General features: G+C 71.9%; 45 protein-coding genes, 1 tRNA gene and 1 pseudogene (1 of these 47 running past the window's edge). 24 read left to right on the top strand and 23 right to left on the bottom strand.

The window, feature by feature from the left end:
- The 3 genes from ACZ7LY_RS25990 to ACZ7LY_RS25980 all read right to left on the bottom strand — a co-directional run.
- Window positions 1-9 carry the beginning of an aldo/keto reductase gene (locus tag ACZ7LY_RS25990; RefSeq protein WP_471627120.1) on the bottom strand. Its footprint begins 999 nt before the window's first position, so 9 of the gene's 1008 nt are visible here — the first part of the coding sequence; its start codon is at window positions 7-9; its stop codon lies beyond the left edge, outside the window.
- A gap of 148 nt (window positions 10-157) precedes the next feature.
- On the bottom strand, window positions 158-1555 hold the full coding sequence (locus ACZ7LY_RS25985) for a GntT/GntP/DsdX family permease (protein WP_471627119.1): 1398 nt from the start codon (window positions 1553-1555) through the stop codon (window positions 158-160).
- A 61-nt stretch (window positions 1556-1616) separates the two neighbouring features.
- Entirely contained in the window at window positions 1617-2141 is a 525-nt protein-coding gene (locus tag ACZ7LY_RS25980; RefSeq protein ID WP_471627118.1) for a gluconokinase, read from the bottom strand.
- Window positions 2142-2390: 249 nt separating this feature from the next.
- Between ACZ7LY_RS25980 and ACZ7LY_RS25975 the strand changes: the two genes are divergently transcribed.
- Complete coding sequence (locus ACZ7LY_RS25975) at window positions 2391-3092, top strand: FadR/GntR family transcriptional regulator (protein WP_471627117.1); 702 nt, start codon at window positions 2391-2393, stop codon at window positions 3090-3092.
- 49 nt (window positions 3093-3141) lie between these two features.
- On the opposite strand, the gene ACZ7LY_RS25970 is transcribed toward ACZ7LY_RS25975, so the two are convergent.
- From ACZ7LY_RS25970 to ACZ7LY_RS25950, 5 genes are all read right to left on the bottom strand, one after another.
- Complete coding sequence (locus ACZ7LY_RS25970) at window positions 3142-4914, bottom strand: glycoside hydrolase family 3 protein (protein WP_471627116.1); 1773 nt, start codon at window positions 4912-4914, stop codon at window positions 3142-3144.
- 32 nt (window positions 4915-4946) lie between these two features.
- Window positions 4947-6224, bottom strand: a complete 1278-nt coding sequence (locus tag ACZ7LY_RS25965; RefSeq protein ID WP_471627115.1) for an MFS transporter — start codon at window positions 6222-6224, stop codon at window positions 4947-4949.
- Between the two features lie 29 nt (window positions 6225-6253).
- Window positions 6254-7258: a LacI family DNA-binding transcriptional regulator gene (locus tag ACZ7LY_RS25960; RefSeq protein WP_471627114.1), complete on the bottom strand. Its 1005-nt coding sequence runs from the start codon at window positions 7256-7258 to the stop codon at window positions 6254-6256.
- 162 nt (window positions 7259-7420) lie between these two features.
- Window positions 7421-7804, bottom strand: coding sequence for a YchJ family protein (locus ACZ7LY_RS25955; protein ID WP_471627113.1), 384 nt, complete (start codon window positions 7802-7804; stop codon window positions 7421-7423).
- A 57-nt stretch (window positions 7805-7861) separates the two neighbouring features.
- A complete protein-coding gene (locus ACZ7LY_RS25950) occupies window positions 7862-8824 on the bottom strand; it encodes a helix-turn-helix domain-containing protein (RefSeq protein WP_471627112.1) in 963 nt (320 codons plus the stop codon).
- Window positions 8825-9009: 185 nt separating this feature from the next.
- Here ACZ7LY_RS25950 and tkt point away from each other — a divergent pair, with 185 nt between their 5' ends.
- The 6 genes from tkt (at window position 9010) to gnd (ending at window position 17382) form a co-directional block, all read left to right on the top strand.
- A complete protein-coding gene (gene tkt, locus ACZ7LY_RS25945; protein ID WP_471627111.1) occupies window positions 9010-11124 on the top strand; it encodes a transketolase in 2115 nt (704 codons plus the stop codon).
- Between the two features lie 71 nt (window positions 11125-11195).
- Window positions 11196-12335, top strand: coding sequence for a transaldolase (tal, locus tag ACZ7LY_RS25940; RefSeq protein WP_471627110.1), 1140 nt, complete (start codon window positions 11196-11198; stop codon window positions 12333-12335).
- Window positions 12332-13864: a glucose-6-phosphate dehydrogenase gene (gene zwf, locus ACZ7LY_RS25935; RefSeq protein WP_471627109.1), complete on the top strand. Its 1533-nt coding sequence runs from the start codon at window positions 12332-12334 to the stop codon at window positions 13862-13864. The genes tal and zwf overlap by 4 nt, the downstream gene beginning before the upstream one ends.
- On the top strand, window positions 13861-14838 hold the full coding sequence (gene opcA, locus ACZ7LY_RS25930; RefSeq protein WP_471627108.1) for a glucose-6-phosphate dehydrogenase assembly protein OpcA: 978 nt from the start codon (window positions 13861-13863) through the stop codon (window positions 14836-14838). The genes zwf and opcA overlap by 4 nt, the downstream gene beginning before the upstream one ends.
- Complete coding sequence (pgi, locus tag ACZ7LY_RS25925) at window positions 14831-16489, top strand: glucose-6-phosphate isomerase (protein WP_471627107.1); 1659 nt, start codon at window positions 14831-14833, stop codon at window positions 16487-16489. Before opcA ends, pgi begins: the two co-directional genes overlap by 8 nt.
- A 17-nt stretch (window positions 16490-16506) precedes the next feature.
- The gene (gene gnd, locus ACZ7LY_RS25920; RefSeq protein WP_471627106.1) at window positions 16507-17382 is read left to right on the top strand and encodes a phosphogluconate dehydrogenase (NAD(+)-dependent, decarboxylating); all 876 of its coding nucleotides are present in this window, start codon (window positions 16507-16509) and stop codon (window positions 17380-17382) included.
- Between the two features lie 153 nt (window positions 17383-17535).
- Here the strand turns inward: gnd and ACZ7LY_RS25915 are convergent.
- Window positions 17536-17620: transfer RNA gene (locus tag ACZ7LY_RS25915), tRNA-Leu, on the bottom strand.
- 206 nt (window positions 17621-17826) lie between these two features.
- On the opposite strand from ACZ7LY_RS25915, the gene ACZ7LY_RS25910 reads away from it, so the two are divergent.
- The 3 genes from ACZ7LY_RS25910 (at window position 17827) to ACZ7LY_RS25900 (ending at window position 20450) form a co-directional block, all read left to right on the top strand.
- Complete coding sequence (locus tag ACZ7LY_RS25910; protein WP_471627105.1) at window positions 17827-19152, top strand: M20/M25/M40 family metallo-hydrolase; 1326 nt, start codon at window positions 17827-17829, stop codon at window positions 19150-19152.
- Window positions 19153-19315: 163 nt separating this feature from the next.
- Window positions 19316-19549, top strand: coding sequence for a chaplin (locus tag ACZ7LY_RS25905; protein WP_471627104.1), 234 nt, complete (start codon window positions 19316-19318; stop codon window positions 19547-19549).
- 148 nt (window positions 19550-19697) lie between these two features.
- Window positions 19698-20450, top strand: a complete 753-nt coding sequence (locus tag ACZ7LY_RS25900; RefSeq protein WP_471627103.1) for a chaplin — start codon at window positions 19698-19700, stop codon at window positions 20448-20450.
- A 217-nt stretch (window positions 20451-20667) separates the two neighbouring features.
- Here the strand turns inward: ACZ7LY_RS25900 and ACZ7LY_RS25895 are convergent, their stop codons facing one another.
- Window positions 20668-20856, bottom strand: coding sequence for a DUF5703 family protein (locus ACZ7LY_RS25895; protein WP_175410115.1), 189 nt, complete (start codon window positions 20854-20856; stop codon window positions 20668-20670).
- A 47-nt stretch (window positions 20857-20903) separates the two neighbouring features.
- On the opposite strand from ACZ7LY_RS25895, the gene ACZ7LY_RS25890 reads away from it, so the two are divergent.
- Window positions 20904-21596, top strand: a complete 693-nt coding sequence (locus tag ACZ7LY_RS25890; RefSeq protein ID WP_471627102.1) for a hypothetical protein — start codon at window positions 20904-20906, stop codon at window positions 21594-21596.
- A 144-nt stretch (window positions 21597-21740) separates the two neighbouring features.
- Here the strand turns inward: ACZ7LY_RS25890 and ACZ7LY_RS25885 are convergent, their stop codons facing one another.
- Together ACZ7LY_RS25885 and ACZ7LY_RS25880 are read right to left on the bottom strand one after the other, a co-directional pair.
- Window positions 21741-24137 carry a helix-hairpin-helix domain-containing protein gene (locus tag ACZ7LY_RS25885; RefSeq protein ID WP_471627101.1) on the bottom strand — a complete coding sequence of 799 codons (2397 nt, stop codon included), beginning with the start codon at window positions 24135-24137 and terminating at the stop codon, window positions 21741-21743.
- Window positions 24134-25117 carry an aldo/keto reductase gene (locus tag ACZ7LY_RS25880; RefSeq protein ID WP_471627100.1) on the bottom strand — a complete coding sequence of 328 codons (984 nt, stop codon included), beginning with the start codon at window positions 25115-25117 and terminating at the stop codon, window positions 24134-24136. Before ACZ7LY_RS25880 ends, ACZ7LY_RS25885 begins: the two co-directional genes overlap by 4 nt.
- Window positions 25118-25259: 142 nt before the next feature.
- Between ACZ7LY_RS25880 and ACZ7LY_RS25875 the strand changes: the two genes are divergently transcribed.
- Together ACZ7LY_RS25875 and ACZ7LY_RS25870 are read left to right on the top strand one after the other, a co-directional pair.
- Window positions 25260-26315, top strand: coding sequence for an LLM class F420-dependent oxidoreductase (locus ACZ7LY_RS25875; RefSeq protein WP_471627099.1), 1056 nt, complete (start codon window positions 25260-25262; stop codon window positions 26313-26315).
- Between the two features lie 257 nt (window positions 26316-26572).
- Complete coding sequence (locus ACZ7LY_RS25870) at window positions 26573-27361, top strand: ferritin-like domain-containing protein (protein WP_471627098.1); 789 nt, start codon at window positions 26573-26575, stop codon at window positions 27359-27361.
- A gap of 111 nt (window positions 27362-27472) precedes the next feature.
- Here ACZ7LY_RS25870 and corA read toward each other — a convergent pair whose 3' ends face one another.
- On the bottom strand, window positions 27473-28474 hold the full coding sequence (gene corA, locus ACZ7LY_RS25865) for a magnesium/cobalt transporter CorA (protein WP_471627097.1): 1002 nt from the start codon (window positions 28472-28474) through the stop codon (window positions 27473-27475).
- A 62-nt stretch (window positions 28475-28536) separates the two neighbouring features.
- On the opposite strand from corA, the gene ACZ7LY_RS25860 reads away from it, so the two are divergent.
- The 6 genes from ACZ7LY_RS25860 to ACZ7LY_RS25835 all read left to right on the top strand — a co-directional run bounded on the left by ACZ7LY_RS25860 (window position 28537) and on the right by ACZ7LY_RS25835 (window position 36012).
- A complete protein-coding gene (locus ACZ7LY_RS25860) occupies window positions 28537-29223 on the top strand; it encodes a histidine phosphatase family protein (RefSeq protein ID WP_471627096.1) in 687 nt (228 codons plus the stop codon).
- Window positions 29224-29288: 65 nt separating this feature from the next.
- Window positions 29289-29879, top strand: coding sequence for a DUF3090 domain-containing protein (locus ACZ7LY_RS25855; RefSeq protein ID WP_471627095.1), 591 nt, complete (start codon window positions 29289-29291; stop codon window positions 29877-29879).
- On the top strand, window positions 29843-30721 hold the full coding sequence (locus tag ACZ7LY_RS25850; RefSeq protein WP_471627094.1) for an SCO1664 family protein: 879 nt from the start codon (window positions 29843-29845) through the stop codon (window positions 30719-30721). The genes ACZ7LY_RS25855 and ACZ7LY_RS25850 overlap by 37 nt, the downstream gene beginning before the upstream one ends.
- A 65-nt stretch (window positions 30722-30786) precedes the next feature.
- On the top strand, window positions 30787-31224 hold the full coding sequence (locus tag ACZ7LY_RS25845) for an SRPBCC domain-containing protein (protein WP_471627093.1): 438 nt from the start codon (window positions 30787-30789) through the stop codon (window positions 31222-31224).
- A gap of 104 nt (window positions 31225-31328) precedes the next feature.
- A complete protein-coding gene (gene mshC / locus ACZ7LY_RS25840; protein WP_471627092.1) occupies window positions 31329-32558 on the top strand; it encodes a cysteine--1-D-myo-inosityl 2-amino-2-deoxy-alpha-D-glucopyranoside ligase in 1230 nt (409 codons plus the stop codon).
- A gap of 322 nt (window positions 32559-32880) precedes the next feature.
- The gene (locus tag ACZ7LY_RS25835; RefSeq protein WP_471627091.1) at window positions 32881-36012 is read left to right on the top strand and encodes an NPCBM/NEW2 domain-containing protein; all 3132 of its coding nucleotides are present in this window, start codon (window positions 32881-32883) and stop codon (window positions 36010-36012) included.
- A gap of 106 nt (window positions 36013-36118) precedes the next feature.
- Here ACZ7LY_RS25835 and ACZ7LY_RS25830 read toward each other — a convergent pair whose 3' ends face one another.
- The 8 genes from ACZ7LY_RS25830 to ACZ7LY_RS25795 form a co-directional block, all read right to left on the bottom strand.
- Window positions 36119-37120, bottom strand: coding sequence for a PAC2 family protein (locus ACZ7LY_RS25830; protein WP_471627090.1), 1002 nt, complete (start codon window positions 37118-37120; stop codon window positions 36119-36121).
- Window positions 37121-37336: 216 nt separating this feature from the next.
- A complete protein-coding gene (locus ACZ7LY_RS25825; RefSeq protein ID WP_471627089.1) occupies window positions 37337-38008 on the bottom strand; it encodes a FadR/GntR family transcriptional regulator in 672 nt (223 codons plus the stop codon).
- A gap of 62 nt (window positions 38009-38070) precedes the next feature.
- The gene (locus tag ACZ7LY_RS25820) at window positions 38071-39159 is read right to left on the bottom strand and encodes an LLM class flavin-dependent oxidoreductase (protein ID WP_471627088.1); all 1089 of its coding nucleotides are present in this window, start codon (window positions 39157-39159) and stop codon (window positions 38071-38073) included.
- Window positions 39160-39205: 46 nt separating this feature from the next.
- Window positions 39206-40366: an LLM class flavin-dependent oxidoreductase gene (locus tag ACZ7LY_RS25815; protein ID WP_471627087.1), complete on the bottom strand. Its 1161-nt coding sequence runs from the start codon at window positions 40364-40366 to the stop codon at window positions 39206-39208.
- A 165-nt stretch (window positions 40367-40531) separates the two neighbouring features.
- Window positions 40532-42148: a glycerol-3-phosphate dehydrogenase/oxidase gene (locus tag ACZ7LY_RS25810; protein ID WP_471627086.1), complete on the bottom strand. Its 1617-nt coding sequence runs from the start codon at window positions 42146-42148 to the stop codon at window positions 40532-40534.
- Between the two features lie 9 nt (window positions 42149-42157).
- Window positions 42158-43726: a glycerol kinase GlpK gene (gene glpK, locus ACZ7LY_RS25805; RefSeq protein ID WP_471627085.1), complete on the bottom strand. Its 1569-nt coding sequence runs from the start codon at window positions 43724-43726 to the stop codon at window positions 42158-42160.
- A 58-nt stretch (window positions 43727-43784) separates the two neighbouring features.
- Window positions 43785-44576, bottom strand: a complete 792-nt coding sequence (locus ACZ7LY_RS25800; RefSeq protein WP_471627084.1) for an MIP/aquaporin family protein — start codon at window positions 44574-44576, stop codon at window positions 43785-43787.
- A gap of 377 nt (window positions 44577-44953) precedes the next feature.
- Window positions 44954-45721, bottom strand: coding sequence for an IclR family transcriptional regulator (locus tag ACZ7LY_RS25795; protein WP_471627083.1), 768 nt, complete (start codon window positions 45719-45721; stop codon window positions 44954-44956).
- 273 nt (window positions 45722-45994) lie between these two features.
- Between ACZ7LY_RS25795 and metH the strand changes: the two genes are divergently transcribed.
- The 4 genes from metH (at window position 45995) to ACZ7LY_RS25775 (ending at window position 53951) form a co-directional block, all read left to right on the top strand.
- On the top strand, window positions 45995-49510 hold the full coding sequence (gene metH / locus ACZ7LY_RS25790; RefSeq protein ID WP_471627082.1) for a methionine synthase: 3516 nt from the start codon (window positions 45995-45997) through the stop codon (window positions 49508-49510).
- A 97-nt stretch (window positions 49511-49607) separates the two neighbouring features.
- On the top strand, window positions 49608-50303 hold the full coding sequence (locus ACZ7LY_RS25785) for an HAD family hydrolase (protein WP_471627081.1): 696 nt from the start codon (window positions 49608-49610) through the stop codon (window positions 50301-50303).
- Window positions 50304-50685: 382 nt separating this feature from the next.
- Complete coding sequence (locus ACZ7LY_RS25780) at window positions 50686-52293, top strand: ABC transporter substrate-binding protein (RefSeq protein ID WP_471627080.1); 1608 nt, start codon at window positions 50686-50688, stop codon at window positions 52291-52293.
- A gap of 71 nt (window positions 52294-52364) precedes the next feature.
- Window positions 52365-53951 (top strand): ABC transporter substrate-binding protein, encoded by a 1587-nt coding sequence (locus tag ACZ7LY_RS25775; RefSeq protein ID WP_471627079.1) that lies wholly within the window; start codon window positions 52365-52367, stop codon window positions 53949-53951.
- A 78-nt stretch (window positions 53952-54029) separates the two neighbouring features.
- Here ACZ7LY_RS25775 and ACZ7LY_RS25770 read toward each other — a convergent pair whose 3' ends face one another.
- Both ACZ7LY_RS25770 and ACZ7LY_RS25765 read right to left on the bottom strand, forming a co-directional pair.
- On the bottom strand, window positions 54030-54701 hold the full coding sequence (locus ACZ7LY_RS25770; protein ID WP_471627162.1) for a response regulator: 672 nt from the start codon (window positions 54699-54701) through the stop codon (window positions 54030-54032).
- 18 nt (window positions 54702-54719) lie between these two features.
- A pseudogene (locus ACZ7LY_RS25765) lies at window positions 54720-55644 on the bottom strand (RecB family exonuclease); the annotation flags it as partial.
- Window positions 55645-55824: 180 nt separating this feature from the next.
- Here ACZ7LY_RS25765 and ACZ7LY_RS25760 point away from each other — a divergent pair.
- A complete protein-coding gene (locus tag ACZ7LY_RS25760) occupies window positions 55825-57396 on the top strand; it encodes a site-2 protease family protein (protein ID WP_471627078.1) in 1572 nt (523 codons plus the stop codon).
- The last annotated feature ends 275 nt before the right edge of the window (window positions 57397-57671 follow it).

Raw genomic sequence — 57671 nt, 5'->3', positions numbered from 1 at the left:
GTACTCCATGGCGGTCAGTGAACGCGCTGGAGCACACTCCAAGTCAAGGGGCCTCCGGAGTGCCGGACGGGCCCTGTACGGAGGGCTCTTGACGGCGCCCGCATGCGTGAGGCCCCTCCGTGGGGGCGGAGGGGCCTCGTCAAGGGGGGGAAGGCGGTCAGATCACCACGGAGAGGAGCAGCACCAGCGCTCCCGCCACCACGGAGATGATCGTCTCCATCAGCGACCATGTCTTGACGGTCTGTCCGACGCTGAGTCCGAAGTACTCCTTGACCAGCCAGAACCCGGCGTCGTTGACGTGGCTGAAGAACAGCGAGCCCGCGCCGATCGCCAGGACGAGCAGGGCCGTGTGGGTGTCGGTCATGCCGGCCGCGAGGGGCGCGACCAGACCGGCGGCGGAGACCGTGGCGACGGTCGCCGAACCCGTGGCGAGCCGGATGACGACGGCGATCAGCCAGGCGAGCAGCAGCGTCGGGATCGACCAGTCCTTGGAGATGTCCAGGACCATCTGGCCGACGCCGGAGTCGATCAGCGTCTGCTTGAAGCCGCCGCCCGCGCCGACGATGAGCAGCACGCCCGCGATCGGGGCGAGCGACTTCTCGGTGGTGGACTGGAGGCGGCCCTTGGTGAAGCCGGCCGCGCGGCCCAGCGTGAACATGCCGACGATCACGGCGACGAGCAGGGCCGTCAGCGGGTTGCCGATCACGTCGAACACGCGCTGCACGGTCGCCGTCGGGTCGTCAACGGCGATGTCCACGACGGCCTTGGCCAGCATCATCAGCACCGGCAGCAGGATCGTGGCGACGGCGGCGGCGAAGCTCGGGCGCTTCTCCAGCTCGTCGGAGGCGCGCGCCGGGATCATCTTCTCCGGCGCGGGCACGTCCACCCACTTCGCGGCGTACCGGGAGAACAGCGGGCCCGCGATGATCACCGTGGGGATCGCCACGAGGACGCCGAGCGCGAGGGTGATGCCGAGGTTGGCCTTGACGGCGTCGATGGCGACGAGCGGGCCGGGGTGCGGCGGGATCAGGCCGTGCATGACGGACAGGCCGGCGAGCGCCGGGATGCCGATGCGCATCAGGGAGTAGTTGCCGCGCCGGGCGACCATGAGCACGACCGGGATCAGCAGCACGATGCCGACCTCGAAGAACAGCGGCAGACCGATCACCGAGGCGATCAGGACCATCGCCCAGGGCATGGCCCGGCCGCCCGCCCGGGCGAGGATCGTGTCGACGATCTGGTCGGCGCCGCCGGAGTCGGCGAGCAGCTTGCCGAGGATCGCGCCGAGCGCGATCAGCACGCCCACGCCTGCCACCGTCGAGCCGAGGCCCGCGGTGAAGCTGGCGATGACCTTGTCGAGCGGTGCCCCGGCGAACGCGCCGAGCGCGAGCGAGCCGATGGTCAGCGACAGGAAGGCGTGGACCTTGAACTTCGTGATGAGCAGGACGATGACGGCGATGCCCGCGAGGACGGCGATCCCGAGCTGGGCGTGGCCCGCGGAGGTGATCGGCTCGACGCTGTCCGCTGCCAGCATCTCGACGCTGAGACTGGTCACGGTGTGATCCCTTGTACGAGGAGGGGGAGAGGAAGTTCTTGCAGGTGGGGGGTGGTGCGGGTCAGGCCCGCGCGGCGCCCGCGTCGAGGCCGGCCAGGGCGGTGACCGCCCGGTCGGTGATCTCGTCGGGGGTGCCCGACACATCGACGGCGACGCCCCGCTCGTCCGGCTCCAGCGGCTGGAGCGTGGCGAACTGGGAGTCCAGCAGGCTCGTCGGCATGAAGTGGCCCTCGCGGTGGCTCATCCGGTCGAGGATGAGTTCGCGGCTGCCGGTCAGGTGCAGGAAGACGGCGTCCGGGGCCTCGGCGCGCAGCAGGTCCCGGTAGGAGCGCTTCAGCGCGGAGCTGGAGACGACCCCGCCGAGCCCGGCCCTGCCGTGCGCCCACCGGCCGATGGCTTCCAGCCACGGCTTGCGGTCGTCGTCGTCCAGGGGCGTGCCCGCCGACATCTTGTCGATGTTGGCCTGGGGGTGGAAGTCGTCGCCCTCGGCGTACGGGACGCCGAGCCGTTCGGCGAGCAGGGGACCGATCGTCGTCTTGCCGGTTCCTGCCACGCCCATGACCACGACGACGTGGGGGGTGCTCATCGCTGCCTCGCTGTCTTCATCGACATCGCTGTGTCACGTCACTGAAACCCAATAGGTCTGATTAATTCAAGAGCCTGTGACATAAAAGTCAGACTTTTTAGCTCGGCGCTCCCGCCGGCCCGTGTCCGAAACCAGCCGCCCTCGCCCTCCGATCCAGCCGCCGTCGGCCTCGATCCGGCCACCGCCCGCCTCCGATCCCGTCCGGGGTCCGGCTCGTGCACCGGCCACCCCGCCTCGTACTCTTTCGACATGACCACACAGGACCAGGGGCTGCACGCTCGCGTACTCGACAGCCTCGGTCCCGCCATCACCGCGGGGGAGTTCACCGCGGGCAGCGTCCTGCGCACGGACGAGCTGGCCCAGCGCTACGAGGTGTCCCGGTCCGTGATGCGGGAGGCGGTGCGCGTCCTGGAGTCGATGAACCTCGTGGCGTCCCGGCGCCGCGTCGGCGTCACCGTACGCCCGGCCGACGAGTGGAACGTCTACGACCCGCGCGTCATCCGATGGCGCCTCGCGGGCGCCGACCGGCCCCGCCAACTGCGCTCGCTCACGGTGCTGCGCTCGGCGGTCGAACCGGTCGCGGCGGGCCTCGCCGCCCGGCACGCCTCGCCCGAGCAGTGCGCGGCGCTCACCGAGTGCGCGCTCGGCATGGTGGCCACCTCGCGGGGGCGGCAGCTGGAGCGGTATCTGGTGCACGACATCGAGTTCCACCGGATCGTGCTCACCGCGTCCGGCAACGAGATGTTCGCCCACCTCGGTGACCTGGTCGCGGAGGTCCTCGCGGGACGCACCCACCACCAGGTCATGTTCGAGGACCCCGACCCGGCCGCCGTCACCCTGCACGTGGACGTCGCCCAGGCCGTGCGCGAGCGCGACGAGGCGCGCGCCGAGGCCCTCACGCGCGAGATCGCGGTCGGCGCCCTCCAGGAACTGGAGATCCTCGCGCCCTGACCGCGATCCCGGGCGCCCGCGCCCACCGGGGGCGCGGGCGTGAGCGGACTCAGTACGTCAGACCGTGCCCGCAGCGGTACAGCGGCTCCGCCGTGTCGAAGGGCACGTCCTCCCGGCTCGCCTCGACCGCCGCCATCGACGACGGCAGATCGAACGGCAGCCGGCCCCGCGGCGCGACCCGCCCGAACAGCAGGTCGATCAGCGCGTCGTCCTCGGCGCCGAAGTCACCGACCACGGCCGCCGCCGCCTCCACCAGCGGCGTCAGCACCGCCGGGCGCTCCAGGTAGACGAGCACGACCGTCGGCACCCGCGCGGCCAGCTCCCGTACGTGCGCGACGACCTCCGCGGGGAACTCCAGCGATCCGCCGTGGAACCACTCGCTCAGCGCCGTGCCCCGGTCCTCGTAGGGGGCGCGCAGCCGGAGGACGGCGACATCGGCGTCCGCGACGTCCGGCACCGGCTTCGCGTGGTCGGCGAGCAGGCTCTCGTCCAGGCCCTCCGCGTACACGCGCAGCGCGCCGTCCGAGGCCAGCGGCAGCGTCCGCGCCCGGTTCTCGACCAGGACCAGCGAGCGGCGCTGCGCCTGCCGCCCCGCCGCCCGCAGGGGCGCCGAGCCGACCGTCTCGGCCGCCGCCTCCGCGTCCACCCGGCGCTTCTCGAACAGGCCGAGCCGGAACTTCTCGCGCAGCAGCCGCCGCACCGACGCGTCGATCCGCTCCTCGCTGACGGTGCCTTCGCGGACCAGCTCCACGACCAGCTCCGTGCAGTCGTCGCCGCCGAACTGGTCGACGCCCGCGTCCAGCGCGCGGGCCATGCGCTGCGCCGGGGTCAGCTCCTCCAGGCCGTAGGCGTGGGCGTCGAAGACGTCACCGGCGAGCATGGTCGACTCGATGACGTTCCAGTCCGTGCAGACGATCCCGTCGAAGCCGTAGTGCCCGCGCAACAGGCCGGTGACCACGGGCTTGTTGAACGCGAAGCCGACCTCCTCCCAGCCGGGCACCGCGAGCGGCATCCCGTAGTACGTCATGACCTGCGTCGCGCCCGCCCGGAACGCCGCGTCGAAGGGCAGCTGGTGCAGGCGCGCGAGACCGCCCGGGTAGACCTGCTCGCGGTGCGCCGGGTCGTGCGCGTCCTCGCCGCCGAGCTGCGGCCCGCCGCCGGGGAAGTGCTTGACCATCGCCGCCACGGACTCCGCGCCGAGCCGCTCGCCGCCGCGCAGGCCCTCGATGAAGGCGGCGGTCAGGTTCGCCACCGTCACCGGGTCCTCGCCGAACGTGCCGTACCCGCGCGACCAGCGGGGGTCGGTGAACAGGTCGGCCATCGGACCCAGGGCGACCCGGATGCCGAGCGCCGTGTACTCGCGCCGCACGACCTCCCCGTACTCCCGCGCGAGCCGTACGTCACCGATCGCGCCGATGCCGGTGTGCTCGGGCCAGCGCGACATCCGGTCGATGGCCTGGCCCGCGGCCGGGCTGGAGAACATGCCGTGGCGCGGGTCGGTGGAGACGGTGACGGGGATGCCGAGCCGGGTGCCGGCGGCCAGCTCCTGGAGCCGGTTGTGCCAGAGCGCGATCTCGTACGGGTCGGTGCCGTTGAGGAGGTTGAAGTGGGTGATGTGCCGGTCCGCGACCAACTCGTGCGCGGCGCGCACCCCGTTGGCGGTGTCCGGTTCGGCGAGCAGGTGCCCGCCCGGCGCGAGGGTGTTGGCGGTGTGGAAGAGCTGACCGGCCTTCTCCTCCAGGGTCATCCGGGAGAGCAGGTCCTCGACGCGCCGCTCCACGGGGAGTTCGGGGTCCAGGTAGGGGGCGGGGGAGTGGTTCATGACGGAACTTCCTTGCACGGTACGGGCGTTGCTCAGCGGCGCTTGACCGGCAGCACGGCCGGGATGGCGAGCAGCGCGGCGAGCAGGCCGAAGACGAAGAGGGCCGGGTAGTTGTTCCCGCCGCCGAGGGCCAGCAGGGTCGGCGCGATCAGCGTGATCAGCGAGTACGGCAGCGTCGCGGCGATGTTCATCACGCCGAGGTCCTTGGCCGCGTTGTTCGGGTCGGGCAGGACGTCGGCGGGCAACGCGATGTCCACGGCGAAGTACACGCCCATGCCGATCCCGACGAGGCCCTGGGCCACGAGGAACCCGGTGACCGAGGTCGCCAGCGCCATCAGCCCCATCGCGGCGGCCAGCAGCACGGCGGCGGTGAACACGATGGGCTTGCGGCGCCCGATCCGGTCCGAGATCCGCCCGGCCGGCACGGTGGCGATCAGGATGAAGATGTTGGCGACGAGGCTGCCGAGGAACACGTAGTGGGTGACGGCCCCGGAGTCCTGGCCGAGGTAGTCCGACAGGTAGTACGCCATGTACGTGGTGACGGTGGCGTACGAGGTCCACATCAGGAAGCGGCTCAGCCAGGCCCAGCCGAAGTTCGGGAAGCGCACCGGGTTCGTCCACAGGAAGCCGATGAACTCCCGGGCGCTCAGCCGCGGCACCAGCGCCTTGTCCACCCGGCGGTCCCGGCCGTACAGCAGGAACGGCACGACGAGCGCGGCGCCGACCAGGGCGGGCACCAGCATCAGGGCGAGCGTCGAGGCGTTCAGCGCGTCGACGAGGAACGTGCCGCCGAGCGTGGCCAGCGGGTTGGCGAGGGCGAGGACGGCGGAGGCGAAGCCCATCTGCCGCTCGGGCACCTGATCGGCGAGGGCGCCGTAGATCGCGGCGACCAGCGCGTTGTAGAAGCACTGCGCCAGACACCAGCCGACGACGATCTCCCACGTCGCGCTCGCGTACGCGATGACGAGGATGCCGGCGAAGCCGCCCGCGGTGCCGATCACCATCCAGGGGCGCCGGGCGCCGAACCGGGAGGTGGTGCGGTCGGAGAGCAGCCCGAACAGCGGGTTGGCGACGAGCGCGACGAGGGCGCCGACACCGAGCGCGAGGGAGAGCGTGCCCACCTTGCCCGCCGCGTCCATCCGCTCGACCTTCAGCGCGACGGAGACCAGGGAGGGCACCAGCACGCCCATCCAGGCGCCGAGCAGCGCCAGGAAGTGGACGAGGACGAAGGTGCCGGGGACGCGCTCGCGCGTGTCGGCGCCGGGCGGGGCCGGGGCCGCGTCGGGCACGGCGCTGGTGGGGCTGGACATGGGCACAACTCTCCTTCGAGTCGCGGGTGTTACTGAGCGTCGTGGGCGCCGCAGGAGTCGCGGACCACGAGTTCGGTGGGGACGGTGAAGTGGGCCGGGGGGCGGCCGTGCTCGATGGAGTCGAGCAGCATCCGCACGGCGGCGGCGCCCATCTGCCGGAAGGGCTGGCGCACGGTCGTCAGCGGCGGCTGCATGACACGGGCGATGGGGGAGTCGTCGAACCCGACGACGGCGATGTCGTCGGGCACCCGGTGGCCGCTGGTGTGCAGCGCGTTGAGCGCGGCGAACGCCAGCTCGTCCCAGGCGGCGGCGATCCCGTCCGGGTCGGTGCCGAGCAGCTCGGTGATCTCCTCGACGGTCGGTTCACGGTCGGCGGGCAGCAGGGTCAGCTCGGGGTCGTAGGCGATGCCGCCCTCGCGCAGCGCGTCGAGATAGCCCTCGAACCGCTCCTGGGCGAACGCGTCGTCCAACTGGCCGCCGACGAACGCGATCCGGCGCCGCCCGTGCCGCACCAGATGCCCGACGACCTCGCGGAACCCGGCGCGGTTGGTGCTCTCCACGTACGGCAGGTCGAGGCGGTGGCCGCGGTCGTCGATGACCACGGCCGGCATGGAGGTCTGGGCGATCGCGCCGATGTGCCGGGGCGTCGCCTCGGGCATCAGCAGGATCAGGCCGTCCACGGGGAGCGTGGGCAGCGTCTGCGTGACGAACTCGCGCTCGGCGCTCTCGCCCGGCCGCAGCGGATGAACGAGCAGATGCAGCCCGCGCCGGGCGGACTCCTCGGCGATCCCGTACTGGATGTCGGAGTAGCCCCACCACTGCTGCAACGGCATGAGCAGGCCGAGCGTGTCGTGGCGGCCCGTGCGCAGCGAGCGGGCGCTGGCGCTCGGCGCGTAGCCGAGGTCGGCGGCGATGCGCTCGATGCGCTCGCGGGTCTCGGCGCCGACGTCCGGGTGGCCGTTGAGCGCGCGCGAGACCGTGGGCTTGCTGACCCCGGCCTGCCGGGCGATGTCCGCGATGGTCACGCGGGGCATCCGCTTCACCTCCGTAACTTGTTCCGCAATCGATTGCGGAACTGTTCCGAAAGTAACCCCGGCCGGTCTCCGGACGCAAGGTCCGAAAGTCCGCCGGGGTCCGCCGGCCTCGTCGGGAGCGCGGGCGCTCCCGCGCGGGGGCTACTCCAAGCGCGTGGGGGGCTACTCCAGGAGGTCGCCGTCCACGTACACCCACGCCCCGTCCACCCGCACGAAGCGGCTGTGCTCGTGCAGGGCGCCGCCCCGGTAGCGGGCGCGGAAGGTGACCGTGCCGCGCTGGTGGAAGGCGCTGCCCTCGGAGGCGTCCACGATCTCCAGGCCCGTCCACCGCGGCCCGTCCGCGAGGTCGAGCACGGCCGGGCGCGTGTCGGGGTGCCAGGTGCGCAGCAGGTAGGCGGCGTCGCCGCGCACGAAGGCCGCGTACCGGGAGCGCATCAGGGCCTCGGCGGTGGGGGCGGCGGCGGTGCCCGCGTGGTAGCGGCCGCAGCAGTTCCCGTACGGCTGCGGCAGGCCGCAGGGGCAGGTGGCGGGGGTGTTCCTGGACATGCGGCCGACCCTACTGGGCCACGCGCCCGACCCTACGGCTGGGCCGCGCGGGCCCGCTCAGACCTGTTCGGCGCGGAAGGCGGCCGGGGTGAGCCCGGTGTGCTGCTGGAAGAACTTCGAGAAGTTCGCCGAGTCGCCGAAGCCGACCGCGACCCCGATCCGGCCCACCGGCAGATCGGTGTGCGCGAGCAGCCGCTTGGCCTCCAGGACCACGCGCCGGTCGATGAACGCCTTCGGCGTCTGCCCGGTCGCCGCCCGTACCGCGCGCACCAGCGTCCGCCGGGAGTAGCCGAGTTCGTCGGCGTACGCGCTGACGCTGTGGTTGGTCGTGAACTCCTTCTCGACCGCCGTGCGGAAGCGCGTGAACGTCGTGTCCGGCTGCGGCTCGCACGCGTCCGCCGCCGCCCGCGCCGACACATGCGCCACCCGCAGCATGAACGCGGTCAGCGCGTGCCGCAGCACCGAGGTGTGCAGGCTCAGCGGCAGCGTCGAGGTGTCGAGGTACTCGCGGCGCAACAGCTCCAACGAGGCGTCCAGCGCCGCCCGTTGCTCCGGGTCCGGGTGCAGGAGCGGGGGCCGGTCGTAGCGGTACATGCCGGTCGCCTCGACCACCGAGCGCGGCAGGAAGCCCGGCTGCATCGTCAGGGCCGTGCCGACGTAGCGCTCGGTCGCGGAGAAGCCGTGGACCTGACCGGGCCTGATCCACAGCACGTCCCCGGCCCCCACCTCGTACTCGGTGAAGTCGATCATGTGGTGGACCGGGCCCTCGTCGAAGAACAGCAGCACGTGGAAGTCGATCCGGTGCACCCGCCGCGCGAGCCCGACGCCCCCCGCCCACGGTCCGTCCGTGCCCATCGGGCCGACCTGCATGCCGACACCGAAGACGCTCGCGCTCGGATCGAAGGGGTACGTGCGGATGCCCGCCCGGTCCCGGCTGTCCGCCCGATCCTGGATGTCCGCTCGGTCACGGACACTCGCGCCCAGATGCGCGCTCGTCTGCGCGGGGTCCTGCTCCGTCATCGACCTTCCTCGCCTGCCGCCTGCTCAGGTGTCCCATTTTCACCGAACGCTGGCACGGGGGCACCTCCCTCGCCAAAAGTATGACCTTTAAGTTCGTAGGTGGCTTCACCAGGGACTTTCGTCCCGGCGAGGCGGTGCCCTTCGGGCATCACGGCAAGGCAACGGATGCGAAGGAAGTCCCACAGATGAGCACGCAGACACCGGAAGACCGCGACCTCGGCGCCGCTCTGGAGCCCTTCCAGCGGCCCTTCACGTGGACCGACCGCGACCGGCGTGCCGTCGACACCGCCCGCCTGCTGGCAGCCGACGCCGTCCAGAAGGTCGGCAACGGCCACCCGGGCACCGCGATGAGCCTCGCCCCGGTCGCCTACACGATCTTCCAGAAGGCCATGCGGCACGACCCCGCCGACCCCGAGTGGACCGGCCGCGACCGCTTCGTCCTCTCGCCCGGCCACACCAGCCTCACCCTGTACACCCAGCTGTTCCTCTCCGGGTACGAGCTGGAGCTCGACGACCTCAAGGCGTTCCGCACCCAGGGCTCCAAGACCCCCGGCCACCCCGAGTACGGGCACACCGCCGGCGTCGAGACCACCACGGGACCGCTCGGCCAGGGCGTCGCCAACGCCGTGGGCATGGCCATGGCCGCCCGCTACGAGCGCGGCCTGTTCGACCCCGACGCCCCCGAGGGCACCAGCCCCTTCGACCACACCATCTGGGCCATCGTCTCCGACGGCGACCTGGAGGAAGGCGTCTCCGCCGAGGCGTCCTCCCTCGCCGGCCACCAGAAGCTCGGCAACCTCGTCTTCGTCTACGACGACAACCACATCTCCATCGAGGGCGACACCGAGACCGCCTTCTCCGAGGACGTCCTCGCGCGCTACGAGGCGTACGGCTGGCACGTCCAGCGCGTCACGCCCCAGGAGGACGGCGACGTCGACGTGCCCGCCCTGTACGAGGCCCTCGCCGCCGCCAAGGCCGAGACCGGCCGCCCCTCGATCATCGCCCTGCGCACGATCATCGCCTGGCCCGCCCCGAACGCCCGCGACACCGAGGCGTCCCACGGCTCCGCGCTCGGCGCCGACGAGATCGCCGCGACCAAGCGCCTCCTCGGCTTCGACCCCGAGCAGAGCTTCATCGTCGAGGACGAGGTCCTCGCCCACACCCGCGCCGCCCTCGACCGGGGCGCCGAGGCCCACGCCGCCTGGGACAAGCGGCTCGCCGCCTGGCGCACCGCGAACCCCGAGCGCTCCGCCCGCCTCGACCGCATCCTCGCCGGCCGCCTCCCCGAGGGCTGGGAGGACGCCGTCCTCACCTTCGAGCCCGGCACCAAGCTCGCCACCCGCGCCGCCTCCGGCAAGGTCCTCCAGGCGCTCGGCCCGATCGTGCCCGAGCTGTGGGGCGGCTCCGCCGACCTCGCCGGCTCCAACAACACCACGATCGACAAGGCCAGTTCCTTCCTCCCCGCGGGCAACCCGCTGCCCGGCGCCGACCCGTACGGCCGCACCGTGCACTTCGGCATCCGCGAGTTCTCGATGGCCGCCGAGATGAACGGCATCGCCCTGCACGGCAACACCCGTGTCTACGGCGGCACGTTCCTCGTGTTCTCCGACTACATGCGCAACGCCGTCCGCATGTCGGCGCTCATGCAACTGCCCGTCACCTACGTGTGGACGCACGACTCCGTCGGTCTCGGTGAGGACGGCCCGACGCACCAGCCGGTCGAGCACCTGGCTTCGCTGCGCGCGATCCCCGGCCTGAACGTCGTGCGCCCCGCCGACGCCAACGAGACCGCCGTCGCCTGGCGCGAGATCCTGCGCCGCGGCTCGGCCGAGCCCGCCCCGCACGGCCTCGCGCTGACCCGGCAGGGCGTGCCCACGTACGAGGCCAACGAGCTGGCCGCCAAGGGCGGTTACATCCACACCGAGGCGTCCACCGGCACCCCCGACGTCCTCCTCATCGCCACCGGCTCCGAGCTCCAGCTCGCCGTCGCCGCCCGCGAGAACCTGGAGGCCGAGGGCATCGCCACCCGCGTCGTGTCCATGCCGTCCGTGGAGTGGTTCGAGGAGCAGGACGCCGACTACCGCGCCGCCGTGCTGCCGCCTTCGGTCCGCGCCCGCGTCGCCGTCGAGGCCGGCATCGCCCTGACCTGGTACCGCTACGTCGGGGACGCCGGACGCATCGTCTCCCTCGAGCACTTCGGCGCCTCCGCCGACGCCGACCTGCTCTTCCGCGAGTTCGGCTTCACCGCCGAGAACGTCGCCGCGAAGGCCCGGGAATCCCTGGCCGCCGCCCGCGCTTGATCCCTCCGCATCCCGGTACGCGTCCACCGCACCCCGTACGCGACCACCGCACTTCCCGTACGCGAAAGAAGATGAAGGACACCATGAGCAACGCCGCCACCTCGTCGCCCCTCAAGGCCGTCTCCGACGAAGGCGTCTCCATCTGGCTGGACGACCTGTCGCGCAAGCGCATCGCCTCCGGCAACCTCGCCGAACTGGTCGAGAACAGCCACGTCGTCGGCGTCACCACCAACCCGTCGATCTTCCAGGCCGCCATCGGCTCCGGCGACGGCTACGAGGACCAGCTCGCCGACCTCACCGTCCGCCGCGTCACCGTCGACGAGGCCGTCCGCATGATGACGACCGCCGACGTCCGCGCCGCCGCCGACATCCTGCGCCCGGTCTACGACGCCACGCACGGCCGCGACGGCCGCGTCTCCATCGAGGTCGACCCGCGCCTCGCCCACGAGACCGAGGCCACCGTCGCCGAGGCCAAGCAGCTCGCCTGGCTCGTCGACCGCCCCAACGTCATGATCAAGATCCCGGCGACGAAGGCGGGCCTGCCCGCGATCACCGAGGTCATCGGCCTCGGCATCTCCGTCAACGTCACCCTGATCTTCTCCCTGGAGCGCTACCGCGAGGTCATGGACGCCTACCTCGCCGGCCTGGAGAAGGCCCACGAGCGCGGCATCGACCTCGCCACGATCCACTCCGTCGCCTCCTTCTTCGTCTCCCGCGTCGACGCCGAGATCGACAAGCGCCTGAGCGCCCTCGGCACCGACGAGGCCGCCGCCCTCAAGGGCCGGGCCGCCCTCGCCAACGCCCGTCTCGCCTACGAGGCGTACGAGCAGGTCTTCGCCTCCGAGCGGGCCGGCAAGCTGGAGGCCGCCGGCGCCCACAAGCAGCGCCCCCTGTGGGCCTCCACCGGCGTCAAGGACCCCGCGTACAAGGACACCCTGTACGTCGACGAACTGGTCGCCCCCGGCACCGTCAACACCATGCCCGAGGCGACCCTCGCCGCCACCGCCGACCACGGCGAGATCACCGGCGACACCGTCACCGGCCGCTACGAGCAGGCCCGCGCCGACCTCGCCGCCGTCGAGCGGCTCGGCATCTCCTACGACGAGGTCGTCCAGAAGCTGGAGGACGAGGGCGTCGCCAAGTTCGAGGCCGCCTGGAACGACCTGCTCGCCACGGTCGCCGGCCGCCTGACCGGGACGGAGGGCAAGTGAGCGTCACCGCCTGGCAGAACCCGCTGAGGGACCCCCGCGACCGGCGCCTGCCGCGCATCGCGGGCCCCTCCGGGCTCGTCATCTTCGGCGTCACCGGCGACCTGTCCCGCAAGAAGCTCATGCCGGCCGTCTACGACCTCGCCAACCGGGGCCTGCTCCCGCCGGGCTTCTCCCTGGTCGGCTTCGCCCGCCGCGAGTGGGAGGACCAGGACTTCGCCCAGGTCGTCCACGACTCCGTACGCGAACACGCCCGCACCCCCTTCCGCGAGGAGGTCTGGGCCCAGCTCGCCGAGGGCATGCGCTTCATCCCCGGCGACTTCGACGACGACACCGCGTTCAAGCAGCTCCGCGAGGCCGTGGACGAGCTGGACGAGAAGCAGGGCACGAGCGGCAACTACGCCTTCTACCTCTCCGTACCGCCCAAGTTCTTCCCCAAGGTCGTCCAGCAGCTCAAGAAGCACGGGCTCGCGGACGCGCCGAAGGGGTCCTGGCGGCGCGCGGTCATCGAGAAGCCGTTCGGCCACGACCTGGAGTCCGCGCGCGAGCTGAACGCGATCGTGCACGACGTGTTCGCCCCCGAGCAGGTCTTCCGCATCGACCACTACCTCGGCAAGGAGACCGTCCAGAACATCCTGGCGCTCCGCTTCGCCAACCAGATGTACGAGCCGGTCTGGAACCGGTCCTACGTCGACCACGTCCAGATCACCATGGCCGAGGACATCGGCATCGGCGGCCGCGCCGGCTACTACGACGGCATCGGCGCCGCCCGCGACGTCATCCAGAACCACCTCCTCCAACTCCTCGCCCTCACCGCTATGGAGGAGCCCGCCTCCTTCGACGCCGGCGCGCTCGTCACCGAGAAGCTGAAGGTCCTGCGCTCCGTGCGGCTGCCCGCCGACCTCGCGCACTCCACCGTCCGCGCCCAGTACGACGCGGGCTGGCAGGGCGGCGAGAAGGTCCGCGGCTACCTCCAGGAAGACGGCATCGACCCCAAGTCGAAGACCGACACCTACGCGGCCGTGAAGCTGGAGATCGACAACCGCCGCTGGGCCGGCGTCCCGTTCTACCTGCGCACCGGCAAGCGCCTCGGCCGCCGCGTCACCGAGATCGCCGTCGTCTTCCAGCGCGCCCCGCACTCCCCGTTCGACTCCGAGGCCACCGAGGAACTCGGCCAGAACGCCGTGGTGATCCGCGTACAGCCCGACGAGGGCATGACCGTACGCTTCGGATCGAAGGTGCCGGGTACGTCGATGGAGATCCGCGACGTGTCCATGGACTTCGCGTACGGCGAGTCGTTCACGGAGTCCAGCCCGGAAGCGTACGAACGGCTGATCCTGGACGTGCTCCTCGGCGACGCCAACCTCTTCCCGCGCACGGAGGAGGTGGAGGAGTCCTGGCGCATCCTCGACCCCGTCGAGACGCATTGGGACAAGGTCGGCAGGCCCGCCCGGTACGCCTCGGGAAGCTGGGGCCCGAAGGAAGCGGACGAGATGCTCGCACGAGACGGACGGAGCTGGCGCAGGCCATGAGGATCGACCTCACCGACACCACGGCAAGCAAGATCAACAAGGCGCTCGTCGAAGGGCGCCGCGCCATCGGGACGCCCGCCGTGGGCATGGTCCTGACGATGGTGATCGTCACCGACGAGGAGAACGCCTACGACGCGACCAAGGCCGCGCAGGAGGCGTCCCGCGAGCACCCCTCGCGCACCCTTGTCGTCATCCGGCGCACCCAGCGCCTGCCCCGCGACCGCCAGGGCAACCGGCTCGACGCCGAGGTCCGCGTCGGCTCCGAGGCCGGCACCGGCGAGACCGTCGTGCTGCGCCTGTACGGCGAGACCGTCCACCACGCCGACTCCGTCGTCCTGCCGCTGCTGCTGCCGGACGCCCCCGTCGTCGTGTGGTGGCCCGTCGACGCCCCCGACGAGCCCGCGAAGGACCCCCTCGGCGCCCTCGCCGCCCGCCGCATCACCGACCTGTACGCCGACGAGGACGCCCTCGCCGCCCTCGACCGGCGCGCCGCGCACTACGCCCCCGGCGACACCGACCTCGCCTGGACCCGGCTCACCCCGTGGCGTTCGATGCTGGCCGCCGCGCTCGACCAGGCCCGCGCCGAGATCGTCTCCGCCGCCGTCGAGTCCGAGGCCGGCAACCCCAGCGCCGAACTCCTCGCGCGCTGGCTCGGCGTCCGCCTCGGCGTGCCCGTCGAGCGCGTCACCACCGCGGGACCCGTCGTCACGGCCGTCCGCCTCGGCACCGCCCAGGGCGACATCCGCATAGACCGGCCCGACGGCCCCCTCGCCACCCTGTCCCTGCCCGGTCAGCCCGAGCGCACCCTCGCCCTGAAGGTGCGCTCCACCGCCGAACTGATCGCCGAGGAACTGCGCCGCCTCGACGCCGACGAGATGTACGCCGTCGCCCTGCACGGCGAGGTCCCCGGCGCCGCCACCGGCACGCACCCCGGCACCGATTCCGCCACCAAGGAGTCCGTTCCTCATGCCTGACACCGCACCCCAGCCCACGCGCCGCCCCGAGTGGACGGCCCTTGAGGACCACCGCGCCAAGGTCAACGGCACGCACCTGCGCGACCTGTTCGCCGCCGACCCCGACCGCGCCCGGCGCTACACCGTCCAGGTCGGCGACCTCCACATCGACTACTCCAAGCACCTGATCACGGACGAGACCCTCGCCCTGCTCCAGGAACTCGCCGCCGCCACCGGCGTGTCCGGGCTGCGCGACGCCATGTTCCGCGGCGAGAAGATCAACACGACCGAGGACCGGGCCGTCCTGCACACCGCCCTGCGCGCCCCGGCCGACGCCGTGATCGAGGTCGACGGCGAGAACGTCGTGCCCAAGGTGCACGCCGTCCTCGACAAGATGGCCGTCTTCGCCGACGCCGTCCGCGCGGGGGAGTGGACCGGCCACACCGGCAAGCGCATCAAGAACGTCGTCAACATCGGCATCGGCGGCTCCGACCTCGGCCCCGCCATGGCCTACGAGGCGCTGCGCCCCTACACCGCCCGCGACCTGACGTTCCGCTTCGTCTCCAACGTCGACGGCGCCGACCTGCACGAGGCCCTGCGCGACCTCGACCCGGCCGAGACGCTGTTCGTCATCGCCTCGAAGACCTTCACCACCATCGAGACGATCACCAACGCCAAGGCCGCCCGCGCCTGGCTGCTCGCCGCCCTCGGCGACGACAAGGCCGTCGCCAGGCACTTCGTCGCCCTGTCGACCAACGGCGAGAAGGTCGCCGAGTTCGGCATCGACACGGCCAACATGTTCGAGTTCTGGGACTGGGTCGGCGGACGCTACTCCTTCGACTCCGCCATCGGCCTCTCCCTGATGATCGCCATCGGCCCGGACCGCTTCCGCGAACTCCTCGACGGCTTCCACCTCGTGGACGAGCACTTCCGTACCGCACCCGCCGAGGCCAACGCCCCGCTCCTGCTGGGCCTCCTCGGCATCTGGTACGGCAACTTCCACGGCGCCCAGTCGCACGCGGTGCTCCCGTACAGCCACTACCTGTCGAAGTTCACGGCGTACCTCCAGCAGCTCGACATGGAGTCCAACGGCAAGTCCGTGGACCGCGAGGGCAGTCCCGTCACCTGGCAGACCGGCCCGGTCGTCTGGGGCACCCCCGGCACCAACGGGCAGCACGCCTACTACCAGCTCATCCACCAGGGCACCAAGCTCATCCCGGCGGACCTCATCGGCTTCGCCAACCCGGTGGACGAGCTGAGCGCGGACCTCAAGAACCAGCACGACCTGCTCATGGCCAACCTCTTCGCGCAGGGCCAGGCGCTCGCCTTCGGCAAGACGCCCGACGAGGTCCGCGCCGAGGGCGTGCCCGAGGAACTGGTCCCGCACAAGACGTTCAAGGGCAACCACCCGACGACGACGATCCTCGCGCGCGAGCTGACCCCGTCCGTCCTCGGCCAGCTCATCGCCCTGTACGAGCACAAGGTCTTCGTCCAGGGAGCGATCTGGGACATCGACTCCTTCGACCAGTGGGGCGTCGAACTCGGCAAGGTCCTCGCCAAGCGCGTCGAACCCGCCCTCACCGAAGGCGCCGAGGTCCCCGGCCTCGACGCCTCCACCCAGTCCCTCGTCGACAACTACCGCGCCCTGCGCGGCCGCACCGAAGGTAAGTGAATCTGACTATGGCATCGATGCAGTTGGGCCTCATCGGTCTCGGCAAGATGGGCGGCAACATGCGCGAGCGCATCCGCCGCGCAGGCCACACCGTCATCGGCTACGACCGCAACCCCGAGGTCTCCGACGTCGCCTCCCTCGCCGAACTGGTCGACAAGCTCGAAGGCCCCCGCGTCGTCTGGGTGATGGTCCCCGCGGGCGCCCCCACCCAGTCCACGGTCGACGAGCTGAAGGACCTGCTCTCCGAGGGCGACATCGTCGTCGACGGCGGCAACTCCCGCTGGACCGACGACGAGAAGCACGCCGCCGAGCTGGCCGAGCGCGGCATCGGCTTCGTCGACTGCGGTGTCTCCGGCGGCGTCTGGGGCCTGGAGAACGGCTACGCCCTCATGGTCGGCGGCTCCGACGAGCACGTCGCCCGCGTCAAGCCGGTCTTCGACGCCCTCAAGCCCGAGGGCGACTTCGGCTACGTCCACGCCGGCAAGGTCGGCGCAGGCCACTTCTCCAAGATGGTCCACAATGGCATCGAGTACGCCATGATGCAGGCGTACGCCGAGGGCTGGGAGCTGCTTGAGGCCGCCGACTCCGTGGACAACGTACGGGAGGTCTTCCGCTCCTGGCAGGAAGGCACCGTCATCCGCTCCTGGCTGCTCGACCTCGCGGTCAACGCCCTGGACGACGACCAGCACCTGGAGCAGCTCCGCGGCTACGCCGCCGACTCCGGCGAGGGCCGCTGGACCGTCGAGGCCGCCATCGACCACGCCGTCCCGCTGCCCGCGATCACCGCGTCCCTCTTCGCCCGCTTCTCGTCCCGCCAGGACGACTCGCCCCAGATGAAGATGATCGCCGCCCTGCGCAACCAGTTCGGCGGCCACGCGGTCGAGAAGAAGTAACCCGCCCCACCGCTCCGCCAAGCCCCCGGCGCCCCTCCCACAAGGCCGGCGCCGGGGGCTTCGCTCATCCGGAGCCCGCATCCCCGTACCGATCACGCACGCGGAAACGCCGGAGGCCGGTCGGGATCTCTCCCGACCGGCCTCCGGTCACTGTGTCCGAGGGGGGACTTGAACCCCCACGCCCGATAAAGGGCACTAGCACCTCAAGCTAGCGCGTCTGCCATTCCGCCACCCGGACAAGGTGTCTGCCGCTTGTGCGGGGCGTTCCCCGCGGCGACACAGAGAACATTACCAGGGATTCCGAGTGGCTCGATCACCCCCCTTCTCGCAGGTCGGGCCTGTGAACGGCGTGTGACGGGCCGCGCCCGGCCTTGGGCGCGGGGCCGGGGAGCGAGAGGATGAGGGTGATTCTTTGGCGTGTGACCAGGCAGAGAGGAACGCAGCGTGAGCGAGCCGAGCACGGGCAGGGCCGTATCCGGGCAGGACGAGGTCGTCGACCTCTGCCGTGAACTGATCCAGATCGACACCAGCAACTACGGCGACCACTCGGGGCCGGGGGAGCGCAAGGCCGCCGAGTGGGTCGCGGAGAAGCTCGCCGAGGTCGGCCTCGAACCGGAGATCTTCGAGTCCCACCCCGGCCGCGCCTCCACCGTCGCCCGCATCGAGGGCGAGGACCCCTCGCGGCCCGCGCTGCTCATCCACGGCCACACCGACGTCGTCCCGGCCAACGCGGCGGACTGGACCCACCACCCCTTCTCCGGCGAGATCGCCGACGGCTGCGTGTGGGGTCGCGGCGCGGTCGACATGAAGGACATGGACGCGATGACCCTCGCGGTCGTCCGCGACCGGCTGCGCACCGGCCGCAGGCCCCCGCGCGACATCGTGCTCGCGTTCCTCGCCGACGAGGAGGCCGGCGGCACCTGGGGCGCGCGCCACCTCGTCGACAACCACCGGGACCTGTTCGACGGGGTCACGGAGGCCATCAGCGAGGTCGGCGGGTTCTCCTTCACCGTGAACGACCAGCGCAGGCTGTATCTCGTGCAGACCGCCGAGAAGGGCATGCACTGGATGAAGCTGACCGTGGCCGGCACCGCGGGCCACGGCTCGATGATCCACCGGGACAACGCGATCACCGAGCTGTCCGAGGCCGTCGCCCGCCTCGGCCGGCACCGCTTCCCGATCCGCGTCACCCCGACCCTGCGCCACTTCCTCGACGAACTCGGTGACGCGCTCGGCGTCGAACTCGACCCCGAGGACATGGAGGAGACCGTCGCCAAGCTGGGCGGCATCGCCAAGCTCATCGGCGCCACCCTCAGCAACACCGCCAACCCCACGCAACTGGGCGCGGGCTACAAGGTCAACGTGATCCCCGGCGAGGCCACCGCCCACGTCGACGGCCGCTTCCTGCCGGGGTACGAGGACGAGTTCCTCGCCGACCTCGACCGCATCCTCGGGCCGAAGGTGCGGCGCGAGGACCTGCACGCCGACAAGGCCGTCGAGACCACGTTCGACGGGGCGCTCGTCGAGGCGATGAAGTCCTCCATCGTCGCCGAGGACCCCATCGGCAAGGCCATCCCGTACACGCTCTCCGGCGGCACCGACGCCAAGTCCTTCGTCGAACTCGGCATCCGCAACTTCGGGTTCGCGCCGCTCCAGCTCCCGCCGGACCTGGACTTCGCCGGCATGTTCCACGGCGTGGACGAGCGCGTGCCGGTCGACGGACTCAAGTTCGGGGTCCGCGTGCTCGACCGGTTCATCGACGCGTCCTGACCGGCGGGCCGTTGTGACGCACGTACGGCCCAAGATTCGTCCGTACGTGCGCACTTGACTGAAAAGAGTGAATGGGACCATACGCTCGTAGCCTCATTACTTCCCCCTCGTTACAGGGAGTGCAGTCCGCGGCTGGGACTGCATTTGCCAACAAGGAGGAATAATGATCAAGAAGGTCGTCGCCGCTGCGGCTGCCACTGGTGGCCTCGTGCTCGCGGGTGCGGGCATCGCCGCCGCCGACGCCGGTGCCCAGGGTGCCGCCGTGAAGTCTCCCGGTGTGCTCTCGGGCAACGTCATTCAGGCCCCGATCCACGTGCCGGTGAACGTGTGCGGCAACACGGTCTCCGTGATCGGGCTGCTGAACCCCGCCTTCGGCAACGCCTGCGTCAACCGCTGACGCCGTAGTGCCACACCCCTTGAGGGTCTGAGTCCGTCGGCCCCGGAGTGCGCGCCATGCGCTCCGGGGCCGATTGGGCATCCGGTGCGGGGCCAGCGCTTCGCGCCTTTCCGGAAGGTGCTGGGCAAGTTATAAGGCAGGGAAAGCTATGCGACAGGTCATGCGCAAGGGCCTGATCACGGTGGCGGCCGCGTCCGGCGTGCTCGCCGTCACCGGCGGCTACGCACACGCCGACTCGGGAGCGGACGGCACGGCCGCCGGCTCCCCGGGCGTCGCCTCGGGCAATCAGGTCCAGGTCCCGGTCGACGCACCGGTGAACCTGTGCGGCAACACCGTCGACGTGATCGGTCTGCTCAACCCGGCGGTGGGCAACAGCTGCGCCAACACCTCGGGTGGCGGCAAGAGCGGCGGCGGCTCGCACCACTCGTCCGGCGGCGGTTCGCACGCCGGCGGCCACACGGGCGGCTCCCCGGGCGTCGGCTCGGGCAATCAGGTCCAGGTCCCGGTCCACGTACCGGTGAACGCCTGCGGCAACACCGTCGACGTCATCGGCATCGGCAACCCGGTCACCGGGAACGACTGCGCGAACGGCGACACCCCCGCGAACCCGCCGGGCAAGCCCCGCCAGCCGCCGACGACCCCGCCCGGGCATCCCGGACACCCGGGGACGCCGGAGCACCCGGGCGAGCCGCACACGCCGACCACGCGGGCCCACCCGCCGGTCGCGCCGCGCACGGACGAGCCGAACAAGCCGGGGACGCAGACCGTCTCCCAGCCCAAGGCCGAGTCCCAGCTCGCGATGACCGGCAGCTCGCTGCCCGTCGGCCTGGCCGTACCCGCGGGCGCGGGTGCGCTGCTCGCGGGCGCCGTGCTCTACCGGCGTGCCAGGTCGGCCGCGTGAGCGGGCGGTACTGACGCGTGCGGGAGTGACGGTGCACGGACACGGCGGGCTCCGCTTCGGCGGGGCCCGCCGTGGTGCGTGGTCCGCCGTGGTGCGTAGTACGCCGTGGTGGGTGGTCCGCCGTGGGGCGGGGTACGTCGTGGCCGGCTCCGGTCCGCCGAGGGCTGACGGGCCGCGTGGACCGTCGTGTTTCGGCCACGGACCCGCCCGGTTCAGGTCACCATGTGGCCCGGACCTGGCGGATGATGCGGCGGCGCAGCCGCACCTTGCGGCTCCCGTCGCGGCGCAGGCTCAGTCGGTCCAACTCCCAGTGTCCGTACTCCGCATGGTCCGTCAGCAGCCGCGTGGCCTCCTTGCGGGAGACCCCGCGCGGCACGTACACGTCGACAAATTCGTATTCCGGCATCGCATCTATTGTGCGGGCAGTGGCCCGGTACGGATAGCGTCTGCACTATGTCTGATGCTGCGCAGCCCACCGCTGCCGAGGTACGCGCCGCCGCCGAGGCTGTCAAGGCTGCGCTCGACCGCCACCTGGAGGCCGTCGAGCGCAGGTCGGGAGAGGACGACCCGGCCGTCTACGAAGCGTTCAACGAACTCGCCGCGGCCGCCGAGGAGTACGACGAACTCCTCTACGACCGCTACGACGAGGTCACGCCCTTCGAGATCCCCGGCGGCGACGACTCGCTGCCGCCCTACACCGGCCCCGAGGAGCCGAGCGCCTTGACCGTGCTGATCCGGCGGGACTACGCGGTCGTGGAGCCGCAGCGGCTGCTCGCGCAGGCCGGGCGGGTCGCCGACCTCGACGCCGACGCGTCCGACTCCATCGAGGACACCCGCTCCGCGACGGCTCCCGGCAGCAGCGTGCACGCGGCGCTCGGCGTGCTGTTCGGCGAGTTCGAGCCGGACGAGATCGCCTCCCGGCACAAGGAGTTCGGCCTGGAGGAAGGCGACTCCACGCTCTGGGTGACGGCCGCCGACGAGGCGCCGGAGCCGGGGGAGTGGCTGTCGGCCCCCTTCGAGCAGGCGGACCCGCAGCGCGTCGTGTGCCGCTTCGACGTCAGCGCGGTCTTCGACGACGACCTCGACCTGGGCCTCGACGAGCACGACGACCCGGACCCCCTGCTGCTCGACCCCGACCAGCCATGATCCCGGCCGGGGGCCCGCGCCGGCCCTGATCCGGGGCACGCGGCCGGGAGCGGGAGCGGGTGCGCGGGCCGGCCCCGACCCCGCCCGGTCGGCCCGCGGGCCCGTACCGCCCTTGCGGACGCGACGTGGCGAGGGACGGGCCGGTCATTCCTCCGGGGACGTCACCTGGCCGCGCAGGAGGACCGGCAGGCGGGTCGTGCGGGGCTTCGGCGGGAGTTCCGCCACCGCGCGCGGGAGCGCCGCGTCCGCCCCCTGCACCACCGACAGGTGCCGTACGCCACGGCCGAACGCGGTGTAGACCCACGACCGGTTCAGCGCCTGGGCCGCGTCGCCGGGCAGCACGACGACCGCCGCGGGCCAGCGCACGCCGACCGCCTGGTGCGCGGTGACCGCCCACCCGTGCCGTACCGTCCGCTCGACCTGCTCCGGCGGTACGACGACGGGCCCGCCGGCGCACTCCAGGCGCAGCCCCTCCGCGTCGGCGCCGACGACCCGCCCGGGGCGGATACGGCCGGGGCCCGGCACGAAGACGACGCGGTCGCCGGGGTCGAAGCCGCCGAACCGGCCGGGGCCGGGGTTCAGCCGCTCCTTCAACGCCGCGTTGAGCGCCCGGGTGCCGGCGGCGCCGCCGTGGCCGGGCGTGATGACCTGCGTCTCCTCCGCCGGAACGCCGATGGCCCGGGGCACGGAGTCCGCGACGAGCTGCACGGTCCGGTGGATCGCCTCCGCGCCGTCCCGCACGGGCACGATGACGACCTCCTTGCCGGGCGCCTCGACCTTCAGCAGCTCGCCGACGCCGACCCCCGACACCAGCTCTCCGATGGGCCCCGGGTCCGGCGTACGGGACGCGACGCGCGGGCACACCCCGGCCGCGAGCAGGTCCGCGAAGACCCGCCCCGGGCCCGCCGACCACAGCACGCCCGGGTCGCCGCTGAGCAGCAGCGCGGCGCCGTCCTCCAGCAGCTCCACGAGCATCGCGGCCGTGTCCACGTCCAACTGCGGCGCGTCCAGGACGACGAGCAGGTCCACGGCCAGCGCCCCGTCAGGCCCGCGTCCGGGGCCCTCCGTCTGGGCGAGCAGACCCTCGACGGTCGCCGACGCCTCCTCGGGCGCCCCGGGTCCGAGCGCCCGCGCGACGCGCTGCCGGCCGTCCGCGCTGTGCGCCGCGACGCACACCCGAAGCCCGAGCCCGGCCGCCGCGACGGCGACCGCGACCGGCTCGGCCCGCGCGGCCTCGCCGCCCGTGTGCAGGACCAGGCCGTGCCCGGCGACCGCGCGCAGCAGCTCCGCCGTCGTGCCGCCCGCTGCGGCCGCCGCGTCCTCCCAGCCGCCGGACGTCCCGCCGCGCGCGGCGCCGGGGGAGTTGAGCAGCCGGCCGATGCCGTCCGCGAGGCTCTCCTCGGCGAGCGCGTACCGCTCCAGGCCCACCAGGACCCGTACCGGGCGCTCCTCCTCCGCCTCGGGGTCGCCGTCCTCGGCGGCCGGCGCGGCAGGCTGGGACGCGGGGGCGTCGTCCAGGGCGTCCTGGAACATCAGGGCGTCACCCTCCGCGACGGCGGCCTGCACGGCCGCGTCCGCGTCCGGCACCGCGCGCTTGCCGAGGGCGTCCGTCAGCAGCGGCAGATCGAGCGCGGTGTGCCCGGCCAGCGCCGCCTGGTCGAGGAGCCAGCGGGTGAGCGCGGCGCCCCTGCGCGCGTCGTCGGGGCCCGTGTCCTCGCCCAGCAGGGCTCGCGCGAACCCGTCCGCCTGCTCCGGTCGTACGCCGCCGACCCGCAGCAACTGCCAGGGGTCATCGCGCAGCAGCGCGGCGGCGCCCTCGCCGAGGGCGGGCACGGCGGCCGTCGCCAGCGCCTCGGGCGCGCCGCCCTCCGTGAGCACCGCGCGGACGGCGGCCACCTCGTCGGCGTCCGGGGCGGCCTGCGCGGCCGGGGCCACGGGCTGGGGCCTGCGCACGGGCTCGGGCGTCACGACCCGGCGCCGCTCGGGCTCCGGCTCGGCGAAGACGGCGGCCGTTGGCTTCTCTCCGCTCTCCACGGCCCGTACGGCGGCCAGCAGATCGGCGGCGGTGCCGCTCAGCTTGGTCCCGGCCTCGATGGGGCCTTCCTTGGCGGCCTTGCGCTCCGCGATCCGCTCCCGCAGCGCCCGCTGAGCCGCCAGCTCGGCCTCGGCCTCGGACAACGCCTTGGCGTCCCCCTCAGCCCCCTCGGAGGAGCCCCCGGACGTGCCCTCGGGAGCTTCCCCGGCGGCTTCACCGGCCTCGTCGGCGCCGTCAGCGTCCAGGCCGGAGCCCTCAGCATCCTCGCCGGCGCTCTCCTGCCCGTCAGCCTCAGCCTCAGCGGCAGCGTCATCGTCGGCGCCGGTGTCTGCGCCCTCCGCCCCGCTCTCCGCGCCGTCGGTGGCAGCCGCACCCGCGACCTCCGCGTCGGCGGCCGCGGGCTCGCCCTCGGGCCCGCTCGCGGCAGCGGAAGGCGCGGCAGCGGAAGGGGTGTCGGGGTGGTCGTCCCCGGACTCGTGCTCCACGGCGGCCGACTCCGTACTCACAACGTGCTCCAGTCCTGATCGGGATAGCGGTGCACGGGCGCCGACACGTCGTCGAGCGCCTGGCAGATCTCGTCAGGAAGACTAAGCGCCTCCACTGACAACGCCTCCGCGAGCTGCCGCGCGTCGCGCGCGCCGACGATCGGCGCCGCCACCCCCGGCCGGTCCCGCACCCACGCCAGCGCCACCTGCAACGGCGTCACGGCCAGCCCGTCCGCCGCGATGGCGACCGCGTCCACGATGTGCCCGGCGGCGTCGTCGAGGTAGGGCGCGACGAACGGCGCCATATGGTCGGAGCCGCCCCGCGAGTCGGTGGGCGTGCCCGTGCGGTACTTGCCGGTGAGCACCCCGCGCCCGAGCGGCGACGAGGGCAGCAGCCCCACCCCGAGATCGTGCGCGGCGGGCAGCACCTCACGCTCCACCCCGCGCTGGAGCAGCGAGTACTCCATCTGCGTACTGGCGAGCCGGGTGCGGGCCCCGGGCGCGGCGAGCTGCCAGGTGGCGGCCTTGGCGAGCTGCCAGCCGCAGAAGTTGGACACGCCCGCGTACCGCGCCCGGCCGCTGCTGACAGCGATGTCGAGGGCCTGGAGCGTCTCGTCCAGGGGCGTGGCGGCGTCGTACGCGTGCACCTGCCACACATCCACGTGGTCGGTGCCGAGGCGGGCGAGGGACGCGTCGAGCGCGGAGAGCAGATGGCCGCGCGAGCCGTCGAAGCGCCGGTCGGGGTCGGGCACGCTGCCCGCCTTCGTGGCGATCACCAGGTCCCGGCGCGGAACCAGGCCCTCGATGAGCTTGCCGAGCAGGTACTCCGCCTCGCCGTCCCCGTACACGTCGGCCGTGTCGACGAGCGTGCCGCCCGCTTCCCAGAACGTCTTCAACAGATCGGCGGCGTCGTGCTCGTCCGTGTCCCGGCCCCAGGTGAGAGTGCCGAGTCCGATCCGGGACACACGCAGGCCGGTGCGGCCGAGATGCCTCTGCTCCATGGGCGCTGAGATTACTGGCCGAAGGTCGGGATCGGGGGTCCTGTGGATATCTGTCGGGGGGTCCGCCGCGCTAGGGTGCCCCGCAAGAGACGTTACCGATGGGTAAGCCAGCGGTCCCGTACGGCGTTAGGGGATGTGGATAATGAAGCTCGGCATCAATCTCGGTTACTGGGGCGCGGGCATGGACGCGGACAACCTGGCCGTCGCCAAGGAGGCGGACCGGCTCGGCTACGCGGTGTGCTGGGCGGCCGAGGCGTACGGCTCCGACGCCGCCACCGTGCTCGCCTACGTCGCCGCCCAGACCGAGCGGATCGACGTCGGCTCGGCCATCTTCCAGATCCCGGCCCGGCAGCCCACGATGACGGCGATGACGGCGGCGACCCTCGACTCGCTGTCCGGCGGCCGGTTCCGGCTCGGGCTCGGGGTGTCGGGCCCGCAGGTGTCCGAGGGCTGGTACGGCGTCACGTTCGACAAGCCGCTGGCGCGCACGCGCGAGTACGTCGAGATCGTGCGCAAGGCGATGACGCGCGAACGGCTCTCCTACGAGGGCACGCACTGGACGCTGCCGCTGCCGGGCGGCCCCGGCAAGCCGCTGAAGCTGACCGTGCACCCGCAGCGCGAGCACATCCCGCTGTACATCGCGGCGATCGGCCCGAAGAACCTGGAGCAGACCGGCGAGATCGCGGACGGCGCGCTGCTGATCTTCCCGGCGGCCGAGCACCTGGAGGAGACCGCGCTGCGGCACCTCCGCGCGGGCCGCGAGAAGGCCGGCAAGACGCTGGACGGCTTCGACGTGTGCCCGACGCTGCCGCTGGCCGTGGGCGACGACAAGGACGTCGCGGCGCTGGCCGACATGTTCCGCCCGTACACCGCGCTCTATGTGGGCGGTATGGGCAGCCGCAAGCAGAACTTCTACAACCAGCTCGCCTGCCGCATGGGCTACGAGAAGGAGGCCGCCGAGATCCAGGACAAGTACCTGGCGGGCGACAAGGAGGGCGCCGCCGCGGCCGTCCCGCACCAGTTGATCGACTCCACGACGCTGCTCGGCTCGGTGGACCGGATCGCCGACCGGATGCGCCAGTACGCCGCTGCCGGAGTCACGACGCTGACGCTCGCGCCGGCCGGCTTCGCCCTGGAGGACCGCCTGGCCTCGCTGCGCGCGGGCACCGAGGCACTGGAGCGCGCCGGGCTGGCGTGACGGGGAGGGGTGCGAAGTTCTGCGGCCGTGGTGGGGGCTCGGGGGGTCTTCCCCGCCACGGCCGACACCCCACCAACGCCCCAACCCCCCACAGAGTTACGCCCAAACCCGCCCCCCCAGGGGCGCAAGGAACCGCGCACAGAGCCAGAACGGACCCGCACCCCCCCATTCGGCCCAGCCGAAGCCCGGCCAGGGTTGCCGCCCCTCACACCCCCCGCTTGACTCGGCCAGAGCACCCGCAGGGAGATGGTGGCGCCATGCTGTCGGCCAAGAGCCTGTTCGAGGAGATCCTCGACGACGACGAGTCGTTCCGGCTGTTCTGTTCCGTCGCGGCAGGCGGCGAGGCCCAGGGCGGCTGGGAGAACGGCCGGATCGCCGCCCTCGTCCCCGCGTCCGAGGCGGCCCTCGCCCCCAAGGTGGCCCGGCACGGCGCCGACGAGGACAAGCACGGCCGTATCTTCACCGCCCTCATGAAGAAGCGCGGCCTCGCCCCCGTCCCCGTACCGCCCGAGACGGACTACACGATGCTCCTGGAGCGCCGCGGCATCGGACTCGCCCACGCGCGCCTGAAGCGGGACGAGCCGCTGGACGTGCGGGACATCGTCACGTACCTGGCGCACAGCAGGGTCACCGAACAACGGGCCTCCGAGCAGATGCGGCTCCTGCGCAAGCACTTCGCGCACCACCCGGACGTCGGCCGCGCGGTGAAGATGATCTCCAACGACGAGGACAACCACCTCGCCTATTGTCACGAGGAACTGCTGCGCCTGGCCCGCGCCGGGCACGGCCGCCTCATCCAGCGCACCCTGCGCGCGTGCGCGCTGGCGGAGATCGAGGTCCACCGGGACGTCAGCCTCGCCGTCATGGACCGCATGGGCCGCCTCCTGGGCTGGTCCAGGGCCAGGGCCGCGCTCCTGACCGCCGGCATCCAAGCGCAGTACGCGTACGAGCGCCTGGGCGGCTGGCGGCGCATGGTCCGCCTGGAGCCGCCCGCCCGCCGGGACGCGCTGGGCGGCCCGGCGACCACCTCGGTCGAGTTCGCCTGACGGAGAGCCACCCGCGCCAGACGCCACCCGCGTCACGCGCCCCCCGCGTGTCACGCCCCCCGCGTCACAGGCCGCCCGCGTCACACGCCACCCGCACCAGACGCCCCCGCGTCACAGCCAGCCGCGCCGCTTGAACGTCCGGTACAGCATCAGCTCCAGCAGCGCCATCACGAGGATCACCGCCGGATACGACCACGCCCAGTGCAGCTCGGGCATGTGGTCGAAGTTCATGCCGTACACGCCCGCCAGCATCGTCGGCACCGCCGCCATCGCCGCCCACGCGGAGATCTTGCGCATGTCGTCGTTCTGCCGGACGCTCATCTGCGCCAGGTGCGCGTTGAGGATGTCGGAGACCAGGCGGTCGAGGCTGTCCACGGCCTCGTTGACGCGGGTCAGATGGTCGTTGACGTCACGGAAGAACGGCTTCGCGTCCTCGTTGACGAACGGCACCGCCGACAGCCCCCACGGGCCCACGCCCGACAGCCTGGCCAGCGGCATCGCCAGCGGACCCGTCGCCCGCCGGAACTCCACGATCTGCCGCTTGAACGTGTAGATCCGCGACGCCGTGTCGCGGGAGCCGCCGCCGTCCGGCGAGAACACCTCGGCCTCCAGCTCCTCCAGGTCCGTCTGGAGCTCGCCGGCCACGTCCACGTAGTGGTCCACCGCCGCGTCGGCGACGGAGTAGAGCACCGCCGTCGGCCCGTGCGCCAGGAACTCGGGATCGCGCTCCAGACGCCCGCGTACGGCCTTCAGAGGCGCGCCCTCGCCGTGCCGGACGGTCACGACGAACGAGTCGCCGAGGAACAGCATCAGCTCGCCGCTGGAGACACGGTCGCTCTGCGGCTCGTAGTCCACCGGCTTCAGGACGACGAACAGGGAGTCGTCGTAGATCTCCAGCTTCGGGCGCTGATGGGCCTTGAGGGCGTCCTCCACGGCCAGCGGATGCAGCCCGAACTCCTGGCTGACCGTGGCGAACTCCTCCTCGGTGGGCTCGTGCAGCCCGATCCACACGAAGGCGTCGCCCTCGGCACGCGCCTCGTCCAGCGCGTCGGAGAAGTCGTGCGGGACGTCGGAACGGCGCCCGTCCTTGTAGATGGCGCAGTCGACGATCATGACGTGCATTCTCCCCAGGGGGTGTCTTCGGCGCACCTGCGCGGCGGCCTACTCTTGCGGACATGCCCACGCTGATCCTCGTCCGGCACGGACGCTCCACCGCCAACACCGCGGGTCTGCTCGCCGGGTGGACCCCCGGCGTGGCCCTCGACGAGCGCGGCGCCGCGCAGGCCGCCGCGCTGCCCGGCAGGCTCGCGGACCTGCCGCTCGCCGAGGTCGTCACGAGCCCCCTCCAGCGCTGCCAGGAGACCGTCGCGCCGCTGCTCGCCGCGCGCCCCGGCCTCACCGCGCACACCGACGACCGCATCGGGGAGTGCGACTACGGCGACTGGTCCGGGCGCAAGCTCGCCGAACTGACCGACCACCCCCTCATGGAGGTCGTCCAGCAGCACCCCACGGCCGCCGCGTTCCCCGGCGGCGAGTCGATGCGGCAGATGCAGCACCGGGCCGCGGAGGCGGTACGGGAGTGGAACGCGCGCGTGGAACGGGACCACGGCGCCGAAGCCGTCTATCTCATGTGCTCCCACGGCGACATCATCAAGTCGCTCGTGGCGGACGCGCTCGGACTGCATCTGGACCTCTTTCAGCGGATCTCCGTAGAGCCTTGTTCCATCACGGCGATCCGTTACACACGGCTGCGGCCATTTCTCGTGCGCCTCGGAGATACCGGCGACCTCGCCTCGCTGGCACCGCGCGAAGGGCACGGAGAGCCGGACGCTCCGGTCGGGGGCGGCGCGGGCGCACCGTGATCGTCGGCCGCAGTAGGGTGAGGCACCGGTAAGCAGTCGATCCCCGAATCCCATGGAGACAGGACGTGTCCCGTCAGGTGTTCCTCTACGACCCTCCGGAGCGGTTCGTGGCCGGTACGGTCGGGCTCCCCGGGCGCCGCACCTTCTTCCTGCAGGCCTCGGCAGGGACCCGGGTCACCAGCGTCGCGCTGGAGAAGACCCAGGTCGCCGCGCTCGCCGAGCGCATGGACGAACTGCTGGACGAGGTGGTCCGCCGCAGCGGGGGCAACGCGCCGGTGCCGGCCCTCGCGCCCGCCGAGGTGACCGACACGGCCCCGCTGGACGCGCCCGTCGAGGAGGAGTTCCGCGTCGGCACGATGGCCCTCGCCTGGGACGGTGACGAGCAGCGCATGATCGTCGAGGCACAGGCGCTCGTGGAGCTGGACGCCGACTCCGAGGAGGACCTCGCCGAGGCCGAGGAGCGGCTGCTCCAGGACGAGGAGAACGGGCCACCGATGCTGCGCGTACGCCTGACGGGCCCGCAGGCCCGCGCGTTCGCCAAGCGGGCCCTCGAGGTCGTGAACGCCGGGCGCCCGCCGTGCCCCCTGTGCAGCCTGCCGCTCGACCCGGAGGGACACGTATGTCCGCGACAGAACGGATACCGGCGCGACGCGTGAGCGCGGCCGCCGACATCGACCTCCTCACGCGCGGGACGCTGGAGGTCAGGGGACAGATCCGCGAGGCGTCGAACGCGGTGCTGCTGTGCACCGTCACCCTGGACGGCCGCGAGGCGGCCTGCGTCTACAAACCGGTGCGCGGCGAGCGCCCCCTGTGGGACTTCCCCGACGGCACGCTCGCCCAGCGGGAGGTCGCCGCGTACGAGGTCTCCGAGGCGCTCGGCTGGGGCCTCGTCCCGCCGACGGTCCTGCGCGACGGCCCGTACGGCGAGGGCATGTGCCAGTGGTGGATCGAAGCCCCCGAGGAGCCCGCGGGCGCGGGGGAGGGCGACGAGGCGGGCGAGACCGGTGAGGCCGGGGCCGGGCTGCTCGCGCTCGTCGAGGGCGACGAACCCGGCGAGGGCTGGAAGGCGATCGGGTTCGCGGAGGTCGGCGAGGGCCGCACCGCGCTCCTCGTGCACGCCGACGACCCGCGCCTGCGCCGCCTCGCCGTGCTCGACGCGGTCATCAACAACGGCGACCGCAAGGGCGGCCATCTGCTGCTCGACGCGGAGGGCCGACTGTACGGCATCGATCACGGCGTCACCTTCCACGCCGAGGACAAGCTGCGCACCCTGCTGTGGGGCTGGGCGGGCGAGCCGCTGACGGAGGAGGCGACGGCCGCCCTCCAGGGCCTCGCCGGGCGCCTCGCCGCCGGGCAGCCGCTCGCGGACCGGCTCGCCGAGCTGATCACCCCGGCCGAGCTGGACGCCGTACGGGAACGGGTCGCGGCCCTGCTGGCGTCCGGCCGGCACCGGGAGCCGGGCGGCGAGTGGCCCGCGATCCCCTGGCCGCCCGTGTGACCCCAGCCGCCCGTCCGACAGCGTTGCGGGGGCGATTGTCAGTGGGGCGGGCTACGTTCGAAGGCATGACCAAGCTGATAGTCGAGGACCGGATCGACGCACCGGTCACGGATGTGTTCCGGGCGATCGTCACGCCCGAGGGCCTGTCGAGCTTCTTCACCGCCGAGACGTCCGCCGCGCTCGTCGCCGGGACCACGGTGACGTGGCGGTTCGGCCATGTCGACGCGAGTTTCGAGGTGGACGTCGAGGCGGTCGAGGAGGACCGGCTCGTCTCCTGGACCTGGCCGGGCGCCACCGTCACCGTCGAGCTGGCCGACGAGGACGGCGCGACCCGGCTGACGATCACCGAGGCCCCTATGGGCGAGGGGATCGACGGCACCGCCCGCGCGGTGGGCCAGACACAGGGCTGGACGTACTTCGTGTGCGGCCTGCGCGCCTACCTCCTGCACGGGATACATCACTTCGGCCTCTCGGACGCCATCCGGGCCACGGTCGTCGAGTGAGGGCGCCCGGTAGCGCCCCGGCCGGGGGTGCGCAAGAGCGCGTCGTCGGCCATCACAGGCGGTCCGGTTCGTATGCGGAAGCACCGTCCGGTTAGGCTCAGGACATGCATGCCTGGCCCGCTTCTGAGGTCCCCGCCCTGCCTGGCAAGGGCCGCGACCTGAGGATCCACGACACCGCGACCGATGGGCTCGTCACCCTTGAGCCCGGTCCCGTCGCCCGTATCTACGTCTGCGGTATCACTCCGTACGACGCGACCCACATGGGTCACGCGGCGACCTACAACGCGTTCGACCTCGTGCAGCGCGTGTGGCTCGACACCAAGCGGCAGGTTCACTACGTCCAGAACGTGACGGACGTCGACGATCCTCTGCTGGAGCGGGCCGTACGCGACGGCATCGACTGGGAGGGCCTCGCCGAGCGTGAGACCGCCCTGTTCCGTGAGGACATGACGGCGCTGCGGATGCTCCCGCCGCGCGAGTACATAGGCGCCGTCGAGGCGATACCCGGCATCGTGCCGCTCGTCGAGCGACTGCGGGACGCCGGTGCCGCCTACGACCTGGACGGCGACGTCTACTTCTCCGTCGAGTCCGACCCGCACTTCGGCTCCGTCTCGAACCTGGACGCGGCGGCGATGCGGCTGCTGTCCGCCGAGCGCGGCGGCGACCCGGACCGCCCGGGCAAGAAGAATGCGCTGGACCCGATGCTGTGGATGGCCGCGCGCGACGGCGAGCCGAGCTGGGACGGCGCCTCCCTCGGCCGCGGCCGGCCCGGCTGGCACATCGAGTGCGTCGCCATCGCCCTCGACCACCTCGGCATGGGCTTCGACGTGCAGGGCGGCGGCTCCGACCTCGCCTTCCCGCACCACGAGATGGGCGCCTCGCACGCGCAGGTCCTCACCGGCGAGTTCCCGATGGCCAAGGCGTACGTCCACGCCGGCATGGTCGGTCTCGACGGCGAGAAGATGTCGAAGTCCAAGGGCAACCTGGTCTTCGTCTCCCGGCTCCGCCGCGACGGCGTCGACCCGGCCGCGATCCGGCTCGCGCTGCTCGCTCACCACTACCGCGCCGACTGGGAGTGGACCGACCAGGTCCTCGCCGACGCCGTCGCCCGCCTCGGCCGCTGGCGCGCGGCGGTCTCCCGCCCCGACGGGCCGGACGCGGAGCCGCTGGTGGAGGAGATCCGCGAGGCGCTCGCCCACGACCTCGACGCGCCGTCGGCGCTCGCGGCGGTCGACCGCTGGGTCGAGCGCCAGTCCGCCGAGGGCGGCACGGACGAGGGCGCCCCCGGCGTCGTCTCCCGAGCGGTGGACGCCCTCCTGGGAGTAGCCCTCTAACCCACCCCACCCAAAGAACCCCGGCCGCCCAAGCGCCCGGGGTTCTCTGCATCCCAAGAGCGCCCGAGAAAATCGGCGCGAGCACCAAAGACGGTCAGCGAGTCTTAGAACTCCGCTCACCCCCACCCCGTCAGGGGCGCGGGGAACTGCGCGAGCAACCACGACGGCGGGAAAGCCGAAAAACCGTCCCCAGCCACCCACCCCCCGCCAGGGGCGCGGGGAACTGCGCAAACGGCTTCAAGGGACGCCCACCCAAGAACGCCGCCCAGCCACCCCCCCGCCACCCCTACCCCCATGCTCGAATCTGCGCTAAACAACGCCCATGCAATCAACATCGCGCACCCGGAGACGCCTCAGAGCCCTACTGCCCCTAGCCGCGCTCACCCTCACCACCGCCCTCATCGCCACCCCGGCAACGGCAACCGCCACCCCGGCCACGACCACCGCCACCCAGACCGGCTCCGCCACTCAATCCGCCCCCGCCGCCGGAACCATCGGCGACGTCACCGCCTTCCACCCCGACGACGCCCACGCCACGTACACCCTCACCGCCGGCCAGGCCAAGGCCCGCGTCACCTTCCGCACCCGCGAGACGTTCCGGATAGAGGCCGCCCCGGACGGCGACTTCACGGACCCGGCGGCGGACGCCATCACGCTGCCCCAGGACCCCGACGGCAAGGACAAGCCCCCGCAGACCCGCTGGAAGGACCAGGGCGACCGCTACGAGCTGAGCAGCGCCAAGGTCACCCTGCGCGCCTACAAGTCCCCCCTGCGCTTCGCGCTGTACCGCAACGACGGCACCCGGCTCTGGTCCGAGGACAAGCCCCTGAGCTGGAGCGCCGACACCACCACGCAGACGCTCGCCCGCGGCGCCGACGAGCAGTTCTACGGCGCCGGCATGCAGAACGGCCGAGGCAACACCAGCCTGCGCGACAAGACCGTCAAGGCCGAGGTCGACTACAACTGGAACGACGGCGGCCACCCCAACTCCGTGCCGTTCTACCTCTCCACGGCCGGCTACGGCGTCTTCCGCAACACCTTCGCCCCGAACACCTACACCTTCGGCGAACCCGTCACCGCCTCCGCGAAGGAGCACCGCTTCGACGCGTACTACTTCGCCGGCAGCGGCAAGGACAGCGCGAAGGACGTCATCGGGCAGTACACACAGCTCACCGGCAAACCGTTCCTGCCGCCCGTGTACGGCCTGGAGATCGGCGACGCCGACTGCTACCTGCACAACGCCAACCGAGGCGAGCGCCACACCCTGGACGCCCTGAAGATCTCCGACAGTTACGTCAAGAACGACATGCCCCTCGGCTGGATGCTCGTCAACGACGGCTACGGCTGCGGCCACGAGAACCTCGCCGAGGCCGCCAAGGGCCTCCAGGACCGGGGCGCGCAGCTCGGCCTGTGGACCGAGAACGGCATCGACAAGATCGCCGAGCAGGTCAAGGCGGGCCAGCGGGTCGCCAAGCTGGACGTCGCCTGGGTCGGCTCCGGCTACAAGTTCGCCCTGGACGGCTGCAAGGCCGCCTACAAGGGCATCGAGGACAACTCCGACGCCCGCGGCTTCACCTGGGCCCCCGAGAGCTGGGCCGGCGCGCAGCGCTGCGGCGTGCAGTGGTCCGGCGACCAGTCCGGCTCCTGGGACTACATCCGCTGGCAGATCCCCACGTACGCGGGCGCCACCATGTCCGGGCTCGCCTACACCACCGGTGACGTGGACGGCATCTTCGGCGGCAGCCCCAAGACGTACGTACGCGACCTCCAGTGGAAGTCGCTGCTGCCCGTCACCATGACGATGGACGGCTGGGCCGCCAGCGACAAGCAGCCGTTCCGCCAGGGCGAGCCGTACACGTCGATCAACCGCAAGTACCTCAAGCTGCACGAGTCGCTGCTGCCGTACCTGTACTCCTACGCGCACGAGGCGACGAAGACCGGCGTCGGCGCGGTGCGCCCGCTCGCCCTGGAGTACCCCGACGACCCGAAGGCCGCCACCGACGCGGCGAAGTACGAGTTCCTGACCGGCGAGGACTTCCTCGTCGCGCCCGTCTACCAGGACACCGCCGTACGCGACGGCATCTATCTGCCCAAGGGCACCTGGACCGACTACTGGACCGGCCGCGTCTACCAGGGCCCCACCACCGTCGACGGCTACCGCGCCCCGCTCGACACCCTCCCGCTGTTCGTCAAGGGCGGCGCCGCCGTACCCATGTGGCCCGGCATCCGCTCCTACGCCGACCGCACCGCCGGCTCCCCGCCGGCCTGGGACGTCTACCCGCAGGGCAGCAGCTCGTTCACGCTGTACGAGGACGACGGCGTGACCCGCGCCCACCGCGACGGCGCCTACGCCACCCAGCGCGCCGACGTCACCGCCCCCGCCTCGGGCCCCGGCGACGTGCGCGTCCAGGTCGGCGCGAGCGAAGGCACGTACAAGGGCAAGCAGACCGCCCGCCCCTACGCGTTCACCCTGCACACCGGCGACGCGCCCCGGCAGGTCGAACTCGACGGCAAGAAGCTCCCCGAGCTGACCGCCGCCGCCTTCGGTGACGCCGCGAGCGGCTGGTACTACGACCGGGACGACAAGGGCGGCGTCGTCCGCGTGAAGACCCCCGCCCTGCCCACCGACCGCGCCTTCACCCTCGACCTGCGCGACACCGCCGCCGTCGGCGGAGCCGTGCCGGGGGCCGGAGCCACCGTCACCGCCCCGCTCGACCAGGAACTCGGCGCGGGCGCCCCCGGCAAGGTCGCCGTGGACGTCACCGCCGGGACGAAGGACGCCACCGGGGTCAGCGTCGCCCTCGACGCCCCCGCCGGCTGGCGGGCCGGCGACCCCGTCACCGTCGACCGGATCGCCGCCGGGCAGACCCGGCGCGTCGAGGTCCCGCTCACACCCGCCGCGAGCGCCAAGGCGGGGGAGCAGACCCTGACCGCGACCGTCCGGCACACGGCGGCCGGTGAACAGCGCACCGCCCAGGGCCGGTTCGCCGTCACGGTGATGCCGCCCCCGCCCACCGCCGACACTTGGGCGAGCGACATGGAGTGGCTGCGCGCCACCAACGGCTACGGGCCCGCCGAACGCGACCGCTCCAACGGCGAGTCCGGCGCCGCCGACGGCCACACCCTCACCCTCGCCGGGAAGACGTACGCGAAGGGCATCGGCGTCCACGCCGACTCCGACATCGAGGTCTACCTCGGCGGCCGGTGCACGCGGCTGACCGCCGACGCGGGCATCGACGACGAGATCAACGGCTATGGGGAGGTCGCCTTCTCCGTGGAGGCGGACGGCAAGACGCTGTGGACCTCGCCGAAGGTCAACGGCGCCTCCGCCACCGTCCCCGTCGACGTGGACGTCACCGGGGCGCGGCACCTGCGCCTGAAGGTCACCGACACCAACAACTCCAAGACCGGCGACCACGGCGACTGGGCCGCCGCCCGCTTCACCTGCTCCTGACCCGAAGGGCACGACAGCACAGCACAGCACGACAGAACACAGCCCGACACAGCACAGCGCCGGGCGGGGGATTCCCTCGCCCGGCGCTGTCGTACGGCGGTACGGCTCAGTCCTCGGGGTTCGGCGGGTCCTGGTTCGGGTTCTCCTCGCCGCCGGTCTCGGGGCGCGGCGGCTTCGACGGGCGGGAGCGGCCGCCGGAGCCGGGGTTGTCCCGCAGGAACGACGACGGGTCGCCGCCGTCCGTCGCGTGCCCGCCCGGCGCGGACCCCGGCTCCCGGCGCCGCAGATACCGCTCGAACTCGCGGGCGATGGCCTCACCCGTCGCCTCCGGCAGCTCGGCCGTGTCCCGGGCCTCCTCCAGCGACTGCACGTACTCCGCGACCTCGCTGTCCTCGGCCGCGAGCTGGTCCACGCCGAGCTGCCAGGCCCGCGCGTCCTCGGGCAGCTCGCCCAGCGGGATGCGCAGGTCGATCAGGTCCTCCAGGCGGTTGAGCAGCGCCAGCGTCGCCTTCGGGTTCGGCGGCTGCGACACGTAGTGCGGGACCGCCGCCCACAGCGAGACCGCCGGGACGCCCGCGTGCGTGCACGCCTCCTGGAGGATGCCGACGATGCCCGTGGGGCCCTCGTACTTGGTCTCCTCCAGGTCCATCCGCGCGGCCAGCTCGGTGTCCGAGGTCACCCCGGAGACCGGCACCGGCCGGGTGTGCGGGGTGTCGCCGAGCAGCGCGCCGAGGACGACGACCAGTTCGACGCCCAGCTCATGGGCGAAGCCCAGCAGTTCGTTGCAGAACGAGCGCCAGCGCATCGACGGCTCGATGCCGCGCACCAGCACCAGATCGCGCGGCTTGTCGCCGCCGACGCGGACCACGGAGAGCCGGGTCGTCGGCCATGTGATCTTGCGGACCCCGTCCTCGACGAAGACCGTGGGCCGGTTGACCTGGAAGTCGTAGTAGTCCTCGGCGTCCAGCGCCGCGAACACCTCGCCCTTGAACTCCTTGTCGAGATGCGCGACCGCGGCGGAGGCGGCGTCGCCGGCATCGTTCCAGCCCTCGAACGCGGCCACCATGACCGGGTCGACCAGCTCGGGAACCCCCTCGAGCTCGATCACCCAGTGCCTCCTTCCGACGTTCCCCCAGTGCCGTCGCGGCCTGGGGGGACTCTCGCGTACCTGCCCACCTTACGGCGTCCGCGACAGCCCTCCGCAGCCCCCTGGAACCCGGAGGCTGCCCGGAACACTGCCCCGGCCGGGCGCGGTCCACTCCACCCGCGGGGGCGGCTCACCGGGGCCGAGGCTCATGGGGCGAAGGCTCACCGGGCCCAAGGCTCACAGGGTCGAGCGCAGCCACTGCTCCACGCTGGCGATGTGCACCGTCGCCCACGAGCGCGCCGCCTCCGCGTCCCGGTCGCGCAGCGCCGCGAGGATCGCCCGGTGCTCGCGCAGCGTCCGGCTCACCGCGTCCTCCTGCGTCAGCCCGCGCCACACCCGGGCGCGGGTGGTGGGCCCGGACAGGCCGTCGAGCAGGGAGCACAGCACCGAGTTCCCCGACGCCTTGACGATGCCCCGGTGGAAGTCGAGGTCGGCGGCGACCAACTGCTCCACCGACGGCTCGGGCCCGAGGTCGTCCAGGTGCGCGCTCAGCTTGTCGAGCTGCTCCTCGTCGATCAGCGGGGCCGCCATCGCCGTCGCCGCCGGCTCCAGGATGCGGCGCACCGCCAGGAACTCCAGGACCGTGTCGTCGCGGTGGAAGTCCACGACGAAGCTCAGCGCCTCAAGGAGCAACTGCGGGTCGAGGCTCGTGACGTACGTCCCGTCGCCCTGCCGTACGTCGAGGATGCGGATCAGCGACAGCGCGCGGACCGCCTCCCGCAGCGAGTTGCGGGACAGGCCGAGGTCGGCGGCCAGCTCGCTCTCCTTGGGGAGCCGGTCGCCGGGGCGCAGCGCGCCCGAGACGATCATGTCCTTGATCTTCTCGATGGCCTCGTCGGTGACGGCCATGGCAGCCCCCTCTGCTCGTCCCCGGAGGGCCCATACCTCCGATGTCCGGGACCATTATGGGGTCAGGAGAGGCCCCCGGGACCGGTTCCGTCCGACTCCCACAGGGCGCTCGGCGCCGCCGCGCGCACCACGGGCGCGATCTCCTCCGCGAACCGGTGCAGCGTCTCGATCTGCTCGCTCGTCCCCTGTCCGAACGAGTCGACCGTCACCGACTGCAGATCGTGCCGGTACACCTCGTGGTAGCCGAGGATCTTGTCGATGATCTGCTGCGGGGATCCGATCAGTTGGGGCCCGTCCGCGATGGCGTCCTCGATCGTACGGAAGGGCGTGTTGTACCCGGCGCGGCCCGCGAGGTCCGGCCGGAACGACTGCGCGACCTTCGCCTCGTACAGCTTTCCGTAGCGGGCGACGGCCTGTTCGTGCGTGTCCGCGATGAGCAGCCCGCCCGAGCCCGCCGCGACATGCGCCCGCGCCGGGTCGTGGCCGTGCGCGGCGAACCGCTCCCGGTAGTGGTCGATCAGCTCGGCGTACGCGGCCCTCGGCTGGACGGCGTTGGCGGTGAACAGCGGATCGCCGTGCAGGGCGGCGAGTTCGGGGGAGTTGCGGGAGGTCGCGGAGCCGTGCCAGACGCGCGGCGGGCCCGCGTAGGGGCGCGGCACGGTCGTCACGCCCTTGAGCGCGGGCCGGAACTCGCCCTCCCAGTCGACGCCCTCCTCGCGCCACAGCCGGCGCAGCAGCTCGTACTTCTCCTTCTGGAGGTCCCACTGGCGCGCCTCGTCGAGCCCGAACAGGTCGAAGTGGCCGGCCTCCGCGCCCTTGCCGATGACCAACTCGATCCGCCCGCGCGCGAGTTGGTCGAGCGTCGCGTAGTCCTCCGCGACCCGCACCGGGTCGAGGACGGCGACGACCGTGACGCCCGTGAGCAGCTTGATGCGGCTCGTGCGGGCGGCCAGCGCGCCAAGGACCGCCGTCGGGCTGGAGGACAGGAACGGGCCCGCGTGCCGCTCGCCGACCGCGTACGCGTCGAACCCGAGCCGTTCGGCCGCCGCCCCGACCTCGACGACCTGCGCCAACCGGGCGGCCGGCGAAGGCAGTTCGCCGGTGAGCGGATGCGGCGCGTGGCCGATGATCGACAGAACCTGGAACCTCATGCCGCTCCTTCGCTTCCCGCCGCCGGACTCTGACCGGCCCGCGCTGTCATACGAGGCCCCACTCGCGCGCCAGCAGCGCGTACGAGCGGACCCGGTCCTCCGGATCGTGCGTGAGGGTGGTGACCAGCAACTCGTCGGCACCGGTAGCCTGTTGCAGCACGGAGAGGCGCTCCGCGACCGTGCCCGGCGCCCCGACGAACTGCGTGTCCACGCGGTCCGCGACCAGCGCCCGGTCCTCGGCGCTCCACACATGCCGGGCCGCCTCCTCGGGCGTCGGGTACGGGATCGCGCCCTCGCCGCCGCGGATCGAGCGCACCCACAGGCCGTACCCGGAGGCCAGCTCCCTGGCCCGCGCGTCGTCCTCGGCCACGACGACGTCCGCCGAGACCACGACGTACGGCTCCGCGAGCGCCGGCGACGGCTTGAACGCGGCCCGGTACGCCTCCACCGCCTCCAGGACCGTGCCGGGGCTGACGTGGTAGTTCGCCGCGAACGGCAGACCCCGCGCCCCGGCCAGCTCCGCGCTCTCGCCGCCGCTGCTGCCCAGCACCCAGACCTCGACGTCGGCGCCCTCGCCCGGCACGGCCGTCGCCCCCGGTGACGTACCCCCGAGCAGGTCGAGCAGTTCGGCGAGCTGGTCCGCGTACGGCGGGGTGTACGCCCCCGGCTGCTGCAACAGCTCGGTCTGGCGCCGGAAGCGCGGGGAGCGGAGCAGGCGGGCGAAGCCGGTGAAGCGGGGTGGGATGTAGAGGCCCTCGTCGGTGAAGGTGCCCTGGCCGGTGGAGGCGCTTTCGCCGGGGGCGCCGGGGGCACTGGATCCCGCCGGGGGAGCGGTCGCGCCCGGCGCCGGGCGCGTGCCCTGGGTGCGGCCCGCCGAGCGGCCGAGGCCGAGGTCGATCCGGCCGGGGTGCAGCGCGTCCAGGATGCCGAACTCCTCGACCACGGACAGCGGCGTGCGGTGCCCGAGCAGCACCGCGCCCGAGCCGACCCGGATGCGGGAGGTCGCCTGCGCCACCGCCTGGATGACGAGCGCGGGCGCCGAGCCGGCCACCCCGGGGTTGAGGTGGTGTTCGGCGAGCCAGTAACGGCGGTAGCCGGACTCCTCGGCGGCCACGGCCAGGCGCAGGGTCGCGCGCAGCGCCTCGGCGGCGTCGGAGCCCGAGGGTATGGGCACCAGATCGAGCACGGAGAGCGGAACCGGAGACATGCCCCCACTCTCGCCCGCCGACATTGCGGCCGTATGTCCGCCGCATGGCAGCGCCCCCGGACGCGCTCCGGACCCTTAAGGCCGCCCCCGGACGCCCCCGGAAGCGGTAAGGGGCGGTCCCCGCCACCGGGAGCCGCCCCTCACCTGTCCGTCAGAACAGAGCCGTCACTTCTTGTCGAGCACGTCCTGCACCTTGCCGCGCACCTCGTCCGTGGCGAGGCCCCGGATGGTGAGCGTGGTGCGGCGGCGCAGCACGTCGTCCGCCGTCTCGGCCCACTCGTTGTCGCGGGCGTAGACGACCTGCGCCATGATCTCCGGCGCGTCCGGGTGGACGCGCTCGCCCAGCTCCGGGTTCTCGTTGGCGAGGCGCGCGATGTCGAACGCCAGCGAACCGTAGTGCGTCGCCAGGTGCTTGGCGGTGTCGGCGGCCATGCGCGGGCCGGGCGCCGGGTTGTCCACGAGGAGGCGGTGGGCGACCGCGCGCGGGTTGGCGACGCCGGGCAGCGGAAGCCGCTTGGGCAGCTCGTTGATCGGCTCGAAGTCGTCGCCGAGCGGGTGCCCGGGCAGCGCCTCCAGCTTCTTCATGACCGTACGGCCGATGTGGCGGAAGGTCGTCCACTTGCCGCCGGCAACGGACAGCATGCCGCCCCTGCCCTCGGTGACGACCGTCTCGCGCTTGGCCTTCGACGTGTCGCCGGGCCCGCCGGGCAGCACGCGCAGACCGGCGAACGCGTACGTCATCAGGTCGCGCTTGAGCTGCTGGTCGCGTACGGAGAAAGCGGCCTCGTCGAGGATCTGCTCGATGTCCTTCTCGGTGACCGACACGTCGGCCGGGTCGCCCTCGTACTCCTCGTCGGTCGTGCCGAGCAGCAGCATGTCCTCCCAGGGCAGGGCGAACGTGATGCGGTACTTGTCGATGGGCGTGGCAAGCGCGGCCTTCCAGGGCGAGGTGCGCTTCATGACGAGGTGCGCGCCCTTGGACAGCCGGATCGAGGGCGCCGCGTTCGGGTCCTCCATCGTGCGCAGGTGGTCGACCCAGGGGCCGGTGGCGTTGAGCACGAGGCGCGCGTCGACGCCGAACTCCTCGCCCTCCATCCGGTCCTTCAGCTCGGCGCCCGTGACGCGGCCCCGGGTGAAGCGCAGGCCGGTGACCTCGGCGTGGTTGAGGACGACGGCGCCCGCGTCGACGGCCGCCCGCACGGTCATCAGGGCCATGCGCGCGTCGTTCAACTGGTCGTCGCCGTACACGGCCACGGCCTTCAGGTTCTCGGTGCGCAGCTCGGGCACGTCCTGCTGGGCCTTGCCGGGGGAGAGCAGATGGCCGACGCCGTCGCCGAACGCGGAGAGCGCGCTGTAGGCGAAGACCCCGGCGCCGAGCTTGGCCGCGCCGTGCGGGCCGCCCTTGTAGACGGGCAGGTAGAAGGTGAGCGGGTTGGCCAGGTGCGGGGCCACGTTCCGCGACACCGCGCGCCGCTCGAAGTGGTTCTCCGCGACCAGCTTCACCGCGCCGGTCTGCAGGTAGCGCAGACCGCCGTGGAGCAGCTTCGAGGAGGCGGAGGAGGTGGCGCCGGCGAAGTCGCCGGCGTCGACCAGGGCCACCCTGAGACCCGACTGCGCGGCGTGCCAGGCAGTGGAGATGCCCAGGATGCCGCCGCCGATGACCAGGAGGTCGTACGTCGCCTTGGAAAGCTGCTCGCGGGTCTCGGCGCGGCTCGGGTGGGAGCCGGCGACCGGGTGCGTTCCGAGGGCAGGCACGGTCTGCAGGGTGGCTTGGGTACTCATGGTGGGGTGTTACTCCTCGACAGAGCTGTCTTCGAGCCAGCCCATGGACCGCTGTACGGCCTTGAGCCAGCTCTTGTACTCACGGTCGCGGGTGGCCGCGTCCATGCGGGGGGTCCATTCGGCGGCCCGGCGCCAGTTCGCGCGCAGGTCGTCCGTGGAGTTCCAGAAGCCGACGGCGAGACCGGCGGCGTAGGCGGCGCCGAGGCAGGTCGTCTCGGCGACCATCGGGCGCACCACGGGCGCGTCCAGGAAGTCCGAGAGGGTCTGCATCAGCAGGTTGTTGGAGGTCATGCCGCCGTCGACCTTGAGCGCGGTCAGCTCGACGCCGGAGTCCTTCGTCATGGCGTCGGTGATCTCGCGGGTCTGCCAGGCGGTCGCCTCGAGGACGGCGCGGGCGATGTGCGCCTTGGTGACGTAACGGGTCAGGCCCGCGATGACACCGCGCGCGTCGGAGCGCCAGTACGGGGCGAACAGGCCGGAGAAGGCGGGCACGAAGTAGGCGCCGCCGTTGTCCTCGACCGACGAGGCCAGCGTCTCGATCTCGGCGGCCGACTTGATCAGGCCCATCTGGTCGCGCATCCACTGCACCAGCGAACCGGTGACGGCGATCGAGCCCTCCAGGGCGTAGACCGGCTTCTGCTCGCCGATCTGGTAGCCGACCGTGGTCAGCAGGCCCGAGTAGGAGTTGATGGCCTTGTCACCGGTGTTCATCAGCATGAAGGTGCCGGTGCCGTACGTGGACTTCGCCTCGCCCACCGAGAAGCAGGTCTGGCCGAACAGGGCCGCCTGCTGGTCGCCGAGCGCGGAGGCGACGGGCACGCCGCCGAGCACGTCGCCGAGGCTGCCGCCGGTGATTTCGCCGTAGACCTCGGCGGAGGAGCGGATCTCGGGCAGCATCTCCATGGGCACGCCGATGGAGTGGCAGATGCGCTCGTCCCAGCGCATCTCGTGCAGGTTCATCAGGAGGGTGCGGGAGGCGTTCGTGACGTCGGTGACGTGCCGGCCGCCGTTCACGCCGCCGGTCAGGTTCCAGATGACCCAGGAGTCCATCGTGCCGAACAGGATCTCGCCGCGCTCGGCGCGCTCGCGCAGCCCGTCGACGTGGTCGAGCAGCCAGCGGGCCTTGGGCCCGGCGAAGTACGAGGCGAGCGGCAGGCCCGTCTCGCGGCGGAAGCGGTCCTGGCCGACGTTGCGGCCGAGTTCCTTGCACAGGGCGTCGGTGCGGGTGTCCTGCCAGACGATGGCGTTGTGGACGGGCTCACCGGTGTTCTTGTCCCACAGCAGCGTCGTCTCGCGCTGGTTGGTGATGCCGATGGCCTTGATGTCGTCGCGGGTGATGCCGGCCTTGGAGATGGCCCCGGCGACGACCTCCTGGACGTTGGCCCAGATCTCGTTCGCGTCGTGCTCGACCCAGCCCGGCTTCGGGAAGATCTGCTCGTGCTCCTTCTGGTCGACGGAGACGATGCGGCCGTCCCGGTCGAAGACGATGCAGCGGCTGGAGGTCGTGCCCTGGTCGATCGCGGCGATGAAGGGTCCTGCGCCGTGGGAGTGGGTCGCGGCGTTGGGGGCGTCGGTCACGGTCTGCTCCTCGTGGTACGTGCGGTGGTCGGTGTCGGTCGCGGCACTGCGCGGGTGCTCAGAACAGCTTGTAGATCAGGCCCGCGAGGGCGCCGCCGATGAGCGGACCCGCGACCGGGATCCACGCGTACGACCAGTCGGAACCACCCTTGTTGGGGAGCGGGAGGAGCTGGTGCACGATGCGCGGGCCGAGGTCACGGACCGGGTTGATCGCGTAACCGGTGGGACCGCCGAGCGAGAGGCCGATGCCGACGACGACGAGCGCGGTGATCAGCGCGCCGAGCGTGCCGAGTCCGTTGCCCCCGTCGTTGAGGCCCTGGGTGAGGATGGCGAGGACCAGCACGACGGTGGCGATGATCTCCGTGAGGAGGTTCTGCACCGCGTTGCGGATCTCGGGGCCGGTGGAGAAGACGCCGAGCACCGGGCCGGCCTTGGGCGCGGCCTTCGGGTCGACCATGCCCTCGTCGCCGTCGGCCGCGTGGGCGCGCAGCACGTCCTCGTCCGTGAGGTGGGCGTGGAACTGCCCGTAGTACGTCAGCCACACCAGGACCGCGCCGATCATGGCGCCGAGGAGCTGCGAGGCCAGGTAGAGCGGTACGTCGCTCCACTTGGTGCCGCCTTCGATGGCGAGGCCGATGGTGACCGCCGGGTTCAGGTGGGCGCCGGAGACGCCGCCCGCCAGATACGCGCCGGTCAGGACCGCGAAGCCCCACCCGAAGGTGATGGCGAGCCAGCCGGCGTTCTGCGCCTTGGAGCGCTTGAGCGTGACGGCGGCGCACACGCCACCGCCCAGCAGGATGAGTACGGCGGTACCGATGGTCTCGCCGAGGAAGATGTCGTGGCTGGACACCCGCGACTCCTTTGTCCTTCGTCCAGGGGAATACCCGCGAGCCCCTAGGGAGAGGGGCGGGTCCGGCCTGGCTGTCCACACTCTAACGCGTATTGCCGGTAGGTGTTCGACAATGCCGACCGATGGACGCGAGTCTGGCTTTGGGGTTACTCGCTCGTCAAGGGTTCTGTTATTCAAAGCACGATCGTTATTGATCGTTCGCGCCTATGGGTGTTCGTCCGCTGCCCAGGGGTGATGATGCGCCGTCTCGGCCGCCCTCGGAAGCGTTTCTCGAAGGTCGCACGGAAGCCCGCCCTCTGCACCTCGGTGCGCCCCGCCTGTGACAAAGCCCCGCACGGAGGCGGGGCGAGAAGGGTGCGCGGGCGCGAAGGCGGAGGTCAGAAGCGGCTCGCGCCCAGGTCCCGGGAGACCGCGCGGGCGCAGTCCCGAACGGCCGCGATCAGCTCGGGCCGCAGCTCGCCCTCCTTGGTGCACACACGCTCCACCGCGCCCGTCACGCCGACCGCCCCCACCGGCATCCGGTGCCGGTCGTGGATGGGCGCCGCGACCGACGCCACGCCCTCCCAGGTCTCCTCCACGTCGGCCGCGTACCCGCGCGCCCGCGTCAGGTCCAGGACCGACTCCAGGTCGGCGAGGTCGCTCACCGTGCGCACTGTGAACTCCTTGCGCTCGGCCTCCACGACCTCGCTGTGCGCCACCGGGTCGTACGCCGACAGCACCTTGCCGAGCGCCGTGGAGTGCAGCGGCTGCATCGCCCCCACCTCCAGCACCTGCCGGCTGTCGTCGGGCCGGAAGACGTGGTGCACGATCAGCACGCCCTGCTGGTGCAGCACGCCGAGATAGACGGCCTCGCCGCTGGAGCGGGCCAGGTCGTCCGCCCAGACGAGGGCGCGGGCCCGCAGTTCGTGGACGTCGAGATAGCTGTTGCCGAGGCGCAGCAGCTCCGCGCCCAGCTGGTAGCGGCCCGACGCGGCGTCCTGCTCCACGAAGCCCTCGGCCTGGAGGGTGCGCAGGATGCCGTGGGCGGTGCCCTTGGCGAGCCCGAGCGCGGAGGCGATGTCGGAGAGGCCGAGCCGCCGCTCGCCGCCCGCGAGCAGCCTCAGCATCGCCGCCGCCCGTTCGAGCGACTGGATGTTGCGTGCCATCGCAGTCCCGCCTCCTCGATCTTCTCGCCCAACAGCGTTCGACAATGCTGAACAGTATCGGTCGTTGCCGACCTCCTGCTAATGCGGCGTGCGGCGAGAATTCCGGCCGTTCTCCCGCCGGCCCCGCACCGGCGCGCCGGGGACAGTGTGACGTGTCGTTCCGGTGCGTGGACGCCCGCACGCCGGGACCATGGTCCCGGCTACCCTGACCGGGTGCGTCTCCAGCAGTGGGGGCGCAAAGCCGACAGCCGTCGCACCTCAGGGAGCACTTTCATGGCCTCGTTGCCGACGCCCGCATCCGATTCCCGTGCCCGCACGGACGCCCTGCGCGAAGCCCTCGCCACCCGCGTCGTGGTGGCCGACGGCGCGATGGGCACCATGCTCCAGGCGCAGGACCCCACGCTCGAGGACTTCCAGAACCTCGAAGGCTGCAACGAGATCCTCAACCTCACCCGCCCCGACATCGTGCGCTCGGTGCACGCGGCGTATTACGCCGTCGGAGTGGACTGCGTCGAGACCAACACGTTCGGCGCCAACCACGCCGCCCTCGGCGAGTACGACATCGCCGACCGCGTCTTCGAACTGTCCGAGGCGGGCGCCCGGGTCGCCCGCGAGGTCGCCGACGAGTTCACCGCCGACACCGGTCAGCAGCGCTGGGTCCTCGGCTCGATGGGCCCCGGTACGAAACTGCCGACGCTCGGCCACGCCCCGTACACCACCCTGCGCGACGCCTACCAGCGCAACGCCGAAGGGCTCATCGCGGGCGGCGCCGACGCCCTGCTCGTCGAGACCACGCAGGACCTGCTCCAGACGAAGGCCGCCCTGCTCGGCGCCCGCCGCGCCCTCGACGCCACCGGCACCGACCTGCCGCTGATCTGCTCGGTGACCGTCGAGACCACCGGCACCATGCTCCTCGGCTCCGAGATCGGCGCGGCGCTCACCGCCCTGGAGCCGCTCGGCATCGACATGATCGGCCTGAACTGCGCCACCGGCCCCGCCGAGATGAGCGAGCACCTGCGCTATCTCTCCCGCCACTCCCGCATCCCCCTGTCGGCCATGCCGAACGCCGGCCTGCCCGTGCTGACCAAGGACGGCGCGCACTACCCGCTGACCGCGCCCGAGCTGGCCGACGCCCAGGAGACGTTCGTCCGCGAGTACGGCCTGTCGCTCGTCGGCGGCTGCTGCGGCACGACGCCCGAGCATCTGCGCCAGGTCGTGGAGCGGGTGCGCGGCACCGAGCCCACCCGCCGCACACCGCAGCCCGAGCCGGGCGCCGCCTCCCTCTACCAGAGCGTGCCGTTCCGCCAGGACACCGCCTACATGGCGATCGGGGAGCGGACCAACGCCAACGGCTCGAAGAAGTTCCGCGAGGCCATGCTGGAAGGCCGCTGGGACGACTGCGTGGAGATGGCCCGCGACCAGATCCGCGAGGGCGCGCACATGCTCGACCTGTGCGTCGACTACGTGGGCCGCGACGGTGTGGCCGACATGGAGGAGCTGGCGGGCCGCTTCGCCACCGCGTCCACGCTGCCGATCGTGCTCGACTCGACCGAGGTGGAGGTGCTCCGGGCGGGCCTGGAGAAGCTGGGCGGCCGCGCGGTCATCAACTCCGTCAACTACGAGGACGGCGACGGCCCCGAGTCCCGTTTCGCCAAGGTCACCCGGCTCGCCCAGGAGCACGGCGCCGCGCTGATCGCGCTGACGATCGACGAGGAGGGGCAGGCCCGTACGCCGGAGAAGAAGGTGGAGATCGCCGAGCGGCTGATCGCGGACCTCACCGGGAACTGGGGCATCCACGAGTCGGACATCCTCATCGACACCCTGACCTTCACCATCTGCACCGGTCAGGAGGAATCCCGCAAGGACGGCATCGCCACCATCGAGGCGATCCGCGAGCTGAAGCGCCGTCACCCCGACGTGCAGACCACGCTCGGCCTGTCGAACATCTCCTTCGGCCTCAACCCGGCGGCCCGCATCGTCCTCAACTCCGTGTTCCTCGACGAGTGCGTCAAGGCCGGCCTGGACTCGGCGATCGTGCACGCGTCGAAGATCCTGCCGATCGCCCGCTTCGACGAGGAGCAGGTCACCACCGCCCTCGACCTCATCTACGACCGCCGCAGCGAGGGCTACGACCCGCTGCAGAAGCTGATGGAGCTGTTCGAGGGTGCCACCGCCAAGTCCCTGAAGGCCGGCAAGGCCGAGGAACTGGCCGCGCTCCCGCTGGACGAGCGGCTCAAGCGGCGCATCATCGACGGCGAGAAGAACGGCCTGGAGGCCGACCTCGACGAGGCGCTGAGCACCCGGCGCGCCCTGGACATCGTCAACGACACGCTGCTCGACGGCATGAAGGTCGTCGGCGAACTCTTCGGCTCCGGCCAGATGCAGCTGCCGTTCGTCCTCCAGTCCGCCGAGGTCATGAAGAGCGCCGTCGCCTACCTCGAACCCCACATGGAGAAGGCCGAGGGCGAGGAGCAGGGCAAGGGCACGATCGTGCTGGCGACCGTGCGCGGCGACGTCCACGACATCGGCAAGAACCTCGTCGACATCATCCTGTCCAACAACGGCTACAACGTCGTCAACCTCGGCATCAAGCAGCCCGTCTCCGCGATCCTGGAGGCCGCCGAGGAGCACAAGGCCGACGTCATCGGCATGTCAGGACTCCTCGTCAAGTCCACCGTCATCATGAAGGAGAACCTGGAGGAGCTGAACCAGCGCAAGCTGGCCGCCGACTACCCGGTGATCCTCGGCGGCGCCGCCCTGACCCGCGCCTACGTCGAGCAGGACCTGCACGAGATCTACGAGGGCGAAGTCCGCTACGCCCGCGACGCGTTCGAGGGCCTGCGCCTGATGGACGCCCTGATCGCCGTCAAGCGCGGCGTGCCCGGCGCGAGCCTGCCCGAGCTGAAGCAGCGCCGCGTGCGGGCCGCGACGCCGGTGATCGAGGACCGCCCCGACGAGGGCCCGGTCCGCTCCGACGTCGCCGTCGACAACCCGGTGCCGGAGCCGCCGTTCTGGGGCACCCGCGTCGTCAAGGGCATCCAGCTCAAGGAGTACGCGTCCTGGCTGGACGAGGGCGCCCTGTTCAAGGGCCAGTGGGGGCTGAAGCAGGCCCGTACCGGCGACGGCCCCACCTACGAGGAGCTGGTGGAGACCGAGGGCCGGCCCCGGCTGCGCGGCTGGCTGGACGAGCTGCACACCAAGAACCTGCTGGAGGCGGCCGTCGTCCACGGCTACTTCCCCTGTGTCTCCAAGGGCGACGACCTGATCATCCTGGACGACGCGGGCAACGAGCGGACCCGCTTCACCTTCCCGCGCCAGCGCCGCGGCCGCCGCCTGTGCCTCGCGGACTTCTTCCGCCCGGAGGAGTCAGGCGAGACCGACGTCGTCGGCCTCCAGGTCGTCACCGTCGGCTCCCGGATCGGCGAGGAGACGGCGAAGCTGTTCGCCTCCGACTCCTACCGCGACTACCTCGAACTGCACGGCCTGTCCGTCCAGTTGGCCGAGGCGCTCGCCGAGTACTGGCACGCCCGCGTCCGCGCCGAACTCGGCTTCGGCAGCGAGGACCCGGACGCCATGCAGGACATGTTCGACCTCAAGTACCGCGGCGCCCGCTTCTCCCTCGGCTACGGAGCCTGCCCCGACCTGGAGGACCGAGCCAAGATCGCCGAGCTGCTGGAGCCGGAGCGGATCGGCGTCCAGCTCAGCGAGGAGTTCCAGCTCCACCCCGAGCAGTCCACCGACGCCATCGTCATCCATCACCCCGAGGCGAAGTACTTCAACGCGCGCTGAGGCGACTCGTCGTACACTTGTCGGTCCAGCGCAGGCCGGTCGCCCTTGTGTCCGCAAGGGGGACCGGCCTCTTCGTCCCTCATGGAGGTGTGCCCGGATGACCAGTACGGTTCCCGCACTCGGTACCCGAACGGCCGAAGGCTCCGCCCTGCAGGCCGTCCTCCTCGACATGGACGGGACGCTCGTCGACACCGAGGGGTTCTGGTGGGACGCCGAAGTGACCGTCTTCGCCGCCCTCGGCCACACCCTCGACGACGCCTGGCGGCAGACGGTCGTCGGCGGACCCATGACCCGCAGCGCCGGCTTCCTCATCGAGGCGACCGGCGCCGACATCACGCTGCCCGAGCTGAGCGTGCTGCTCAACGACGCGTTCGAGAAGCGCATCAGCCAGTCGCTGCCGCTGATGCCGGGCGCCGCGAGACTCCTGGCCGAACTGGCCGCCCACCGGGTCCCCACCGCGCTCGTCTCCGCCTCCCACCGGCGCATCATCGACCGCGTCCTGCACTCCCTCGGCCACCAGCACTTCCGGCTCTCCGTCGCCGGGGACGAGGTGGCCCGCACCAAGCCGCACCCCGACCCCTACCTCATCGCCGCCTCCGGGCTCGGCGCCGAACCCGCCCGCTGCGCCGTCATCGAGGACACCGCCACCGGGGTCGCCGCCGCCGAGGCCGCGGGCTGCCATGTCGTCGCCGTGCCGTCCGTCGCGCCCATCGAGCCCGCGCACCGCCGCACCGTCGTCACCTCACTCGAACACGTCAACCTGCCTTTCCTGCACGGCCTCATGACGCCGTGACACCTGACGGCCGAATGCCGCTGTGACCGGCGGTAACTGGCTGAATCACCGCCTCCGCCGGTTCAGTTGAAGCTGTGACCTTTCCCACGCGCCGGGGTCTCGACAGCCCTGCCCCGCCATGCTGCGGGCCGCTCGCTCCCGTGCCGGGACGTGACTTGTGTCCTGATTGGTCGCTCCCTGGGCCGAACCTGCCTCCTGAGCCGTTTTCGGTGCGTCCACGCCCGGTTCCACAGCGTGAGGACCCCGCGCGGCGGCCCCTGTGGAGCGCTCCCGCGGGCGCATTAATGTCGTGGCGAGAACATCGCCGCAACCCTCCCGCGACCCGTGCGCACCACCCCCGCCCCCGGGCCCGCGGGATCGACAGCTCTGGAGAGTTTCGAGCATGAACCGCAAGACCTTGGTGCTGCCGGCCGTCATCGGCCTGCTGGCCCCCGTACTCGCCGCGTGCGGCGGGTCCGACAGCGGCGGCAAGGGCGGCGACGCCATCGCCGTGGGCACCACCGACCGGTTCATGGCCTCCGGGAAGGTCCCCGCGCCCTTCGACCCGGCCTACGCCTACGACGCCGGGTCCTGGAACGTGCTGCGCCAGACCGTCCAGACGCTGATGGCGATGCCCCGCAGCGGCTCCGGCGAGCCCGTCCCCGAGGCCGCAGAGAGCTGCATCTTCACCGACACCGGCAGCGAGCGGTACGTCTGCACGCTCCGCAAGGACCTCACGTTCGCCGACGGCAAGGCCGTCACCGCCGCCGACGTGAAGTACTCCATCGACCGCGTCCGCCGCATCAAGAGCGACAGCGCCTCCTACGGCCTGCTCTCCACGATCGACACCATCGAGACGCAGGGCGCCCGCAAGGTCGTCTTCCACCTCAACACCCCGGACGCCACCTTCCCGTACAAGCTGGCCACGCCCACCGCGGGCATCGTCAACCCGGCCGACTACGCGAAGGACAAGCTCCGCAAGGGCTTCGAGGTCGACGGCTCCGGCCCCTACACCCTCAAGGCCGAGGTCAAGGGCAACACCGTCGTCAAGACCGTCTTCAGCCGCAACCCGCACTACAAGGGGCAGTTGAAGCCGAAGAACGACAAGGTCGAACTGGTCTCCTTCGACAGCGCCGACGCCATGGGCTCCGCGCTGGAGAAGGGCGACATCGACATGATGACCCGCACCATGTCGCCGCAGCAGATCCGCTCGTACTCCTCCAGCGCGCCGAAGAACGTCAACCTGGTCGAGATGCCCGGCATGGAGATCCGCTACCTCGGCTTCAACACCGCGGCGCCGTCCGTCAAGAGCCGCGCCGTGCGCGAGGCCATGGCGCAGGTCATCGACCGCGGGCAGCTCGCCTCCGACGTGTACGGCACGACCGCCGAGCCGCTGTACTCGCTGGTCCCCGCCGGCATCACCGGCCACCAGAACTCGTTCTTCAACCAGTACGGCAACCCGGACAAGGCCAAGGCCGCGAACCTGCTGTCCCGGGCCGACATCCACACGCCGGTCACGCTCACGCTGCACTACACGACCGACCACTACGGCCCGGCCACCCAGCGCGAGTTCGAGGTCCTGAAGAAGCAGCTCAACGCCAGCGGCCTGTTCCGGGTCTCCATCAAGGGCCACGACTGGGACACGTACCGCGACGCGCAGCTCAAGGGCAAGTACGACGTCTACGGCCTCGGCTGGTTCCCCGACTTCCCGGACGCCGACAACTTCCTCGCGCCCTTCCTCGACAAGGACAACTTCCTCAACTCGCCCTACGCCAACGGCAACATCCGCGGCCGGCTCATCCCCTCCGAGCGCCGGGAGGCCGACCGCCTCACCGCCTCGAAGAGCATCCAGCAGATCCAGGACATCGTCGCCGACGACGTCCCCGTGCTGCCGCTGTGGCAGGGCAAGCAGTACGTCGCCGCGCGCGACGACATCACCGGCGTGGAGTGGGCGCTGTCCTCCTCCTCGGTCCTCCAGCTGTGGGAGCTGGGCCGCGGGGTCAGCGGCTGAGTTCTCCGGGGCCGGTCCCGACGTCGCGGCCGGCCCCTTCTCCAACGCAACGCCGACGACAAGGCACGTACGTGAGAATGCGCAACCAGTGGCTCGTCCCGCCCCTCGGCGTGGGACTCGCCGCGGCACTGCTGACCGGGTGTGGCTCCGACCAGGGCGGCTCCGCCGGCTCCGGCGACTCCGTGGTGGTGGGGATGTCCGACGACATCCAGGCCACCGACCCGGCCTCGGGCTACGACCCGGGCTCGTGGCTGCTGTTCAACAACGTCTTCCAGTCCCTGCTCAGCTTCCCCAACGGAGGCACCGAGCCGGAGCCGGAAGCCGCCCACGAGTGCCATTTCGCCGACGCGGCCACGAAGGTGTACTCCTGCACGCTGCGCGCCGGGCTGAAGTTCAGCAACGGCAACGCGCTGACGTCCAAGGACGTGAAGTTCTCCTTCGACCGCATGATGCGCATCCACGACGACGCGGGCCCGTCCATCATGTTCCCCATGCTGGACAAGGTGGAGACGCCGAACGAGAAGACGGTCGTCTTCAAGCTCAAGTACGCCGACGCCACCTTTCCCAGCAAGATAGCCTCCGGCGCCGGCTCCATCGTGGACCACACCGCGTACCCCGCCGACAAGCTGCGCACGGACGGCAAGGCCGTCGGCTCGGGCCCCTACAAGCTCGACTCGTTCGGCGACAAGGACGCGGTCTTCTCGGTCAACTCCGGTTACAAGGGCACCGCCAAGGTCAAGAACCCGGGCGTCACCATGAAGTTCTTCCACGGTGACCAGAAGGCGCTGAAGAAGTCGCTGCTCGACGGCGGCGTCGACCTCGCCTACCGCGGCCTCGCCGCCAAGGACATCGCCGGGATCGAGAAGGACATCGAGGCGGAGGGCTCGGGTGTCGACGTCGTCCAGGGCACCAGCGCCGAGGTCCAGCACCTCGTCTTCAACATGAAGGACCCGGTCGCGGGCAAGCTCGCCGTCCGCAAGGCCATGGCCTACCTCGTGGACCGCGACGCCCTCATCGACGAGGTCTACGACAACACCACCAGCTCGCTGTACTCGATCATCCCGGCGGGCATCACCGGCCACAACACGGCCTTCTTCGACCGCTACGGCTCCCGCCCCTCGCCCGCCAAGGCCCGGCAGGCGCTGCGCGGCGCCGGCATCACCGACAAGGTCAAGCTGACGCTCTGGTCGACGCCGTCGCGCTACGGCCCCGGCACCGACGCCGAGTTGAAGGCCATCGCCAAGCAGCTCAACTCCAGTGGTCTGTTCGACGCCGACGTGAAGTCCGTCGAGTTCGCCCAGTACGAGCGGGACATCAAGTCCGGCAAGTACGGCGTCTACGTCAAGGGCTGGGTGCCCGACTACCCGGACCCCGACAACTTCACCCAGCCGTTCTTCGGCGCCGGCAACGTCCTCGCCAACCACTACGAGAACAGCACCATCACCGGCACGATCATCCCGCGCACCGGCGCCCAGAGCGACCGGTCCGCGACCGCCAAGCAGTACGGCGAACTCCAGGACATCGTCGCCGACCAGCTGCCGATCCTGCCGCTGTGGCAGGCCAAGCAGTACGCCGTCGCCCGCGACAACGTCTACGGCCTGGAGAACTGCCTCGACGCGTCCACCGTCTTCCGCTTCTGGGAGATCAGCAAGGGCTGACCCGCAGCCCCGTACGTGCGTGAAGGCGCCGGCCACCGTGAGGTGACCGGCGCCTTCGCCGTGCGGGCGGGCCCGGGGCTACTGGGCGCCGGGGCGCACCAGACCGCTCTCGTACGCGTACACCGCGGCCTGCACCCGGTCGCGCAGGCCCAGCTTCGTCAGAACGTGCCCGACATGGGTCTTCACGGTCGTCTCGCTGACGAAGAGGTCGGCGGCGATCTCCGCGTTGGACAGGCCGCGCGCCACCAGCTTCAGCACCTCGACCTCGCGGTCGGTGAGCGTGTGCAGCGTGTCCGGCACCGGCTCGTCGCCCGAGGGCAGATGGTCCGCGTACTTGTCGAGCAGACGGCGCGTGATGCTCGGCGCGAGCATCGCCTCACCGGCGGCCACCACCCGGATCGCCTGCACCAGCTCATGGGCCGGGGCGTCCTTGAGGAGGAAGCCGCTGGCGCCCGCCCGCAGCGCCTCCACCACGTACTCGTCGAGGTCGAACGTGGTCAGGACCAGCACCTTCGCCGGGCCGTCCTTGCCGGGCCCGGTGATCTGCCGGGTCGCCTCCACCCCGTCCATCCGCGGCATACGGATGTCCATGAGGACCACATCGGGCTGCAACGCGCGGACCTGGTCGAGGGCCTGGAGACCGTCACCGGCCTCGCCGACGACCGCGATGTCCTGCTCGGCCTCCAGGATCATGCGGAAGCCCGTACGCAGCAGCGGCTGGTCGTCGACCAGTAGGACGCGGATGGCCACGAAACTCTCCTTCGGTAAGTCCGGCCCCATTCTGCCCTGCCGGGCCCTGTCGTCCGGATCAGGTGTCCGCGCCGGGCGCCCGCACCGGGAGCGGATAGGGCGGGGGAGTGCCCCCGAACTCCGGGCAGACGGCCTGGTGGTCGCACCAGCCGCACAGCTTCGTCGGCCTCGGCCGCCAGTTCCCCGTCTCGGTCGCCTCCTTGATCGCGTCCCACAGCGCGTGCAGCTTGCGCTCGACCCGCTCCAGGTCCGCGACCACCGGGTCGTACGTCAGCACGTCCCCGCTGCCCAGATACACCAACTGCAGCCGGCGCGGCACGACACCCTTCAGGCGCCACACCACCAGCGCGTAGAACTTCATCTGGAACAGGGCGCTCTCCGCGTACTCCGGGCGGGGCGCCTTGCCCGTCTTGTAGTCGACGATGCGGACCTCGCCGGTCGGCGCGACGTCCACCCGGTCGATGATCCCGCGCAGCCGCAGCCCCGACTCCAGCTCGGCTTCGACGAACAGCTCCCGCTCGGCGGGCTCGAGGCGCGTCGGGTCCTCCAGCGTGAACCAGCGCTCGACCAGCGCCTCCGCCTGCTCCAGCCAGCGCGCCATCCGCTCGCCCTCGGCGTCGTCGGCGAACAGCTCGACCAGCTCGGGGCGCGTCTCCCGCAGCCGGTCCCACTGACCGGGGATCAGCGACTTGGCCCGCGGCGGCGTCCGCTCGCCGGCCGGGGCGTCGAAGAGTCTCTCCAGCACGGCGTGGACCAGCGTGCCCCGGGTAGCCGCCTCACTGGGCTTCTCCGGCAACTTGTCGATCACGCGGAACCGGTACAGCAACGGGCACTGCATGAAGTCGCCGGCCCGCGACGGCGACAACGACACCGGCGCGGCGGGGGCCCGGCCGGCGGGCTGCTCGGGCGCGCTCTCGGGGCCCGCCTCTGTACTGGTCTCCATGACACACGACCTTACGGCCCGCCACTGACAGTCAGGCATCCGCGCCGCGCGGGCGTCCCACGTACCGTGGGCCGGGGGAGTCGACAGGGGTCGGCGGGCACCGTCCGCATACCATCGACGCCAGAACGTCCCGCCCGGTACGGCGGGAAACGCTTCGAACGAGGGGACCGAGGGATCACCGTGGACGAGAGCGGGCAGCCGCAGTCCGGCACCGGCACGGACGACGACCGTCGTCCGTCCCCGAACAAGGCCCGCCCGCACGCCGAACCCCCGGCCGCCCCCGGCGCCGAGGGCACGACGCCGGCATCGACGCCGGCACCGGACAGCACCCCGGCCTCCGAGCCCGTACGGGAAGACGCCCCGGGTGAGGGGGACCCCGGTCCCGCGCCCGAGCCGGACGCCACGCCCGCACCGGATGCCGAGCCCGCGCCCGAGACGGCCTCCGCGCCCGAGACACCCCCGGCGACCGAGCGCCCGGCACCGGAGCCGCACCCCGCGCCGGACGCTCACCCCGCGCCGCACCCCCCGCACCCCCACGACCGGCACCCCGAGCGGGCCGCCGCCACCTCCGGGCGGCGCAAGGGGCCCGCCAAGCCGCCCGAGCCGCGCGGCGGGCTGCTCATGGGCCGCCCGTTCGGCGTACCGGTGTACGTCGCCCCGAGCTGGTTCCTCGTGGCCGCGCTGATCACCTGGGTGTTCGGCGGGCAGCTCGACCGGATCCTGCCCGAGCTGGGCGCCCTGCGGTACCTCGTCTCCCTGTTCTTCGCGGTCGCCTTCTACGCCTCCGTACTGGTCCACGAGCTGGCCCACACGGTCGCCGCCCTGCGCTTCAAGCTGCCGGTGCGCCGCATCCAGCTCCAGTTCTTCGGCGGGGTCTCCGAGATCGAGAAGGAGTCGGAGACGCCGGGCCGCGAGTTCGTCCTCGCGTTCGTCGGGCCGCTGCTCTCCCTCGTCCTCGCCGGCGTCTTCTACCTCGGCATGCGCGTCGTCGAGCCCGGCACCGTCCCCGGCGTCCTGCTCGCGGGGCTGATGATCTCCAACCTCATCGTCGCCGTGTTCAACCTGCTGCCCGGCCTGCCCCTCGACGGCGGCCGGATGCTGCGCGCCGTCGTCTGGAAGATCACCGGCAAGCCCATGAGCGGCACGATCGCCGCCGCCTGGGTCGGCCGCGCCCTCGCCGTCACCGTCCTCATCGGCCTGCCGCTGCTCACCCAGTCCGGCGCGCTCGGCCAGAGCGCCGAGGACGTCAGCGGCATGGACACCGTCATGGACGCCCTGCTCGCCGCCATCCTCGCCGCGATCATCTGGACCGGCGCGGGCAACAGCCTGCGCATGGCACGGCTGCGGGAGCACCTGCCCGAGCTGCGCGCCCGGACCCTGACCCGGCGCGCCGTACCCGTCGAGAGCGCCACCCCGCTCTCCGAGGCGCTGCGCCGGGCCAACGAGGCGGGCGCCCGCGCCCTCGTCGTCGTCGACGCCGACGGTGAACCCCGCTCCCTGGTCCGCGAGGCCGCCATCGTCGGCGTCCCCGAGCACCGCAGGCCCTGGGTGCCGGCCGGCACGCTCGCCCAGGACCTCACCGACGGGATGCGCGTCTCCGCCGAGCTGGCCGGCGAGGAGCTGCTCGACACCCTGCGGGCGACGCCGGCGACCGAGTACCTGGTCGTCGAGGAGGACGGCGCGATCTACGGCGTCCTGTCCGCCGCCGACGTGGAACGCGCCTTCGTCAAGGCCATGGCCCGCCCGACGTAGCCGCCCGAGGCGGCGGGGCGCGGGGCGCCTGAGAAGTGCCGGGACTGACAGCCCCGTCAGGGGCGCGGGGAACTGCGCGAGCGGCCACGACGCACCCGGCACCGCCCCTGGGGCTCCGCCCCAGGCCCCGCTCCTCAATCGCCGGAGGGGCTTGATTTACCGGCGCTGAGATAAGCCCCGTAAGGGGCGCGGGGAACTGCGCGAGCGGCCACGACGTACCCGGCACTCTGGGGCGCTGCCCCAGGCCCCGCTCCTCAATCGCCGGAGGGGCTGGG

It is taken from the genome of Streptomyces sp. NPDC107550 (assembly GCF_055639095.1).
This window is presented reverse-complemented; position numbering and strand designations above follow the sequence as displayed.

What these genes read in the sequence shown, in the direction of transcription:
- metH (WP_471627082.1), top strand. Translation starts at nt 45,995, where the DNA reads ATGGCCTCGTTGCCGACGCCCGCATCCGATTCCCGTGCCCGCACGGAC.
- ACZ7LY_RS25780 (WP_471627080.1), top strand. Translation starts at nt 50,686, where the DNA reads ATGAACCGCAAGACCTTGGTGCTGCCGGCCGTCATCGGCCTGCTGGCC.
- ACZ7LY_RS25795 (WP_471627083.1), bottom strand. Translation starts at nt 45,721, where the DNA reads ATGGCACGCAACATCCAGTCGCTCGAACGGGCGGCGGCGATGCTGAGG.
- ACZ7LY_RS25890 (WP_471627102.1), top strand. Translation starts at nt 20,904, where the DNA reads ATGTCTGATGCTGCGCAGCCCACCGCTGCCGAGGTACGCGCCGCCGCC.
- tal (WP_471627110.1), top strand. Translation starts at nt 11,196, where the DNA reads ATGAAGGACACCATGAGCAACGCCGCCACCTCGTCGCCCCTCAAGGCC.
- ACZ7LY_RS25960 (WP_471627114.1), bottom strand. Translation starts at nt 7,258, where the DNA reads ATGCCCCGCGTGACCATCGCGGACATCGCCCGGCAGGCCGGGGTCAGC.
- ACZ7LY_RS25870 (WP_471627098.1), top strand. Translation starts at nt 26,573, where the DNA reads ATGCTGTCGGCCAAGAGCCTGTTCGAGGAGATCCTCGACGACGACGAG.
- pgi (WP_471627107.1), top strand. Translation starts at nt 14,831, where the DNA reads ATGCCTGACACCGCACCCCAGCCCACGCGCCGCCCCGAGTGGACGGCC.
- ACZ7LY_RS25970 (WP_471627116.1), bottom strand. Translation starts at nt 4,914, where the DNA reads ATGAACCACTCCCCCGCCCCCTACCTGGACCCCGAACTCCCCGTGGAG.
- ACZ7LY_RS25815 (WP_471627087.1), bottom strand. Translation starts at nt 40,366, where the DNA reads ATGTCTCCGGTTCCGCTCTCCGTGCTCGATCTGGTGCCCATACCCTCG.
- ACZ7LY_RS25785 (WP_471627081.1), top strand. Translation starts at nt 49,608, where the DNA reads ATGACCAGTACGGTTCCCGCACTCGGTACCCGAACGGCCGAAGGCTCC.
- ACZ7LY_RS25950 (WP_471627112.1), bottom strand. Translation starts at nt 8,824, where the DNA reads ATGACGGAGCAGGACCCCGCGCAGACGAGCGCGCATCTGGGCGCGAGT.
- ACZ7LY_RS25900 (WP_471627103.1), top strand. Translation starts at nt 19,698, where the DNA reads ATGCGACAGGTCATGCGCAAGGGCCTGATCACGGTGGCGGCCGCGTCC.
- ACZ7LY_RS25810 (WP_471627086.1), bottom strand. Translation starts at nt 42,148, where the DNA reads ATGAGTACCCAAGCCACCCTGCAGACCGTGCCTGCCCTCGGAACGCAC.
- mshC (WP_471627092.1), top strand. Translation starts at nt 31,329, where the DNA reads ATGCATGCCTGGCCCGCTTCTGAGGTCCCCGCCCTGCCTGGCAAGGGC.
- ACZ7LY_RS25875 (WP_471627099.1), top strand. Translation starts at nt 25,260, where the DNA reads ATGAAGCTCGGCATCAATCTCGGTTACTGGGGCGCGGGCATGGACGCG.
- ACZ7LY_RS25955 (WP_471627113.1), bottom strand. Translation starts at nt 7,804, where the DNA reads ATGTCCAGGAACACCCCCGCCACCTGCCCCTGCGGCCTGCCGCAGCCG.
- ACZ7LY_RS25980 (WP_471627118.1), bottom strand. Translation starts at nt 2,141, where the DNA reads ATGAGCACCCCCCACGTCGTCGTGGTCATGGGCGTGGCAGGAACCGGC.
- tkt (WP_471627111.1), top strand. Translation starts at nt 9,010, where the DNA reads ATGAGCACGCAGACACCGGAAGACCGCGACCTCGGCGCCGCTCTGGAG.
- ACZ7LY_RS25860 (WP_471627096.1), top strand. Translation starts at nt 28,537, where the DNA reads ATGCCCACGCTGATCCTCGTCCGGCACGGACGCTCCACCGCCAACACC.
- ACZ7LY_RS25850 (WP_471627094.1), top strand. Translation starts at nt 29,843, where the DNA reads ATGTCCGCGACAGAACGGATACCGGCGCGACGCGTGAGCGCGGCCGCC.
- ACZ7LY_RS25880 (WP_471627100.1), bottom strand. Translation starts at nt 25,117, where the DNA reads ATGGAGCAGAGGCATCTCGGCCGCACCGGCCTGCGTGTGTCCCGGATC.
- gnd (WP_471627106.1), top strand. Translation starts at nt 16,507, where the DNA reads ATGCAGTTGGGCCTCATCGGTCTCGGCAAGATGGGCGGCAACATGCGC.
- opcA (WP_471627108.1), top strand. Translation starts at nt 13,861, where the DNA reads ATGAGGATCGACCTCACCGACACCACGGCAAGCAAGATCAACAAGGCG.
- ACZ7LY_RS25965 (WP_471627115.1), bottom strand. Translation starts at nt 6,224, where the DNA reads ATGTCCAGCCCCACCAGCGCCGTGCCCGACGCGGCCCCGGCCCCGCCC.
- ACZ7LY_RS25975 (WP_471627117.1), top strand. Translation starts at nt 2,391, where the DNA reads ATGACCACACAGGACCAGGGGCTGCACGCTCGCGTACTCGACAGCCTC.
- ACZ7LY_RS25820 (WP_471627088.1), bottom strand. Translation starts at nt 39,159, where the DNA reads ATGAGGTTCCAGGTTCTGTCGATCATCGGCCACGCGCCGCATCCGCTC.
- ACZ7LY_RS25905 (WP_471627104.1), top strand. Translation starts at nt 19,316, where the DNA reads ATGATCAAGAAGGTCGTCGCCGCTGCGGCTGCCACTGGTGGCCTCGTG.
- corA (WP_471627097.1), bottom strand. Translation starts at nt 28,474, where the DNA reads ATGATCGTCGACTGCGCCATCTACAAGGACGGGCGCCGTTCCGACGTC.
- ACZ7LY_RS25825 (WP_471627089.1), bottom strand. Translation starts at nt 38,008, where the DNA reads ATGGCCGTCACCGACGAGGCCATCGAGAAGATCAAGGACATGATCGTC.
- ACZ7LY_RS25845 (WP_471627093.1), top strand. Translation starts at nt 30,787, where the DNA reads ATGACCAAGCTGATAGTCGAGGACCGGATCGACGCACCGGTCACGGAT.
- ACZ7LY_RS25835 (WP_471627091.1), top strand. Translation starts at nt 32,881, where the DNA reads ATGCAATCAACATCGCGCACCCGGAGACGCCTCAGAGCCCTACTGCCC.
- ACZ7LY_RS25895 (WP_175410115.1), bottom strand. Translation starts at nt 20,856, where the DNA reads ATGCCGGAATACGAATTTGTCGACGTGTACGTGCCGCGCGGGGTCTCC.